This window comes from Nonomuraea turcica (genome assembly GCF_030718205.1).
Classification (GTDB): Bacteria; Actinomycetota; Actinomycetes; order Streptosporangiales; family Streptosporangiaceae; genus Nonomuraea.
This window is the reverse complement of record NZ_JAUZQF010000015.1, coordinates 1-56,629: the sequence shown is the minus strand read 5'-3', so window position 1 is coordinate 56,629 and position 56,629 is coordinate 1. Positions and strand designations below refer to the sequence as shown.

The 56,629-nt window shown below is 69.9% G+C and carries 52 protein-coding genes and 1 pseudogene (1 of these 53 cut by a window edge); 26 read left to right on the top strand and 27 right to left on the bottom strand.

Features of this window, described 5'->3' with window-relative positions:
* The 3 genes from Q9G87_RS34315 to Q9G87_RS34305 form a co-directional block, all read right to left on the bottom strand.
* Positions 1 to 1,835: the 5' portion of a glycosyl hydrolase family 18 protein gene (locus tag Q9G87_RS34315; protein ID WP_305920708.1), read on the bottom strand. The gene continues 103 nt to the left of window position 1, outside the view; the window shows 1,835 of its 1,938 coding nt (coding positions 1-1,835); the start codon lies at positions 1,833 to 1,835; its stop codon lies beyond the left edge, outside the window.
* Between the two features lie 123 nt (positions 1,836 to 1,958).
* Entirely contained in the window at positions 1,959 to 2,687 is a 729-nt protein-coding gene (locus tag Q9G87_RS34310) for an aspartate/glutamate racemase family protein (RefSeq protein ID WP_305920707.1), read from the bottom strand.
* A complete protein-coding gene (locus tag Q9G87_RS34305; RefSeq protein ID WP_305920706.1) occupies positions 2,684 to 4,171 on the bottom strand; it encodes an NCS1 family nucleobase:cation symporter-1 in 1,488 nt (495 codons plus the stop codon). Before Q9G87_RS34305 ends, Q9G87_RS34310 begins: the two co-directional genes overlap by 4 nt.
* A gap of 133 nt (positions 4,172 to 4,304) precedes the next feature.
* Here Q9G87_RS34305 and Q9G87_RS34300 point away from each other — a divergent pair, with 133 nt between their 5' ends.
* From Q9G87_RS34300 to Q9G87_RS34290, 3 genes are all read left to right on the top strand, one after another.
* A complete protein-coding gene (locus Q9G87_RS34300) occupies positions 4,305 to 4,904 on the top strand; it encodes a helix-turn-helix domain-containing protein (protein WP_305920705.1) in 600 nt (199 codons plus the stop codon).
* A gap of 111 nt (positions 4,905 to 5,015) precedes the next feature.
* Positions 5,016 to 5,312, top strand: coding sequence for a luciferase domain-containing protein (locus Q9G87_RS34295; RefSeq protein ID WP_305920704.1), 297 nt, complete (start codon positions 5,016 to 5,018; stop codon positions 5,310 to 5,312).
* Between the two features lie 154 nt (positions 5,313 to 5,466).
* A complete protein-coding gene (locus Q9G87_RS34290; protein WP_305920703.1) occupies positions 5,467 to 6,333 on the top strand; it encodes an NAD(P)-dependent oxidoreductase in 867 nt (288 codons plus the stop codon).
* Between the two features lie 15 nt (positions 6,334 to 6,348).
* Here Q9G87_RS34290 and Q9G87_RS34285 read toward each other — a convergent pair whose 3' ends face one another.
* The gene (locus tag Q9G87_RS34285; RefSeq protein ID WP_305920702.1) at positions 6,349 to 6,990 is read right to left on the bottom strand and encodes a GntR family transcriptional regulator; all 642 of its coding nucleotides are present in this window, start codon (positions 6,988 to 6,990) and stop codon (positions 6,349 to 6,351) included.
* A 248-nt stretch (positions 6,991 to 7,238) separates the two neighbouring features.
* Here Q9G87_RS34285 and Q9G87_RS34280 point away from each other — a divergent pair, with 248 nt between their 5' ends.
* From Q9G87_RS34280 to Q9G87_RS34260, 5 genes are read left to right on the top strand one after another with little or no spacing between them, the layout of a single operon-like run.
* On the top strand, positions 7,239 to 7,730 hold the full coding sequence (locus tag Q9G87_RS34280; protein WP_305920701.1) for a hypothetical protein: 492 nt from the start codon (positions 7,239 to 7,241) through the stop codon (positions 7,728 to 7,730).
* Between the two features lie 40 nt (positions 7,731 to 7,770).
* On the top strand, positions 7,771 to 9,159 hold the full coding sequence (locus tag Q9G87_RS34275; protein ID WP_305920700.1) for a hypothetical protein: 1,389 nt from the start codon (positions 7,771 to 7,773) through the stop codon (positions 9,157 to 9,159).
* On the top strand, positions 9,156 to 10,538 hold the full coding sequence (locus tag Q9G87_RS34270; protein ID WP_305920699.1) for a VWA domain-containing protein: 1,383 nt from the start codon (positions 9,156 to 9,158) through the stop codon (positions 10,536 to 10,538). Before Q9G87_RS34275 ends, Q9G87_RS34270 begins: the two co-directional genes overlap by 4 nt.
* A gap of 12 nt (positions 10,539 to 10,550) precedes the next feature.
* On the top strand, positions 10,551 to 11,666 hold the full coding sequence (locus Q9G87_RS34265) for an ATP-binding protein (protein WP_305920698.1): 1,116 nt from the start codon (positions 10,551 to 10,553) through the stop codon (positions 11,664 to 11,666).
* Positions 11,663 to 14,410 (top strand): DUF5682 family protein, encoded by a 2,748-nt coding sequence (locus Q9G87_RS34260; RefSeq protein ID WP_305920697.1) that lies wholly within the window; start codon positions 11,663 to 11,665, stop codon positions 14,408 to 14,410. Before Q9G87_RS34265 ends, Q9G87_RS34260 begins: the two co-directional genes overlap by 4 nt.
* A gap of 88 nt (positions 14,411 to 14,498) precedes the next feature.
* Here Q9G87_RS34260 and Q9G87_RS34255 read toward each other — a convergent pair whose 3' ends face one another.
* Positions 14,499 to 14,894, bottom strand: a complete 396-nt coding sequence (locus tag Q9G87_RS34255) for a RidA family protein (RefSeq protein WP_305920696.1) — start codon at positions 14,892 to 14,894, stop codon at positions 14,499 to 14,501.
* Between the two features lie 207 nt (positions 14,895 to 15,101).
* Here Q9G87_RS34255 and Q9G87_RS34250 point away from each other — a divergent pair, with 207 nt between their 5' ends.
* From Q9G87_RS34250 to Q9G87_RS34240, 3 genes are read left to right on the top strand one after another with little or no spacing between them, the layout of a single operon-like run.
* Positions 15,102 to 17,054, top strand: coding sequence for a serine/threonine-protein kinase (locus tag Q9G87_RS34250; protein ID WP_305920695.1), 1,953 nt, complete (start codon positions 15,102 to 15,104; stop codon positions 17,052 to 17,054).
* 44 nt (positions 17,055 to 17,098) lie between these two features.
* A complete protein-coding gene (locus Q9G87_RS34245; protein WP_305920694.1) occupies positions 17,099 to 17,779 on the top strand; it encodes a histidine phosphatase family protein in 681 nt (226 codons plus the stop codon).
* 2 nt (positions 17,780 to 17,781) lie between these two features.
* Positions 17,782 to 18,810 carry a Vgb family protein gene (locus tag Q9G87_RS34240; RefSeq protein ID WP_305920693.1) on the top strand — a complete coding sequence of 343 codons (1,029 nt, stop codon included), beginning with the start codon at positions 17,782 to 17,784 and terminating at the stop codon, positions 18,808 to 18,810.
* 8 nt (positions 18,811 to 18,818) lie between these two features.
* Here the strand turns inward: Q9G87_RS34240 and Q9G87_RS34235 are convergent, their stop codons facing one another.
* Positions 18,819 to 19,643: a polysaccharide deacetylase family protein gene (locus tag Q9G87_RS34235; RefSeq protein WP_305920692.1), complete on the bottom strand. Its 825-nt coding sequence runs from the start codon at positions 19,641 to 19,643 to the stop codon at positions 18,819 to 18,821.
* Between the two features lie 141 nt (positions 19,644 to 19,784).
* On the opposite strand from Q9G87_RS34235, the gene Q9G87_RS34230 reads away from it, so the two are divergent.
* The 3 genes from Q9G87_RS34230 to qcrB all read left to right on the top strand — a co-directional run bounded on the left by Q9G87_RS34230 (position 19,785) and on the right by qcrB (position 22,201).
* Positions 19,785 to 19,928: a hypothetical protein gene (locus Q9G87_RS34230; RefSeq protein WP_305920691.1), complete on the top strand. Its 144-nt coding sequence runs from the start codon at positions 19,785 to 19,787 to the stop codon at positions 19,926 to 19,928.
* A gap of 39 nt (positions 19,929 to 19,967) precedes the next feature.
* A complete protein-coding gene (locus tag Q9G87_RS34225) occupies positions 19,968 to 20,621 on the top strand; it encodes a hypothetical protein (protein ID WP_305920690.1) in 654 nt (217 codons plus the stop codon).
* Positions 20,622 to 20,689: 68 nt separating this feature from the next.
* Positions 20,690 to 22,201 (top strand): cytochrome bc1 complex cytochrome b subunit, encoded by a 1,512-nt coding sequence (qcrB, locus tag Q9G87_RS34220; RefSeq protein ID WP_305920689.1) that lies wholly within the window; start codon positions 20,690 to 20,692, stop codon positions 22,199 to 22,201.
* 70 nt (positions 22,202 to 22,271) lie between these two features.
* Here qcrB and Q9G87_RS34215 read toward each other — a convergent pair whose 3' ends face one another.
* The 4 genes from Q9G87_RS34215 to Q9G87_RS34200 form a co-directional block, all read right to left on the bottom strand.
* Entirely contained in the window at positions 22,272 to 23,633 is a 1,362-nt protein-coding gene (locus Q9G87_RS34215; RefSeq protein ID WP_305920688.1) for a glucodextranase DOMON-like domain-containing protein, read from the bottom strand.
* Between the two features lie 124 nt (positions 23,634 to 23,757).
* Complete coding sequence (locus Q9G87_RS34210; RefSeq protein ID WP_305920687.1) at positions 23,758 to 23,985, bottom strand: hypothetical protein; 228 nt, start codon at positions 23,983 to 23,985, stop codon at positions 23,758 to 23,760.
* Between the two features lie 68 nt (positions 23,986 to 24,053).
* Positions 24,054 to 25,514 carry a transposase gene (locus Q9G87_RS34205; protein ID WP_305920686.1) on the bottom strand — a complete coding sequence of 487 codons (1,461 nt, stop codon included), beginning with the start codon at positions 25,512 to 25,514 and terminating at the stop codon, positions 24,054 to 24,056.
* Between the two features lie 38 nt (positions 25,515 to 25,552).
* Positions 25,553 to 26,080, bottom strand: coding sequence for a hypothetical protein (locus Q9G87_RS34200; RefSeq protein ID WP_305920685.1), 528 nt, complete (start codon positions 26,078 to 26,080; stop codon positions 25,553 to 25,555).
* Between the two features lie 389 nt (positions 26,081 to 26,469).
* Between Q9G87_RS34200 and Q9G87_RS34195 the strand changes: the two genes are divergently transcribed.
* The gene (locus Q9G87_RS34195; RefSeq protein ID WP_305920684.1) at positions 26,470 to 27,645 is read left to right on the top strand and encodes a L,D-transpeptidase; all 1,176 of its coding nucleotides are present in this window, start codon (positions 26,470 to 26,472) and stop codon (positions 27,643 to 27,645) included.
* A 34-nt stretch (positions 27,646 to 27,679) separates the two neighbouring features.
* Here Q9G87_RS34195 and Q9G87_RS34190 read toward each other — a convergent pair whose 3' ends face one another.
* Both Q9G87_RS34190 and Q9G87_RS34185 read right to left on the bottom strand, forming a co-directional pair.
* A complete protein-coding gene (locus tag Q9G87_RS34190) occupies positions 27,680 to 28,345 on the bottom strand; it encodes a response regulator (protein ID WP_305920683.1) in 666 nt (221 codons plus the stop codon).
* Entirely contained in the window at positions 28,342 to 29,460 is a 1,119-nt protein-coding gene (locus Q9G87_RS34185; RefSeq protein WP_305920682.1) for a sensor histidine kinase, read from the bottom strand. The genes Q9G87_RS34190 and Q9G87_RS34185 overlap by 4 nt, the downstream gene beginning before the upstream one ends.
* A 510-nt stretch (positions 29,461 to 29,970) precedes the next feature.
* Between Q9G87_RS34185 and Q9G87_RS34180 the strand changes: the two genes are divergently transcribed.
* A complete protein-coding gene (locus Q9G87_RS34180) occupies positions 29,971 to 30,837 on the top strand; it encodes a fumarylacetoacetate hydrolase family protein (protein WP_305920681.1) in 867 nt (288 codons plus the stop codon).
* 19 nt (positions 30,838 to 30,856) lie between these two features.
* Here Q9G87_RS34180 and Q9G87_RS34175 read toward each other — a convergent pair whose 3' ends face one another.
* The 4 genes from Q9G87_RS34175 to Q9G87_RS34160 form a co-directional block, all read right to left on the bottom strand.
* Positions 30,857 to 31,729 (bottom strand): hypothetical protein, encoded by an 873-nt coding sequence (locus Q9G87_RS34175; protein ID WP_305920680.1) that lies wholly within the window; start codon positions 31,727 to 31,729, stop codon positions 30,857 to 30,859.
* A gap of 150 nt (positions 31,730 to 31,879) precedes the next feature.
* Entirely contained in the window at positions 31,880 to 32,803 is a 924-nt protein-coding gene (locus Q9G87_RS34170) for a hypothetical protein (protein WP_305920679.1), read from the bottom strand.
* Positions 32,800 to 33,069 (bottom strand): hypothetical protein, encoded by a 270-nt coding sequence (locus Q9G87_RS34165; RefSeq protein WP_305920678.1) that lies wholly within the window; start codon positions 33,067 to 33,069, stop codon positions 32,800 to 32,802. The genes Q9G87_RS34170 and Q9G87_RS34165 overlap by 4 nt, the downstream gene beginning before the upstream one ends.
* Before the next feature lie 226 nt (positions 33,070 to 33,295).
* A complete protein-coding gene (locus Q9G87_RS34160) occupies positions 33,296 to 34,297 on the bottom strand; it encodes an AraC family transcriptional regulator (RefSeq protein WP_305920923.1) in 1,002 nt (333 codons plus the stop codon).
* Between the two features lie 319 nt (positions 34,298 to 34,616).
* Here Q9G87_RS34160 and Q9G87_RS34155 point away from each other — a divergent pair, with 319 nt between their 5' ends.
* The 3 genes from Q9G87_RS34155 (at position 34,617) to Q9G87_RS34145 (ending at position 37,005) form a co-directional block, all read left to right on the top strand.
* Positions 34,617 to 35,651 carry a hypothetical protein gene (locus Q9G87_RS34155; protein WP_305920677.1) on the top strand — a complete coding sequence of 345 codons (1,035 nt, stop codon included), beginning with the start codon at positions 34,617 to 34,619 and terminating at the stop codon, positions 35,649 to 35,651.
* On the top strand, positions 35,648 to 35,938 hold the full coding sequence (locus Q9G87_RS34150; protein ID WP_305920676.1) for a hypothetical protein: 291 nt from the start codon (positions 35,648 to 35,650) through the stop codon (positions 35,936 to 35,938). The genes Q9G87_RS34155 and Q9G87_RS34150 overlap by 4 nt, the downstream gene beginning before the upstream one ends.
* Before the next feature lie 605 nt (positions 35,939 to 36,543).
* Positions 36,544 to 37,005: a hypothetical protein gene (locus Q9G87_RS34145; protein WP_305920675.1), complete on the top strand. Its 462-nt coding sequence runs from the start codon at positions 36,544 to 36,546 to the stop codon at positions 37,003 to 37,005.
* A gap of 24 nt (positions 37,006 to 37,029) precedes the next feature.
* Here Q9G87_RS34145 and Q9G87_RS34140 read toward each other — a convergent pair whose 3' ends face one another.
* The 4 genes and pseudogenes from Q9G87_RS34140 to Q9G87_RS34130 form a co-directional block, all read right to left on the bottom strand.
* Positions 37,030 to 37,806, bottom strand: a complete 777-nt coding sequence (locus Q9G87_RS34140; RefSeq protein ID WP_305920674.1) for an IS630 family transposase — start codon at positions 37,804 to 37,806, stop codon at positions 37,030 to 37,032.
* Positions 37,716 to 38,084: pseudogene (locus Q9G87_RS60870) on the bottom strand (helix-turn-helix domain-containing protein); the annotation flags it as partial. The pseudogene Q9G87_RS60870 and the gene Q9G87_RS34140, both read right to left, overlap by 91 nt.
* Positions 38,085 to 38,385: 301 nt before the next feature.
* Positions 38,386 to 39,468 (bottom strand): beta-xylosidase family glycoside hydrolase, encoded by a 1,083-nt coding sequence (locus Q9G87_RS34135; RefSeq protein WP_305920673.1) that lies wholly within the window; start codon positions 39,466 to 39,468, stop codon positions 38,386 to 38,388.
* Between the two features lie 97 nt (positions 39,469 to 39,565).
* Complete coding sequence (locus Q9G87_RS34130) at positions 39,566 to 40,267, bottom strand: family 43 glycosylhydrolase (protein WP_305920922.1); 702 nt, start codon at positions 40,265 to 40,267, stop codon at positions 39,566 to 39,568.
* A 392-nt stretch (positions 40,268 to 40,659) separates the two neighbouring features.
* Between Q9G87_RS34130 and Q9G87_RS34125 the strand changes: the two genes are divergently transcribed.
* A complete protein-coding gene (locus tag Q9G87_RS34125) occupies positions 40,660 to 42,276 on the top strand; it encodes a transposase (protein WP_305920672.1) in 1,617 nt (538 codons plus the stop codon).
* Here Q9G87_RS34125 and Q9G87_RS34120 read toward each other — a convergent pair.
* The 6 genes from Q9G87_RS34120 to Q9G87_RS34095 all read right to left on the bottom strand — a co-directional run bounded on the left by Q9G87_RS34120 (position 42,273) and on the right by Q9G87_RS34095 (position 48,387).
* The gene (locus Q9G87_RS34120) at positions 42,273 to 42,461 is read right to left on the bottom strand and encodes a hypothetical protein (RefSeq protein ID WP_305920671.1); all 189 of its coding nucleotides are present in this window, start codon (positions 42,459 to 42,461) and stop codon (positions 42,273 to 42,275) included. The genes Q9G87_RS34125 and Q9G87_RS34120 overlap by 4 nt on opposite strands.
* A 28-nt stretch (positions 42,462 to 42,489) precedes the next feature.
* Entirely contained in the window at positions 42,490 to 43,260 is a 771-nt protein-coding gene (locus tag Q9G87_RS34115; RefSeq protein ID WP_305920670.1) for an ABC transporter ATP-binding protein, read from the bottom strand.
* Positions 43,257 to 44,057, bottom strand: coding sequence for an ABC transporter permease (locus Q9G87_RS34110; protein ID WP_305920669.1), 801 nt, complete (start codon positions 44,055 to 44,057; stop codon positions 43,257 to 43,259). The genes Q9G87_RS34115 and Q9G87_RS34110 overlap by 4 nt, the downstream gene beginning before the upstream one ends.
* A complete protein-coding gene (locus tag Q9G87_RS34105) occupies positions 44,054 to 45,268 on the bottom strand; it encodes an ROK family transcriptional regulator (protein ID WP_305920668.1) in 1,215 nt (404 codons plus the stop codon). Before Q9G87_RS34105 ends, Q9G87_RS34110 begins: the two co-directional genes overlap by 4 nt.
* 165 nt (positions 45,269 to 45,433) lie before the next feature.
* Complete coding sequence (locus Q9G87_RS34100; protein WP_305920667.1) at positions 45,434 to 46,915, bottom strand: serine/threonine-protein kinase; 1,482 nt, start codon at positions 46,913 to 46,915, stop codon at positions 45,434 to 45,436.
* Entirely contained in the window at positions 46,912 to 48,387 is a 1,476-nt protein-coding gene (locus Q9G87_RS34095) for a serine/threonine-protein kinase (RefSeq protein ID WP_305920666.1), read from the bottom strand. The genes Q9G87_RS34100 and Q9G87_RS34095 overlap by 4 nt, the downstream gene beginning before the upstream one ends.
* A 139-nt stretch (positions 48,388 to 48,526) precedes the next feature.
* Between Q9G87_RS34095 and Q9G87_RS34090 the strand changes: the two genes are divergently transcribed.
* A complete protein-coding gene (locus Q9G87_RS34090; RefSeq protein ID WP_305920665.1) occupies positions 48,527 to 51,385 on the top strand; it encodes a beta-galactosidase in 2,859 nt (952 codons plus the stop codon).
* Here Q9G87_RS34090 and Q9G87_RS34085 read toward each other — a convergent pair.
* Complete coding sequence (locus tag Q9G87_RS34085) at positions 51,382 to 51,714, bottom strand: putative quinol monooxygenase (RefSeq protein WP_305920664.1); 333 nt, start codon at positions 51,712 to 51,714, stop codon at positions 51,382 to 51,384. The two genes, Q9G87_RS34090 and Q9G87_RS34085, sit on opposite strands and share 4 nt — an antisense overlap.
* A 223-nt stretch (positions 51,715 to 51,937) precedes the next feature.
* Between Q9G87_RS34085 and Q9G87_RS34080 the strand changes: the two genes are divergently transcribed.
* Genes Q9G87_RS34080 through Q9G87_RS34060 form a run of 5 tightly spaced genes read left to right on the top strand, consistent with a single transcriptional unit; the run spans position 51,938 to position 56,546 of the window.
* A complete protein-coding gene (locus Q9G87_RS34080) occupies positions 51,938 to 52,948 on the top strand; it encodes an ABC transporter substrate-binding protein (RefSeq protein WP_305920663.1) in 1,011 nt (336 codons plus the stop codon).
* On the top strand, positions 52,945 to 53,751 hold the full coding sequence (locus Q9G87_RS34075; RefSeq protein ID WP_305920662.1) for an ABC transporter ATP-binding protein: 807 nt from the start codon (positions 52,945 to 52,947) through the stop codon (positions 53,749 to 53,751). The genes Q9G87_RS34080 and Q9G87_RS34075 overlap by 4 nt, the downstream gene beginning before the upstream one ends.
* Entirely contained in the window at positions 53,744 to 54,706 is a 963-nt protein-coding gene (locus Q9G87_RS34070) for an ABC transporter permease (RefSeq protein ID WP_305920661.1), read from the top strand. The genes Q9G87_RS34075 and Q9G87_RS34070 overlap by 8 nt, the downstream gene beginning before the upstream one ends.
* Complete coding sequence (locus Q9G87_RS34065) at positions 54,703 to 56,028, top strand: LLM class flavin-dependent oxidoreductase (protein ID WP_305920660.1); 1,326 nt, start codon at positions 54,703 to 54,705, stop codon at positions 56,026 to 56,028. Before Q9G87_RS34070 ends, Q9G87_RS34065 begins: the two co-directional genes overlap by 4 nt.
* Entirely contained in the window at positions 56,025 to 56,546 is a 522-nt protein-coding gene (locus Q9G87_RS34060; RefSeq protein WP_305920659.1) for an NADPH-dependent FMN reductase, read from the top strand. The genes Q9G87_RS34065 and Q9G87_RS34060 overlap by 4 nt, the downstream gene beginning before the upstream one ends.
* Positions 56,547 to 56,629: the final 83 nt, after the last annotated feature.

Below are 56,629 nucleotides of genomic sequence, written 5' to 3'. Positions count from 1 at the left end.
CTCATCTTGCCGCCGATGGTGGCCGGGGTGTCGTAGCTCCACCACTGACCACCGCAGTACCCGTACGCGGTGCCCCCGACCGTGCCGGTGGCCGGGCAGCGGGTCTTGAGGACCTTGTAGTCCTCGATGCCCTGCTCGTACGTGCCCGGCGCCGCTCCCGAGGCCGTGCCGCCGGGCGCGGCCTGGGTGACTCCGGTCCAGCCGCGGCCGTAGAAGCCGATGCCGAGCAGCAGCTTGCTCGCCGGCACGCCCTTGCTCTTGAGCTTCTGGATCGCGTTGTCGGAGTAGAACCCGGCGATCGGGATGCCGGAGTAGGAGGTGAGCGGCGAGTGCGGGGCCGTCGGGCCCTGCGCCGCCCAGGCGCCGAAGTAGTCGTAGGTCATGACGTTGTACCAGTCGACGTACTGGGCGGCACCCGCGTAGTCGGCCGCGTCGATCTTGCCGCCGTTGGTGCCGTCGGCGGTGATGGCGGCGGTGACCAGATTGCCGGAGCCGAAGCGGGAGCGCAGCGCCGACATGAGGTTTCTGAACGCGGCCGGGCCGCTGCTGTCGCAGGTCAGGCCGCAGGCGTTCGGGTACTCCCAGTCGATGTCGATGCCGTCGAAGACGTCGGCCCAGCGCGGGTCTTCGACGAGGCGGTAGCAGGACTCGGCGAAGGCGGCCGGGTTCTGCGCGGCCTGCGTGAAGCCGCCCGACCAGGTCCAGCCGCCGAAGGAGAACAGCACCTTCAGGTTCGGGTACTTCTTCTTCAGCTTGCGCAGCTGGTTGAAGCTGCCGCGCAGCGCGCCGGCGTCCCAGGTGTCGGCGACGCCGTCCACGCTCTCGCCCGCCTGGTAGAACCGGTCGTAGTCGGCGTAGGAGTCGCCGATCGTGCACTGGCCGTTCTGTACGTTGCCGAAGGCGTAGTTGATGTGCGTCAGCTTGGCGGCCGAGCCGCTGGTGTCGATGTTCTTGACGTGGTAGCCGCGCTGGTAGACGCCCCACTGCACGAAGTAGCCGAGCACCTTGTTACCGCCGCCTCCGCCGCCCGTCGTGGTCGCGGTGACGGAGTTGCTCTCGGCGGAGCGGTTGCCGGCGGCGTCGCGGGCGCGGACGGTGTAGGTGTACGGCGTGCCGGCGCTCAGGCCCGTGTTGGTGTACGTCGTTCCCGTCACCGTGGTGATGAGGGTGCCGCCGCGGTAGATCTCGTAGCCGGTGACGGCGACATTGTCGGTGGAGGCGTTCCAGGCCAGGGCGACGCTGCTGGCGGTGACGCCGGTCGAGCGGAGGTTGCCCGGTACGGTCGGCGCGGTCGTGTCGCCTCCGCCACCGGTGGTGGTGGCCGTGACGCTGTTGCTGTCGGCGGAGCGGTTGCCGGCGGCGTCGCGGGCGCGGACGGTGTAGGTGTAGGCCGTGGCGGCGCTCAGGCCGGTGTTGGTGTACGTCGTTCCTGTCACCGTGGTGATGAGGGTGCCGCCGCGGTAGATCTCGTAGCCGGTGACGGCGACGTTGTCAGTGGAGGCGTTCCAGGCGAGCGTGACGCTGGTGCTGGTGACGCCCGTCGAGCGGAGGTTGCCGGGCACCGACGGCGCCGTGGTGTCGCCTCCGCCGCCGGTCGTCTGCTTCCACAGGGCCGGCACGTTAGGCGGCTCCCAGCCGGGCTGGGAGGTGTGCGACTGGATGCATTCGTACTCGACGCCGTTGTACGTGACGCGCGTGCCCGCCGAGTACGCCGTCCACGGCGCCCAGTCGGCGAACATGACCGTGGCCGAGCCCATGGCGGCAGGCGGGGCGACGACCGCGGCGGTGAGGGGCAGCGCTAAGGCCGCCAGGCAGGCGAGGATCTTGTGTCTCATCGATGCTCCGACATCCGTTGGGGGGTGAATGGGGAGTGGGATGCCAGGAAACTATTAGGAAAGTTTCCTTTTAGTTATGAGACGACGGTAGCCCTTACCTGCGTAGGCGTCAATACATTTCAGTCAGATCGTGAAGTCGCGCAGTAAACCGGAGTAACGCTTCGGCCGGGGCAGGGCGTACTCGCCGCGTTTGCCCGTCCGCAGGCCGAGCGTGACGAGCGACTCGACGAGCTTGGTCGCCGCCGTCACCCCGTCGATCACCGGGACGCCCGTCTCCTCCGACACCTCGGCCGCGAAATCCGCCATGCCCGCGCAGCCCAGCACGACCGCGTCGCTCCCGTCACGCTCGACGGCCGCGACGCACAACTCGGTCACGGTCTTACGCGCGGCCGGGTCCTCGAGGTCAAGGACCGGGATGTCGCAGGCGTGCACGCCGCGGCAGGCGGCGGCGAAGCCGTAGCGGTGGGCGAGGTCCCACGCCCGGCCGACGGTCCTGGACAGCGTCGTCACCACGCTGAAGCCCCGCCCGAGCAGCGTGGCGGCGTGCATGGCGGCCTCCGCGATGCCGACGACCGGGCCGGCGGCCAGCTCGCGGGCCGCGTCCAGGCCGGGGTCGCCGAAACACGCGATGACGTACCCGTCCACCCCCTCGCGCTCGCCCGCCGCGATCTCGGCCAGTACCCCCGGTACGGCCAGCGCCTCGTCGTAGTGGCTCTCGATGGACTCCGGCCCCATGCTCGGGCTGACGGCCGTGACGACCGTCGACGGGCACGCCACCGCCCTGGCGCAGCGACCGATGGACGCGGTCATGGCCAGGGCGGTGTTCGGGTTGATCACTTTGAGGTGGGTCATGCGGCGGCGGTGATCCGGGGCCGGAGCCGTTCCAGGGCGACCAGGGCCACGAAGCCGAGGCCGCAGCCGATGAACCAGCTGTAGTCGGCGATCCACGTCGCGTCCGCCGTCGTCACACCCAGGTCGAGCAGCATCTTCGGGACGAGCACGGAGGCGATGGCGGGCACTCCGGCGGCGACGGTGGCCCAGATCGCGTTGGGGTTGTAGCCCTTGCTGAACCAGTAGCGCCCGGCCTGGTCCATCGTGAACAGCTCGTCCACCGACACCCGCTGCCGTGCGCACACGTAGTAGCCGGCGATCAGGATGCCGAACAGCGGACCGATGAGCGCGCCGAGCAGGCCGAGCGTGTAGTGGATGGCGTCGGGGTTGCTGTACCAGTTCCACGGCGTCAGCAGCACGGAGCCGACCGCCGCGATCATCCCGCCGGTACGCCAGCTGATGCGCTGCGGGCTGACGTTCGAGAAGTCGAAGGCCGGCGAGATGAAGTTGGCCACGATGTTGATGCCCACAGTCGCGATCACGAAGGTGAGACCGCCGAGCAGAATCGCGAACGGCGTGTCGATGCGCTGCACCGTTTGGATGGGGTCGGTGATGAGCTCGCCGAATACGGGCACGGTGGCCGACGCCGTGATCACGGTGAGGATGGAGAAGAAGAGGAAGTTGACCGGCAGGCCGAGGAGGTTGCCCTGCTTGACGACCTGGAATGACCGTCCATACCGCGAGAAATCACCGAAGTTCAGCATCGGCCCGGAGAAATACGACACGACCAGGGCGATTGCGCTGAGCATGACCGGGATCGACTCGGCGAAGCCGAGGCTTTCGCCCGACAGGTCCAGGCTGATGTTCTCCCAGCCCGCCTGGCTCACCAGGTAGATGGCCAGCACCACCATGACCACGTAGACGGCCGGCCCCGCCCAGTCCACGAACCGCTTGATCGCGTCCATGCCGCGCCAGAAGACCGCCGCCTGGGCGACCCACAGGATCGCGTAGCAGATGTAGCCGAGCACGGACAGGCCGAGGAAGGCCGGCTCGTTCAGCGCGGCCGTGGCCGGCCAGAACTTGAGGAAGATGATGATGAGCGCCTGCGAGGCCAGGTACGTCTGCACGCCGTACCAGGCGATCGCGATCGAGCCGCGCACGATGGCGGGGATGTTCGCGCCCAGCACGCCGAAGACGGCCCGGTTGATCACCGGGTACGGCACGCCGGTGACCTGGCTCGGCTTGGCCACCAGATTGCAGAAGATCTGCACGATGACGATGCCGGCCAGCAGCGCGAACAGCACCTGCCAGCTGGCCAGGCCCAGCGCGAACAGGCTCCCCGCGGTCACGTAGCCGCCGACGCTGTGCACGTCGGACATCCAGAAGGCGAAGATGTTGTACGACGACCAGGTCTGCTTCCGCAGCGGCGCCAGGTCCTCGTTGGTGAGCCGGGGGTCGTAGGCGGGGGGTGGCGCTTGGGTGATCGATGCGGCGGGTTCGGACATTGGGGCATCCTTGGGGGGTAGGTCTCCGGTGTAGTGTTAAGTGATCACTGAACACTTGCCGTTAACCTATGACTGCACGCGCTGCTGTCAATTGCGCGTATGTAAATCCCTTGTGACAAATGGTGTGGAGGCCATGGAGAGCCGTACCGGGCTGGAAGCGGTCAGCAACGAGCGACTCGGTCAGCGGCTCCGCGACCTGCGCACCGAGTCGGGCAAATCGCTCCGCGCCGTGGCGCGGGAGCTGGGCATCTCGCCCAGCGCCGTGTCGCAGATCGAACGCGGCACGATGCGGCCCTCGGTGAGCCGGCTCATCGCGTACGTCTCGGCCATCGGGGTGCCGCTGGCGGCGGTGTTCGACGTGCCGGAGGATCCGAAGCCCGACCCCGCCGTGCCCGGTCTGGCCATCCGGCGGGCGTGGGAGGTCGCGCCGATCGAGCTCAGCGGGGGAGTGACGTTCCGCAGGTTATCGCCGGTGCCGGCGCCGGACGTGGAGTTCTTCGAGTCGACCTACCCGCCGAACGCGATCTCCACCGCCCACGGGCAGTTTCTCAAACACGAGGGGTACGAGGTGGGCACGGTCACGGCCGGGGAGCTGACGATCGAGTTCGAGACCGAGATCGTCACCCTGGCCAAGGGCGATTCGATCACCTTCCCGTGCAACCGGCCGCACATCATCGGCAACCGCTCCGACACTGTGACCGCCGTCGCGACCTGGCTGATCGTGCACCGCTGAGCGTTGATAACGGTTGCGGAACGGTCGGTGACGCGAAGGTCCGCCGTCCTTCAGCATGGAGATGTGGGAATTACCGTCAGGCGACGGGCAGCTGAACGGCGGGGACCCTATGTGGCCCGCGCCGTGGCCGAGTTACGCTCGTGGCCGGCGCTGGTGCTCAGTGACACCCGGCGGGGTGTGACGTTCGCCGTGCGCGGCACGGAGATCCTGCGGCTGACCGGCGCCGACGAGGTCCAGGTCCGTCTGACCGCCCCGGCGATCGACCGTCTGGAGCCCTACCTGCTGGACTGCGACCAGGTGCAGGCCTGCCGGGACCGGGCCTGGGTGGTTGTCCACGTGGACGCCGCCCCCGATCTGGAACTCCTGCTCGCGCTGGCCAGCGTCGCCATCAAGGAGCACGTGGCCTAGTCCTCGTCGCGCTTGCGGCGGCAAGGGCGGGCACCCCGATCGTCAACAGTTTCATGGCCAATCCGCTCTCGGCGCACAGGCGTGTCGACAACAGTGACGAGCATCGACAATATTGTCAACGATAAGGGGCCGGATTCGATCGGAGGGTGCGCGCATGGACGACGGATCCCAGGTGGCGCTGCTGGGTTACGGCGAGGTCGGGCGCGTCCTCGCCGACGGCCTTGGCCGGCAGGTGCGTCTGCACGTCTACGACCCTGCCTATCCGCCCGGTTCCGCGCATCCCAATGGTCCGGCTCTGCCGCCGGGGCGGCCGCGTCCGGAGGGCGCGGCCTCATCGCCGGGCCGCGTGCGGTTGGCCGGGAGCAATCCCGATGCCGTCCGCGGGGCCGATCTCGTGATCGCCGTGACGACCGGGGCCGACAGCGTGGCCGCCTGCGCCGAGTCGTGCCCGTACGTCAAGCCCGGGGCCGTCTACGCCGACCTGTCCACCAGCGCCCCAGGGGACAAACGGCGGATCGCCGAGCTGGTGGAGTCGGCGGGCGCGACGGCGGTGGACGGCGCGATCATGGCGCCCATCCCGCTCCGCGGGCTCGCCACCCCGATCCTGGCCAGCGGCCGTGACGCGGACCGGTTCGCCGCCTTCGCCAACGCCCACGGCATGGAGGTGGCACCGATCGGCGGCTCACCGGGCGATGCCGCCGCCCGCAAGCTGCTGCGCAGTGTGCTGGTGAAGGGGCTGAGCGCCCTCGTGATCGAGTCGCGGCGCGCCGCCGAGGCGGCAGGGCTGGGGGAGTGGTTCTGGGGCCACCTGCTGGAGACGGTCACGGACGCGGACGAGCAGTTCGTGATGCGTCTGCTGCGCGGCGCCGGGCAGCACAGTGTCCGCCGGGTGCACGAGATGCACGCCGCCACGCGGATGCTGGCCGAGCTCGGCGTGGACCACACGATGACCGCCGCCACCGCCGCCACGCTCGAACAGGTGGCGAGGTCCGGAATCCCGGACATCGGGGATGCTCCCTGAGCGGGGGACGGGTGGTCAGTCGGTGGTCGACTCCAATGCCTTGACGACGCTGCGCAGGTGCTGCTGCATGGCCGTCTGGGCGGCCTCGGGGTCTCGCGCCACGATGGCCGCCACGATCAGCTCGTGCTGCGGCAGTGACACCGAGGCCCGTCCGGCCTGGCGGGCCAGCCGGAACTGGTGCCGCACCACCTGCGCCCCCAGGCGTTCGATGATCGACGCCGACGTGCGGTGATCGGCGATCTCGCGGACCTTGGCGTGCAGGGCCGCGTTGAGCTCCGAATAACGGTCGAGCCTGTTCGCCTCCACGGCGGTGCGCATCTCCGTGACGATCTGCCGGAGGCGATCGGCCTGCTCGGGCGTGACCCGCTCGGCGGCCTTGGCGGCCGACAGGCCCTCCAGCACCATCCGGACCTCGGTGATCTCGATGGCTTCCGCTTTGGAGATCGCGCGGACGCGGGCGCCCTTGTGCCGGAGGATCTCGACCAGGCCCTCGCCGGCGAGCTCTTTGAACGTCTCCCGTACGGCGGCCCGGGTGGCGCCGAACTGCTCGCACACGTCCGCCTCGATCAGGCGTTGGTTGGGCACGAAGTCACCGCCGAGTATGACCGCTCTGATGCGGTCGGTCAGCGTCTCCTCCAGCCGGGACCCTGAGGTCACGGAATCCTCCTACCGCTCGAACCCATCATAGTCAACAATATTATCGACAATTGCTCGTAGGTGTGATGCTGCGGGGAGCGATGTCGGCCGTCGTATCAGGTCCCGTCGAGCTGCCGGCAGGTTTGATCATTTCTCCCCGTTCTGTCGGTGGGGTCGGGTAGGTTCCCGGATCAATTGATCAGCCGTTCGCGAAGGCGCGGGCACTCCCGCCTGCCCTGCGAGCGGCTGGGGCGGGAGGTTCTGAGGTCGTGGACGCGGACAGAACCGCGTGGGAGCAACGCAGCGTGGTACGGGTGGTGGCGCCCGTCGAGCCGCGCAAACTGGCGAAGGTGCCGTTCGTCGAGCTGGCCGACGGCCGTCTCCAGGGCGTCGTGTCGAGCGGATCCGACATCGAGCGGGTCTACGTCTCGTCGATCACCGCCGGCACCCATGCGCTGAGCTGTAGCACGAACAACAACCGGCCGTGCGGTGCGCTGCACGGCTACGCGTGCAAGCACATACGCATGCTGGCCGACGAGGCGGTCCTGCAGTACGGAATGGACCGGGTGGCCCGCTACCTGCGGGTCGAGGTGGCCGAGGACGGCGACCTGATAGGCAGCCTCAACAGGCTGGTCGAGCGCACGCCGGCGGCCGTGGTGTTCAGCCGGTTCCTGCGCCACCTGGCCTACCTGGAGGTGCCCGACAGCACCGAGCCGCTGGCCGAGCTGCATTGGTTCCCGGCGATGGGGGCGGTGCGCTGATGGCCGGCACACGTTTCACGGGCGCGGAGGTGGAGTGCTGATGCTCGACGTACAGCTTGGCGAGTTGCTCGGCGGCGCGCCGGCAGGAGCCGATGAGGCGCTCGAGTTGGTGGCGGGCTTCGACGACGCGCTCGTGCACGGGTTCGCGCGGATCGGGGAGGAGCCGGCCGCGGCGCTCGGCGCGCTGGCGGGTGCGCTGGCGGCCAGCCCGCTCGGCGACCGGATCGGCGAGTCCGTGGAGAAGGTGGTCGCGGGGTCGATCGGCGACGAGCGTCTGGCGGCGCTGGCTGGTGGGCGGGCCGCGTTGACGGGGGCGGTGCACGATGCCCTGCTCGGCCGCCTCGATGCGGCGCTCGGACGGACGCGGGCCTCCTGGGAGGCGGCTCCCGCGACCGGCGGCCACCAGGACAATCTGCTCGCCGGATGCCGGGTGTGGCTGCGCGAGCTGGCCATCGTCGGCTGGCGTGGTGTCGACCACGACGTCGTCTCCTCGTCGGACCAGGCGATCGAGGCGCTGCTCGCCGTGCCGGAGCTGCGCGGGCTGGCGGTGCTGCTCGACGGCTTGGCGGGGGAGCTGCGGGCCTCGTGCCCGGTGAGCACGATGGAGCGGGTGCCCGCGCGCAGATGGGCCGACCTGTGGATGCGTGCCCTGCTGCTGTCGCAGTCCGGCTCCTGGAACGGTGGCGCCGAGCAGGTGTCGGGGCGGCTGCTCATCCTGGGCGCCGACGTGCACGAGCACGCCACGGTCGTACGCGTCCAGGTCCACGCCATCCTCGAGCCGGCCGGAGGCGTGCCGGCCAGGCTCGTACGCACGAGCGTGGCGGCGGCGAAGGTCGACACGATCGTCGGCCCGGCCGTGTGGCGGCTGATGGGCGGCCACCCGGTGCTGCTGGGCGCGCTGGCCGAGCACCGCAGTCTGGAGATCACAGACCTGCCCCTGCTGGCCGGCGGCGACCTGGTGTGGCACGACGACCGGGCCCGCCCGGGCGAGGAGGCCGACCCGTTCGCGACCGCCCGCGTCCAGCTCGGCGCGGCCGTCGCCGCGCCGGTCCCGCCGCTCGACCGGCATCCCGTGCGCATCGCCGAGCCCGTGCTGATCGAGGGCTACACGGTCAAGGGAGAGACGCTGGAGCTTGGCGGAGGCAACACGATCACGCTCGACCTGGACCGGTTACCGTCGTCCACGCCGCTCACACCCGAGCTGGTGGCGGCGTCCTCCGCGTGCATCGGGCTGCTGCGCTGGGACGGCGGGCGGTGGCTGCTGCAGCCGCTCGCGGTGCAGGCCACGGTCAAGAAGAAGCCCGTCGCCGTGCACACCGGCGACTGGGCGATGGGCCCCACCGACCCCAAGGTGGTCAAGGCTGAGGCGAAGTCCGGCGACGCGGTCGCCGTGCTGCGCGAGCGGGCAGGGCGGCTGCTGCGCAAATGAGCGACCTCACAGACAACGAAACCGCCTACGAAGCCGACAACGAAGCCGACAACGAAGCCGCCTACGAAGCCGCCTACGAAGCCGACGCCGGGCAGAGCGCCGGCATGACACGGCGGCAGGTGCTCTACTGGCGGCTGCTGTCGCGGCTGTTCGTCCCCGACGAGCAGGCCGCACTGGAGACCGCCAGCGTCGCCATCGTCGACGATCTCGGACTGCCGCCCGCCTTGCTCGACCCGGGCGTCTCGGTCGACACCCTCGTGCAGCGCTTCCCCGAGCTGGGCGTCGAGCTGCAGGACCTGATGGTGGAGAAGGAGCACGAGGCGGGCGACGAGGTGCGCCGCGCCGCTCTGGTCTCCAAGCTGCTGCTCAACGTCTTCTCGACGGGCGGAGGCAACGTCACCGCGGCCCAGCTGGAGCGCTGGAAGCAGGACGCGGCCTGGTTCGAGAAGGGCATGGGCTGCGAGCCGGGCGGGCTGCGGCACAGCCCGGGCGACGAAGAGGTGGCCGCGGTCCTCGCCAACATCGAGGGCGACCTGGTCAAACGCATGCACCTGCGCGAAGTGCTCGCCGACCCGGCGCTGGCCAGGCAGCTGACGCCCAGCATGTCGCTCATCGAGCAGCTCCTGCACGACAAGCACAACCTGTCGGGCGTCGCGCTGGCCAACGCCAAGGCGCTGATCCGCAAGTTCGTGGACGAGGTCGCCGAGGTCCTGCGTACCCAGGTGGAGAAGACCAGCGTGGGCGTCATCGACCGGTCGGTGCCGCCGAAGCGGGTCTTCCGCAACCTCGACATCGAGCGCACCATCTGGAAAAACCTCACCAACTGGAGCCCCGAGGACCAGCGGCTCTACGTGGACCGGCTCTACTACAAGCAGACCGCCCGGCGCACCACCCCGGCCCGGCTCATCGTCGTCGTCGACCAGTCGGGGTCGATGGTGGACGCGATGGTCAACTGCACCATCCTGGCGTCGATCTTCGCGGGCCTGCCCAAGGTGGACGTGCACCTGATCGCGTACGACACCCGGGCGCTCGACCTGACCCCGTGGGTGCACGACCCGTTCGAAGTGCTGCTGCGCACCACGCTCGGCGGCGGCACCGACGGCACGGCGGCGATGGCGCTGGCCAGGCCGAAGATCTCCGATCCCCGTAACACCGTGATGGTGTGGATCTCCGACTTCTACGACAACAGGTCGCTGATCAACGACTTCGAGGCCGTGCACCGCTCGGGCGTGAAGTTCATCCCCGTCGGCTCGGTCAACAGCTCCGGCTACCAGAGCGTCGACTCGTGGTACCGCCAGAAACTCAAGGACCTGGGCACCCCGGTGATCTCGGGCCACATCCGCAAGCTCGTCTTCGAGCTCAAAAACTTCCTCACCTAGGAGAAACCTCGCATGAGTGACGATATGCTGCGCGCCCCCGCAGAGGTGAAGTACGCGGAGGAGCTCGACTGGCTGGAGTCGATCGACGACGGCCCCAAGCCCTTCACGTGGCGGCTGAGCCCTCGCATGATCCGGCTGTTCATCCTCGGCTCCGAGCGCTCCGACGGGCTCGACAGACAGATCCCGCAGAAGTGGTTCGGCGACCGCAGCTTCGTCGAGCGCGCCATCGTGACCCTGGCCTCCGACAGGGGCCTGCTGCTGATCGGCGACCCGGGCACCGGCAAGAGCTGGCTGGCCGAGCTGCTGTCCGCGGCCATCTGCCGCAACTCCACGCTCGTGGTGCAGGGCACCGCCGGCACCACCGAGGACCACATCAAATACTCGTGGAACGTGTCCATGGTCATCGCCAAGGGTCAGTCCCGCGACTCGATGATCCCCTCGCCGATCATGACGGCGATGGAGGGCGGCGTGATCGGCCGCTTCGAGGAGCTGACCCGCTCGACCAGCGACGTGCAGGACGCGCTGATCTCGATCCTGTCCGAGAAATACGTCTCCATCCCCGAGCTCGACGACGACAACATCGTCTTCGCCCAGCCCGGCTTCTCCATCATCGCCACCGCCAACAGCCGCGACCGGGGCGTCAACGACCTGTCGTCGGCGCTCAAGCGCCGCTTCAACTTCGTCCGCATCCCGGTGGTGACGAACAAGAAGAGCGAGGCGGAGATCGTCCGCTTCCGTACCGAAGAGCTGCTGCGCCGGCACCAGATCGAGCTGGACCTGCCGCCTACGCTGCTGGACATCCTGCTGCAGAGCTTCGCCGACCTGCGCTCCGCCGCCGCCTCGGCCACCAGCGACGACGAGAAGCTGGAGTCGGCGCTGTCCACGGCCGAGCAGATCGGCGTGCTCGAGGACGCGATCCTGCACAGCCACTTCTTCGGCGACCGCGTGCTGCGCGCGCAGACCCTCGCCGGCTCGCTGGTCGGGTCGCTGGCCCGGCGCAGCCCCGAGGACCTGGCGATCCTGAACAAGTACTGGCACGGCGTCGTCGAGCCCCGCAGTAAGAACGGCGGCGGGCCGTGGCAGGAGTTCCTCGAGGGCGGCCGCGAGGCGATCGCCACTCTGTCATGAGCACGTTCGACCCGCTGCGGGAGCAGCTCGCTCAGGCGGCGCGGGAGTTCGGCGGCGACACGGTGTCCGGCATCCTGTCGGGGATGGTGAACGACGTCGATCGGGCGTTGCGCGAGGAGCTGGAGATCTTCCCGGTCTGCCACCACTCGCCGGCCTCGGCCCTGGCGATGGTGCGGCGGCTGCGTGAGAAGCAGCCGAAGGTCATCTACCTGGAGTTGTGCGAGGACCTGCGGCCGCTGCTGACCGAGCTGCGCAACTGCCGGCTGCCGGTGGCGGTGCAGGCGTTCGCGACCGACCTCGACGGCTTCCCGAAGGCGTGGGCGCCGCTCAGCGTGGTGGCGCCCATCACGGAGGCGTCGGCCGAATACCAGGCCATCTCGTACGCGCTCGAGACGCCGGGCGTGGAGCTGGTCCTGGTGGACCGCTCGACCGACCACGTCTTCCAGTGGGCGCCCAAGGAGGAGGCGCAGAAGTCCCCCAAGGAGGAGGAAGCCGGCCTGCACGGCGACGCGGTCGGCGTCGAGATCGGCGACCTGCGCCCCCGCTTCGCCGAGCTGGAGGAGCACCTGCTGCACCACGGCAAGGTGCGGCACTGGTCGGAATGGTGGGACCAGTATGTCGAGCAGCCGCTGTCCGGCGCGGACTACGACACCTACCGCCAGGTGATGGTGCTGATCGGCAGCCTGTTCCGCCGCCTCAACCCCGACGGGCACCGGCTGAGCGTGGATGAGGACCGCGAGCGCTACATGTGGACCAGGATGCGCGAGCACCTGGCCGCATCCGGCGCCGACCCGGCCGACTGCCTGTACGTGTGCGGCGCCTTCCACGCCGCCAGCCACGTCGAGCAGTTCGGCCTGCGCTCCACCGCACCCTTCGAGATCACCCCGCGCACGAACACCAAGTGGCTCTACGGCCTCATCCCGTCCAGCCACTCGGCCATCGAGGCCCAGTTCGGCCTGGCTTCGGGCTCGGTGTCGATCGCGGCGGCGACGTGGGCCAAGGCGGTGACCCGCAGCGGCCTGACCCCGTTCCAACTGGCCGGGCAGAAGGGCACGCGCAAGCGTTCCGCCAAGCTGCCCCCGCCCAAGCCGGCGATCGTGGCGGCCGACAAGCTGACCGGGTTCCTGTCGCGGCCGCCCGCGCTCGACGAGCTGGACCAGTCCGAGCTGCTCGGCTGGTGCGTCGACATCGTCCGGCTGGCCCGCCGCAACGGCTACCTGGCCAGCACCGCCGACGCGATCGCCGTGTTCGAGACGTCGATCCTGCTCGCCGGCATCCGTAACCGGGCCAGGCCCACCCCGTACGACTTCCAGGACGCGGCCGTCACCTGCATCGAGAAGGACGTCGTGCCGGGCCGCAGGGACGTGCGCCGGCTGTGCGAGATCCTGCTCGGCGGCGACCGCGTCGGCGAGGTCGGCTACGACGCCCTGCCGCCGCTGGCCAGGAACGTCTACGACCGGCTCGAACCGCTCGGCCTGGACCTGACGAAACGGACGATCCAGCGGGCCCTGCTCGACCTCAACGCCGAGCCCGAGCTGGTGCCCTGCTCCGACCTGCTGTGGATGCTGCGCTACCTGCTGCCGCACGACGCGGTGCGGCCCATCATGGGGGAGCGGAGGCTGGGGGAGCGGTCGATCCAGGAGAGCTGGGACCTGTCCTTCGGCAAGCACCAGCGCTCCATCATCGAGCTCGGCTACGAGGGCGTCACCATCGAGCAGGTGATGGAGCAGCGGCTGCGGCGCAAGGTCTGGGACCCCAAGGCGACCGCGGCCGACGCGCTCGCCGCGGTCGAGGACGCCATGCTCTACCTGGGCAGCAAGCGCTTCGCCGACGAGCTCGGGGCGCGGGCCGTGGAGCTGCTGGCGAGCGAGCGGAGCGTGGACGACGCGCCCGAGGTGCTGCGCAGGATCCGGCGGCTGATGGCCTACTACCGGGCCAACGAGCCGGAGCTGCCGGCCTGGTGCGAGGAGTTCGCCACCGCCGGCTACGCGCATTACTGCACCCTGTTGCCCACGGCCTTCGTGGACGACGACACCGGGGTGCGGCAGGTGGCCGCCATGCTGGGGTTCCTGTTCTCGATGGAGAGCCTGGCGCTGGCGCTCGGCTGCGACCGGGCGCAGCTGGAGCTGGCCGTGCAGCAGTCGCATCCCGAGGCGCCGGCCAAGGTGGCGGTGTTGTGGGCCGCGCGGACCCAGCTCGGGCTGCTGACCCAGGCAGAGCTGCGCAGGCGGTGCGACGAGCTGCTGGCCAATCCGCTGGTGGTGCCGTCGTTCCCGCAGTACATCATGGGGTTCGTGCAGGCCATCGAGCCGGTGCCGGCGCTGTCGGGGTTCGTGGTCGAGGTGATCTCCAAGGCATTCGGGCGGCTGCCGGACAACGTGTTGCTGCCGTGGTTGCCCCGGCTGATCACCACGTTGCGGGATCAGGCGGGTGAGCTGATGCCGGCGCTCGTCCGCGAGGCCGGGCGGACCTTCCCCGGCAGCCTGGCCGCCGTGGACGCCTGGACGCCGCCGTGGTCGGCGCGGCCCGCACCGCCCACGGCGGCCTCCGCGCCGCTGGCGTCGGGGCCGGTGGCCGAGCTGCTCCTGGGGCATCCGGCGGCCTGCGACGCCGTGGCGGCGCTACTGGGCTGCGAGGGCGAATGGCGGGCGCCCGCGGCCGCCGGGGCCGAGCACCGGGAGGCCCGCGCGCTGCTGGCCGAGCACCCGGAGCCCGCGCTGGCGGTGGCGGCCCTGCTGGCCTGACACCGAACCGGCCGTCGCGGGCACCTCGCCGGATGCCCGCGACGGCCGGTCGGCGGCAGCCGGGCGATGCGCAACGTGAGTGCCAGGACTACTCCGGCGAGGTGATCAGCGCGACCGCCTCGACCTCGACCAGCTGGTCCGGGTAGCCGAGGACGGTGACGCCGAGCAGTGTGCTGGGCACGTCGTGGGCGCCCATGTGGTCGCGGTAGACCTTCCACGCCTCGGCCAGGTCTTCCCGCCGGGACGAGGCCACGTACACGGTGGTCTTGACGACGTCGGTCAACGCGGCGCCGGCGCTGCCGAGCGCCGTGACGAGGTTGCGCATCACCTGGTGGGTCTGCCCGGCGACGTCCCCTACGGCGACGGTCGTGCCGTCGGCGTCCAGCGGGCAGGCGCCGGCCGCCCAGATGGCTCGCACCGGCACGTCGGCGACGGCCGCGTAGGCGTATTCAACGGTCTGCGCGAGGTCGGAGCTGCGGATCAAACGAACACCAGGCGTCACGAAAACCCCTCAGTACACAAAGCTGGATGGCTATCTGAATAATCGGATAACGGAAAATGTCTTTCCGGTGACACTCGGCGGAAAGCGAGGCCGGTGCCCGATTATGTCCCCTCTTCGGGTAATCCAGCTAACCCTTTTCGATCGTAGTATCCGGTGCTGAGGTCCCTGCTGACACGAAGAAGGTGGGCATTGTCGCGTCCCCCGCCCGACCTTGGGCAGATCTCCGGCTACCGGCTCACCGGGTCTCTCGGTGACGGCGGCCAGGGCACGGTGTATCGCGGCCTGAGCCCGGACGGCGACGAGGTCGCGATCAAGGTGCTGCACGCCCGGATGTCGGAGGACGCCGAGGAGCGCCGCCGATTCTTCCGGCAGGTGGAGCTCGCGCGCCGGGTGGCGCCGTTCTGCACCGCCAGGGTCCTCGACATGGGAATGCATGACGACCGGCCGTACATCGTGAGTGAATACGTGCGCGGCGAGTCCCTCGACCGCGTGGTCAGGCAGGAGGGCCCGCGCACCGGCGGCGGGCTGGATCGGCTGGCGGTCGCGACCGCGACCGCGCTGGCCGCGATCCACCGCGCCGGGGTCGTGCACCGCGACTTCAAGCCCGCCAACGTCATCCTCGGCCCCGAGGGCCCGGTGGTGATCGACTTCGGCATCTCACGGGCCCTCGAGCACGCCGTCACCCAGTCCGGGGCGTTCGGCACACCCGGATACATGGCGCCCGAGCAGGTCAGCTCCGACCAGATCGGGCCGGCCGCCGACGTCTTCAGCTGGGCCGCCACGATGGTGTACGCGGCCACGGGCCGCAGGCCGTTCGCGGGCGCGTCGGTCCCGGCCGTGCTGCACGCGCTGCTGTACGAGGAGCCGGACCTGACCGGCGTGCCGGAATCGTTGCTGCCGCTGGTGACCGCCTGCCTGAACAAGGACCCCGGACGCCGGCTCACGGCCGAGGACCTGGTCCGCGCCCTGACCGGCGGCGACACCCTCCCGACCGCCGAGATCACCGAGTCTGTGACCCCGCCCTCGCCTGCGACGTCGCGGGCGCGGCGGGTGCCCAGGAGCGCGCTCGCGGCCGTCGCCGCGGCGCTCGCGGCCGTGGTGGTGGCGGTGGTGATGTGGCCGGAGCCGCGGGTCACCCGCGATCCCGGACCCGTACGCACGACCGCCCAGGGCACCCCGTTCGGCAAGGAGCTCGGCAAGCCGCTGGCCGGCCACACCAACGATGTGCGGGCGGTGGCCGTCGGCACGCTCGGCGGCGTCCCCGTCGCGCTGACGGGCTCCGACGACGAGACCGCCCGCGTCTGGAACCTGCGTACCTCGCAGGAGGCCGGCCGGCCCCTCGCCGGGCACACGGAATGGGTCAGAGGAGCCACGCTCGACCAGCTCGACGCCGTGCCGGTCGCGGTCACCGCGAGCGACGACGACACCGCCCGCGTCTGGGACCTCACCACGGGCACGTCCCGCACGCTGACCGGGCACGAAGGCGACGTCAAGTCGGTGGCGACCGGCCGGATCGGCGGCACGCACGTCGCCGTCACCGCCTCCGCCGACGGCACCGCCCGCGTCTGGGACCTGCGGACGGGCAAGCAACTCGGCGCGCCGCTCGCCGGTCACAAGGGCGCGGTGTGGGCGGTGGCCGTCGGCCAGGTCGGCGGCGCGCCCATCGCGGTGACCGCAGGCGACGACGCGACCGTGCGGGTGTGGGACCTGAACTCCAGGAAGCAGCTCGGCGCGCCGATGACCGGGCATTCCGGGTGGGTGCGGTCGGTGGCGATCGGCAACCTGGCCGGCACGCCGGTCGCGGTCACCGGCGGCGAGGACATGACGGTGCGGGTGTGGGACCTGGGCGCCAGGAAGGAGCTCGGCGCGCCGATGACCGGGCACACCGGCTGGGTCTGGTCGGTCGCGATCAGCAACCTGGACGGCACGCCCGTGGCCGTGACCGGCGGCGAGGACGCGACCGTGCGAGTGTGGGACCTGGGCACCAGAAAGCCGCTCGGCACGCCGTTCACCGGGCACGCCGACAGCGTCTGGTCGGTGGCGGTCGGCCTGCTCGACGGCCGGCCGATCGCCGTCAGCGGCAGCAGGGACCAGACGGCCCGGGCCTGGAGCCTCGGCCCGCCGTACCCCGCGGGAGGCTGACACTTTTACGCGGCTTTGCGGTCGGCAGGCGTAGCGTCGTGGGCGTGAGGTCCAGCCTGGCGCTGCTTGCCGCCTGCGCCTGCCTCCTGGCCGGTTGCGGCGGGCCGGTCCCCCTGCCCGCCGCACCATCACCGGCACCCGCCGCGTCGTCATCCGTCCTCGCGACGTCGCCCGAGTCCGGCGCGACGGCGGACGGTGGGCCGGCCACGGCGGACGCCGGGCTGGCCGGGCGGTTGCGGCGCGGTGGCTATGTCCTCTACATCCGCCACACGGCGACCGAAGCCACCCAGGACGACCCCAACCCAGACCTTTCCGACCCCTCCACGCAGCGCAACCTCTCCGCGGAGGGCAGAGCGCAGGCACGGGAGATCGGCCAGGCCGTCAGGCGGCTGCGCATCCCCATCGGCGAGGTGCTCGCCAGCCCCTACCGGCGCACCCGTGAGACCGCCGAGCTCGCGTTCGGCAAGGCGCAGGACAGCCGTGACCTCATCAACGAGATCTACCCGGGCACCGACGACGACGCGCTGGCCGCGGCCCTTCGCCGGCTGCTGTCCGGCCGCCCCGCCCAGGGCGTCAACACCGTGCTGGTCTCGCACGGCTTCAATCTGTTCAGCGCCACGGGCCTGTCCTCGGCTGAGGGTGAGACGTTCGTCTTCGCCCCCAGCGGCGGGACCGAGCCGGTGGCCAGGATCGGCGTCGACGATTGGCGATCACTGAAGGAGTAGCCGTGACCCGCTTGGCAAGCGTACTGACGCGAAGCGCACCGCTGGCGGTGTTGCTCGTGCTCGCCGCCTGCACCGCCGCACCCACCGCCCCTCCTGCTCAGACGGCCGCCCCCGCGCAGACCGGTGCGGCCGCCGGGCCGGCCGTGCAGCGGTTCGAGGTGCCGAGCGGAGCCGGGCCGCACGACGTGGCCCCCGCCGCCGACGGCGGTGTGTGGTTCACCGCGCAGAGCGCGGGCTACCTCGGCCACCTCGACCCCAGGACGGGCAAGGTGACCCAGGTGCCGCTGGGCGATGGCTCCAGACCGCACGGCGTGATCACCGGGCCGGGCGGGCACGCCTGGGTGACCGACAGCGGGCTCAACGCGATCGTCCGGGTGGACGCGGACAACCGCCAGGTACGCACCTACCCGCTGCCCGGAGACCGCGCGGGCGCCGACCTTAACACGGCGGCGTTCGACGCCGCGGGCGTGCTCTGGTTCACCGGCCAGAGCGGCGTCTACGGCCGGCTGGCACCGGACACGGGAAAGATCGACGTGTACGACGCCCCGCGCGGCCCCGGACCGTACGGGATCACCGCCACGCCCGATGGCGCCGTCTACTACGCCTCGCTGGCTGGCAGCCACATCGCCAGGATCGCGCCGGACACCGGCCGCGCCACCGTGCTCGAACCTCCGACCGCCGGCCAGGGCGCCCGCCGCGTCTGGGCCGACAGCACCGGCCGCGTGTGGGTCAGCGAGTGGAACGGCGGCCGCCTCGGCCGCTACGACCCCGCCTCGGACGCGTGGAAGGAATGGCGGCTCCCCGGGGACGCCCCGCAGCCGTACGCCGTCTACGTCGACTCCGCCGACATCGTCTGGATCAGCGACTTCGGCAGCGACCGGCTGATCAGCTTCGACCCCGCCACCGAGCACTTCACTCCCGCGAACGGCGAGGCCGCGGCGGTGCGCCAGATCCACGGCCGCCCCGGCGAGGTGTGGGGCGCGGCGTCCGGCCAGGACGCGCTGCTCCTCGTCCGGACGGCCTCCGGATGAGCGGGAGCTCAGAGCAGGCTGGAGGCGCCGCTGTAGGCCACGGGCGGCGGGTTGCCGCCGAATAACTGGCTGACGGTGACGAACGTGTAGCCGCGCGCGGACAGAGTCTTCAGAATCCCCGGCATGGCCCGCACCGTCGTGGGGTGGATGTCGTGGAAGAGCACGATGCTGCCGGGGCGCACCGCCTTGAGTGCCTTCTTGGTGACCCTGGCGCTGTCACGGTGCAGCCAGTCCAGGGTGTCCACGCTCCACATCACCATCGGTCGTGTGCTCTGCATGCGCACGGAGGCGTTGAGCGCCCCGTACGGCGGACGGATGAGGCGCGGCACGAGCCCCGTCGCCGCCTTGATCGCCTGGTCGGTACGGGCGAACTCGGCGCGGACCGCAGCAGCCGGCAGCCGGGTCAGGTTGGCGTGCGACCAGGTGTGGCCGCCGATCTCGTGACCCGCCGCGACGGTGCGGCGCAGGATGGCGGGGTAGGCGGTGACGTTCTGCCCCACGACGAAGAATGTGGCCCGCGCGCGGTGGGCCTTCAGCCGGCGCAGCAGCGCGTCGGTGTACGGACCGGGTCCGTCGTCGAAGGTGAGTGCCACGCACTTGACGCGGCGGCAGTCGACCGGGCGGCCCCGCACGTCCCGCGCCGCGGCGAGCAGCGGCCGCATCAGCGCCTGCGACGCCTTCGACCAGGTCCCGGCCAGATCCGTGCCCGTAGGTAACGCGGTGACGCCGCCGTCCTTGACACCTGGCCGCACCGCCGCTTGGACCGTTCCAGTGCCGGCCGTCAGCTGGCCGGTGACGCAGGCCGCCGTGGTCAGGACGGCCGTGGCGAGCATCCTCGCCACCCCCCGTCTCGCCCCAGACCGTGCCGCCCGGCGCAATCCAGCATCGATGTTCATTGATCCCCCTTGAGCACCGCCCCCGGTGCGACTCCCCTGACACCCCCGGTGGTCCCGGCTTTCACCGGGACCACCCATATGTGTTCGACAACCGTCGTGTGCACCTGGTTCGCGGGAGACCGCTTTCCGGATGAAAACGATCTCCGGCTCGTCGTCACGGACACCGGCGGGGTGCTGCCCAGCTACCTCGGCCCGCCGGAGAGCCGGCGCACCGGCGCGTGAGCTTGATCCGGCGTTCCCGGGCCGAGGATCATGCGGTGAATGGATTACTACCTGATCTCCACCTCGGCACGGGACCGGTCACCGGCGGGAGTCCTGGTGGAGGAGTTCGTGCTCTGCGAGGACTTCACCGCGGTCGGCATCGACAGCGCCGAATGGGGATCGGAGACCGGTGAGTGGCTGGCGGCCCCGGAGGTGAGCCGCCTCATCCGGTCCGACGGCGCCCTGCGCGCGCGGGTCGTGCCGGTGGGCCGGCGGCGCGCCCGGGACGCCTACGCCCACCTCGGCGGCGGCGAGTTTCCCGAGGAGGATCGGCTGCGCGAGTTCTTCCACCGCCGTCAGCGGCTGCCGGCCTCCGCGCCGCTCCACCTGGGCACCGGGCCGGCCAAGGCACGGCGTTACCGCATCCTGTTCGCCGGCGAGCTGGGCGCGGACGGGCTGGCGAAGGCGCAGGCGGCGCTGCGGCTGGAGCCGACCGGCGATCCGCGCGTGGTCGGCAAGGCGTCGGGCAGCGCCGGCGGCCATGGGTTCAGCTGGGAGCTGCGCCGCATCGGGGCCGGCATCGCGTGGTGCGTGGACGTGACCGTACGGCTCGGCGCCGGGCCGCTCGCCATGCTCGGCGCGCTGCTGCACCACCACCGGGAGGCCATCCGCGAGCAGGGGCTGATCCCGGTCACGGTCGAACGTTTCGCCTGAGTGTCACATTTCGCCGCCCGGGAGCGTCATGGAGGTGAACGGATAAACCGACCTGACGTGGGGTGGCGATGAAGGGCAGCTCACTGGCCAAGGCGCTCGACGACCGGATCGGCGGGGCCGCCTTCATGAAGAAGGCGATGCGCAAGGTCTTCCCCGATCACTGGACGTACTTACTCGGGGAGATCGCGCTGTACTCCTTCGTGGTCGTCCTGCTCACCGGCGTGTACCTCACGTTCTTCTTCAAACCGGCGATGCATGAGGTGGTCTACAACGGCGCCTACGTGCCGCTGCGCGGGGTGCGGATGAGCGAGGCGTACGCTTCCACGCTGGAGATCAGCTTCGAGGTGCGCGGTGGCCTGCTGATGCGGCAGATGCATCACTGGGCCACGCTCGTCTTCCTCGCCGCCATCGTCGCCCACCTGCTGCGCAACTTCTTCACCGGCGCGTTCCGCAAGCCCCGGGACCTCAACTGGCTGATCGGCGTGCTGCTGTTCGTGCTGGTGATGTTCAACGGGCTGTTCGGGTATTCGCTGCCCGACGACCTGCTGTCCGGCGCGGGGCTGCGTATCCTGCACGGCGTCACGCTGTCGGTGCCGCTGGTGGGGACGTATCTGGCGGCGTTCCTGTTCGGCGGCGAGTTCCCCGGCGACGACATCATCGCCCGGCTCTACAGCATCCACGTGCTGCTGATCCCCGGGCTGCTGCTCCTGCTCATCCCGCTGCACGCGGTGGTGCTGACCTGGCGGCAGACGCACACCCAGTTCCGCGCCAAGGGGCTGAGCGACCGCGTGGTGCGGGGCGCGCCGTTCTTCCCGGCGTTCCTGGCCAAGACGACGGTGTACTTCCTGTGGGTGCTCGGGGTGGTCGCGCTGCTGGCCACCGTGTTCCAGGTCAACCCGGTCTGGCTGTACGGCCCGTACGTGCCGAGCACGGTCAGCGCGGGCTCGCAGCCGGACTGGTACATGGGCTTCCTGGAGGGCGCGCTGCGGATCATGCCACCGTGGGAGTTCACCCTCTTCGGCTCCACGGTGACCATGAGCGTGCTGATCCCCGCGCTGGGCGCGCCGGGGCTGCTGTTCACCGCGCTGGCCGTGTACCCGTTCGCCGAGCGGTGGATCACCCGCGACCACGCCATCCACCACCTGCTGGACCGGCCGCGTGACGTGCCGAACCGGGTCGGCATCGGCATCGCCGGGGTCGTCTATTACGGCGTGTTGTGGATGGCCGGCGGCAACGACCTGATCGCCTCGACCTTCCACATCTCGCTCAACGCGACGACGTGGATCTTCCGTGTCGCGGTCGTCGTCGGGCCGGTGCTGGGCTTCATCGTCGCCCGGCGCATCGCCCTGGGGCTGCAGGACCGCGACCGGCACACCGCCGCCCACGGCGTGGAGACCGGGGTGATCGTACGCGGCCCGGAGGGCGGGTTCACCGAGGTCGAGCGGCCGGTCACCGAAGAGGAGACCGCGGTGCTCGTGCCGCCGGCGCCGCCGGCCCTGCCGCCCGCGCCGGACGGCGGCGTCCCCGCCCCGGTCGGACGCCGCATCCGCGACGCCGCGCAACGCTCGTGGACGCGGTGAGCTCGGGCGCCTGTTCCGGCACGTGGACGCGGTGAGCTCCGGCGGCGGGTCCGGCACGTGGACGCGATGATCAGGGGACCGGGACGGCGGGCACGGCGACCGGGCGGGACAGCGGATTGAGCACGTCCGCTTGGGACTGCCCGGCCGGCACGATCACGTCCATCGCCTTGGGCACGGTGCCCGGATCCGCCGCGCACAGCGGATCGGTCCCGCCCGCGGCGCAGACGCCGAACTGGTACGGCTGCGGCGTCGCGGCGAAGCCCCTGGCCTGGTCGGCGCTGAACCCATCCTGCCCGGTCAGCACGACCGCGAACCGCCACCCGGGCCCCGGCGTGCCGAACGTGCTCTTGGGCAGCGCGACGGTGATCGTCCGCGTCGTCCCGGAGGCCCGGACCGCCGCACCCGCCTGGGCCGCGCCGCCGGCCGTCACCCACACCGGTGCGGCGAACCCTTGGACCTCCACCCGCTGCGTCCACGCGTCCTGCTCCGCGATGCGGTAGTTACGCTGCGGGAACGCCGCCTCGGTCGACCGCGCCGCCACGGCCTGGTCCTGGACGTACACGTCGAGCAGTTGCGCGCCCATCTGGTTGCCGAACGTGGGGGACAGGTCGCGGAGCTCCGCCCGCAGGTAGACGGTCGTCGCGTCCGTGATCACCTGGAATCTGCGCAGGTCGAAGGCGCCGTCGTGGAAGTCGGCGGCCGTCGGGTACGCGTAGGTGCCCGGCCCGTCGTCGTCCCCGTCAGGGTCGGTCACGTCGAGCACGGTCGTGGCGCCGACGATGTCGCCGATCACCGTGCGCCGGGCGTGCGCGGTGCGGCCGTCCGAGGCCGTGGCGGTCACCGTGAGCACGACCTCGCCGAACGACACCGGCGCCTGGGCCGTGAACGTGCCGTCCGAGCCCGCCCGCACCGAGACGATCCGGGTGGGGGCGCCGGTGTCGATGGGCGTCGCGGCGACGTCGACCCGCGCGCCGGGCGCCGTGCTGCCCTCGACGGTGACCGACGTGCCGGCCACCGCGGTCCCGTCGGCCGGGGCGGTCACGGTCAGCGGGGCGGCCTGCGGCATGCCGCGGTCGACGTAGCGCCGGCGGACGACATCGGGCTGCTCGACCGGGCGGGTGGAGCCGAGCGACAGGATCAGCCGCAACGCCTGGGCCTGCGCCCAGGTGAGCGGCGACGCCGACCCGGCGGGCCCGCCGTCGCGCATGCCGATCGAGGCGGTGGCCGGGTCCGCGCCGTAGGGCGAGGCGGCCAGGCCGGGGTTCTCCCACGCCTGTTCGGGGACCAGCCCGGTGCCCGACGACATGTCCCGCATGGCCTTGAGCAGTGAGGCTGCCGTCGCCTGGTCGCGGGTCTGGAGCGCCTGCTCGGCCCGCTCCCCGGCCAGGACCGGCCACACGTGGCCCGAGCGGGTGCTCCCCCGGTCGGCCACGGCTTGCCCGACGGCGCGCAGGACATCGGGTCGGGCTCGTCGCAGTCGCCGTACCCGTCCTCGGTGCCCTCGGTGTCGGAACCGTAGCGGTACCAGCCGGGGCCGCTCGCCGTCGTACGTTTGATCACCCGGTCCACGACCGGCAGGCTGGCCAGCACGTCGGGGTCGTCAGGGGAAGGATGCCGAGCCTGGTCAGCTCCAGGAACCCGGCGTCCACGACCCGCCGCTGATCCTCGGTCGGCCCGCCGTTGCCCAGGCTGTACACCGCCGCGTCCGGATCCCCGTTGCGCGACAGGCGCAGGAAATAGCGGGACGCATACGGCCCTGTGGTCGTGACCGTCCACCCCTTCACCGAGCGTGCGAAATGATCGGCCGTGGCCCGGTACAGCGTCTTGAATACTCTGTGGTTCCCTGAAGGAATCAGGCAACTCGGACGGGCGTAGCCTGCTTCGGGCCGCTCCCGTGCTCGGCAAGGGCGAGCACGGGAGCGGCTTTGGCGTGGTGGAAGCCGGTCCGATGGTGAGAATTCCTGACATGCCCTGTCCGGTACGGCAGGTGCCGTCCCGCCTTGGGTGCATGGCCCGCCGGACGCTGTCCACTCCTGGCAGGGAATGGGGCGGGCACCGTGCGCCGGTCGGGCACACGGCTGGAGGTCATCGCATGATCTTCTGCCGAGTTGGCATCCTCTGCCAAGGTGTGCGCCGGGTTCTTCGTGGTGCGGGTCGGCCGTTTCGGGGTGGGACGGTTCTTGGATCTGTCCCGCGCCGCGGGCCGGGGGTGTAGGTCGGTCCGGGTGCGGCGGGCGCGCCGAGCCGCCCGGGTGGGCCTGCGCGTTCGGCGGGCGCGGGCCACGTTGCCCTCCACCACCGTGGGGATGGTGCGGGCACCGGTGGCACGGTGGGTGCGGGTGGCGTGCTGGCCGAGCAGGCCGCGCGCGAGGATGCGTTCGGCCGCGGCCCAGTCCCGGTCACAGGACAGGCCGCAAGCGGGACAATATGCCCACGCCCAGCCTCGTTCGGTGAGCCGGTCCGGGGCCGGACAGTGCCGCAGGAGCGAGGTGCCGTCCCCGCAGCGGGGACAGTATTTGGAGGTGCCGCGGGCAGGGACGGTGACCACGGCGATGCCACTCTTGGCCGCCAGGTGCCGGATCGCCTCGACGATCTGCCCGCGCACCTGCCCCGACAGGCGCGCGTTCGCCCGTCCCCGGCGTCCGCGCGCTTCCAGGGTGGTCAGGTCCTCCACATAGATGACCGTCGCCCCGGCGGCCACCGCCTGATCGACCGCCCAGCGGGCCGCCGACCAGGCCAGCGCCGTGTTCAGATGCCGGATACGCGCGCACACACGCTCGTGCTCGACACCGACGCTCTCGTAGGCCGCGGCCAACGCGGTGAAGCGGGAATCGGCGACGGTCATCCCGGCCAGGAGCCGTTCCTGGTGCCGGTGCTTGGCGGCCAGCTGTTCACGCTCGCCCCGCAGCCGGTGCAGCTTGGCCGAGATACCGGTGGCGTCGTAGGTGAGCGGCCGCCCATCGCAGATCACCCGGCCCTCATCAGACAGAAGGCGTCCGGCCACACCGGTCAGCACCGCATTGAGTCCCCAGTCGAACCCCACCCCGACCCGATGCCCGGTGGCGGGCGCGAACTCGATCGGGATCTGGAACGGCAGATCGACGCGCACCCGGCCCTTCCTCACCCGCAGGGTGGGAGTGCACAGCTTCGCCTCCGGCGCGACGGTCGGCGGCAACGCGACCGGCAGCACGTGCCAGGCCCAGTCCCGGCCGCAAGCGGGAGATTCCACCAGGGGCAGCCGCACCCGCAGCCGGGCGTCGCGGTCACCGATGCGTTCCAGGGTGACCAGCTGCCGATCGGCCGCGGCCAGCACGATCTGCGCCGCGACGTTCGGCGGCTCTTCCAGGTCGGTCAGATCGGCCGGGACACGCCATGCTCGTCGAGGTAGGCGGCGATCTGCCTCGTCCGGTTGCGGATCTGCGCCGCCGTCACCCCGTCCGGCAGCACCGCGCGCAGCGCGTCCCATTCGGCGTCGGTGCGGGCCCGCGGGTCATCCGGCCAACTCGCCACGATCGCCGCCACCAGGGCGCGCCGGTGCAGCGCCAGCCGCAACGTGCGGGCGGCCTGCTCCTGCGCACACCGAACCACCCGATCACACACATGCACGCCCGAGACGGAGGTCACGCCCCAGCCCAGCCGGCGCATTGCCATCCAGCCCTTCGCCGGCAACGCGCGCCCGTCCGGCCCGACCCCGCAGGCCAGCGCCTCCAGATCGGCAGGATTCCAGCGGGCGGCGACCAGATCGGCGGTCAGCTCTCGCGCCAGGCTGGCCAGCCAGGTCACCCGCTGCGCCAGCAGCGGGTGAGCAACGACCTCGCCGGTCTGCTCCACCACCGCACCGTGGGCGGTACAGGGGGCGGTCGCGGTGAGCTTACTCACGTCGCCGCCCCTGTTCCGAGGCGGCATCCAGGCATGTGCCGCACGACCTGCACCCGCCCACCCCCACCCCCGGTACCTCAACGATGTGTAGCCGTAACACTACCAAGAGTTTGCACCCGTGGGTAGAACATTTGAACGATAAACATCCGCCGAATACCTGTCGCCCGCCTCAACTCACCACAGGCCAACGCCCGCACACGCGCTCAGCCCACACGGGCAAGAACGCTCACCGACTGCCCGGCTGCGCTGCGGCATCGGCCAGCAACCCGTCCAGCCCTAGGCGATCCCCGCGCAGCCAAAGCCCTCCGGCCCCGGCCTTGTGTCAACCCTGCCATCGCGGGAAGAAAGTCCAACGGTGACCTTTTTGTCGGGCACGGGAGGCATCCACGATGCGGAACGGCCGGACCATCGCGAGTGTCCTCGCCGCGGCGGTGCTCCTGATCGCGGGATGCACCTCCGGCGGCGGCACCCCGGCGCCGGGCAGGCCTGTGGAGCAGGGGCCGGTGGCCAAGCTGGCGATCACCCCCGCCGACGGCACGAAGAAGGTGCCCCCGGACACCGGGATCAGCGTCAAGGTCACCGACGGCAAGGTCACCAAGCTGACCGTCGCCGACGCCAAGGGCCGGGAGGTGCGCGGCTCGGTGGCCGCCGACGGGACGTGGCGTCCCCGATGGGCATTACGGCCGTCCACGGCGTACACCGTCAGCGCGGAGGCGACGGGCACGGACGGCAAGCCGGTCGCGGCGCAGGCCAGGTTCACCACGCTGAAGCCGAAACGGGTGCTGGAGAGCGGCATGTCCCCCCTGGACGGTGAGAAGGTGGGCGTCGGGATGCCCGTGCAGCTCCTGCTGTCCCAGCCGATCACCGCCAAGCAGGACCGGGCCAGAATCGAGCGGGCGCTCGTCGTGCGCATGTCCAAGCCGGTCGAAGGGGCCTGGAGCTGGGTGAGCGACCGAGAGGTGCAGTTCAGGCCGCGCGAGTACTGGCCGGTCGGTGAGAAGGTCACGGTGGTGGCGCACCTGACCGGACTGCGCGCGGGCGCCGGCCTGTGGGGGACCAAGGACCGCAGCCTGACCTTCACGGTCGGGCCCTCGCACATCACCAAGGTCAGCGCCGAGACCCACCAGGCGGTGGTCCGGGAGAACGGGAAGGTCGTCAAGACCATCCCGGTCAGCCTCGGAAAGCCGGGGGACGACAGCTACTCCGGCGTCATGATCGCCCAGGAGAAGGCCGGCGACCTCGTCATGGACTCCGCCACCATCGGCAAGCCGGGCGAATACCGCATCCGTACCCAATGGAACGTCCGGATGACCTACAGCGGCACCTTCTTCCACGCCGCCCCCTGGTCCGTCGGGGCGCAGGGCAGCCGCAACGTCAGCCACGGCTGCGTGAACGCCGGCCCGGCGAACGCCCGCTGGTTCTACGAGTTCACCCAGCGGGGCGACATCATCGAGGTGACGGGAACGTCCAGGAAGCTGCAGTTCGGCAACGGGCCCACGCCGTGGGCGAAGTCCTGGGAAGACTGGCTCGCGGGCAGCGCCTTGGGCAAGCCCGTCAACGGCTGACCCGGCCTGCGCGGCGGTGGGTCCTGCCGGCCTTCTAAGCCCGCCCGCCCGGAACCACCAGCCCGGACTCGTACGCGAACACGACCAGCTGCGCCCGGTCACGCACGCCCAGCTTGGTCATCGACCTGCTCACATGCGTCTTGGCGGTGGCCTCGCTGATCACCAGATGCGCGGCGATCTCCTCGTTCGACATGCCCCGCCCCACCAGGGACACGATCTCCCGCTCCCGCCCGGTCAGCCGCTCCGACCCCGGCACGGGCGCCGGACGTGGCGGCGTGCTGACGTACTCCTCGATCAGGCGGCGCGTCACCGACGGCGACAGCAGCGCCTCGCCCCGGGCGGCCACCCGCACCGACTGCAGCAGGTCACCAGGCTCGATGTCCTTGAGCAGGAACCCGCTGGCCCCGGCCCGGAGCGCGGCGAAGACGTACTCGTCGAGCGCGTAGTTGGTGAGGATCACCACGCGCACCCCGTTCAGCTCCGGGTCGGCGCCGATCCTGCGGGTGGCCTGGATGCCGTCGAGCAGCGGCATCCGCACGTCCAGCAGCGCCACGTCCGGCAGCAGCCGCCTGGACAGCTCCACGGCCTGCGCCCCGTCGCCCGCCTCGCCCACCACGGCGATGTCGTCGGTCAGCTCGAGCAGCGCCTTGAAGCCGGCCCGGATGAGCGGCTGATCGTCGGCCAGCAGGACCCTGATCACGACCGCACCGGAACGGGCAGCTGCGCGCGCACGCTGAACCCGCCGTCCTCGCCCGGGCCGGCGGTGAGCGACCCGCCGACGGCGACCGCGCGCTCGCGCATCCCGATCAACCCCATTCCCGGCCCGGCCGTGCCGGCCTCGCCGTCGTTGTCCACCCGCAGGGTGATCCCCGCCGGATCGTAGCCGACCCGCACCGCGACCGCCGCGGCGCCCGCGTGCCGCAGCACGTTGGTCAGCGCCTCCTGCACGATCCGGTACGCGGCCCCGTCCACCTCGGACGGCACCGCGTACGGGTCGCCGGTGATGCTGTACGACACCCGCAGTCCGGCCCCCTCGGCCCTGGACACCAGCCGCGGCAGCGTGGCCAGCCCGCCGTCGGGAACGGCCTGCCGCAGCACGCCCAGCGTGGCGCGCAGCTCGTTCATGGCCTCGTGCCCCGACTCCTTGATCGCCCCCAGCGCCTCGCGGGCCCGCGCGGGGTCGCGTTCCAGCAGCTCCATGGCCACCGCGGCCTGCACGTTCACCACGGAAATGCTGTGCGTCAGCGAGTCGTGCAGCTCCTGGGCGATCCACAGCCGCTCCTCACCCGCCCGGCGCAGCGCCGCCTCCTCACGGGTGCGCTCGGCCTCCTCCGCCCGCTCCTCCACGGCCCGCAGGTACGCCCGCCGGCTCCTGACCACCTCGCCGACCACCACCATCGCCACCAGCCAGCCGCTCAGCAGATTCATCCCGCTGGCGGCCGCCGGATCCTCCTCGGCCAGCGCCATGAGCCCGTAGACCGGAACGGCCAGCGCCACCGCCAGCCAGATCGCCGCCTTGCGGCGGCCGAGCGAGGCGAGGGTGTAGATCGAGGCGAGCGCGGGCTCGGCGGCGAACACGCCGGGGTAGTGAGCCGAGTAGTAGACGATCGCGGCGGCCACCGCGACCAGCCCGGCGGCCAGCGGGGCCGCCCGCCGCCAGGCCAACGACACGGACGCGACGACGATCAGCGTGATGCCCACCCCGTCGAGCGGCCGCTCGTAGGGGCCGGTCCACGACAGGTTGCCGTACGTGCCTGCAATGATCGCCACCAGCACGCCCGCCGCCATGAGCGCGTCGATCCTCCGGCTGTCCATGCCCACAAGCTAGGCCAGACCACGCACCCGCGACGTCATCCCCCTGGCGTACGTTCGCGGGTGCGGCACAGGCATGTACCACCGCGGGAGTACGCCGGGGTGCGCTCCGCCGGGAGACGCGGCGCGCAAGCCGCCCTGGCCGGCTCTCGCTGCCCTATCTTGCCTTGATCGCTACGCTGCCGAGCCTCTCGTACGGGAGGTCCGACACTGCCTCCGCCGCCTCGACGTGGTCCGCGCTCCGGCCAAGAGGCGAAGCGCACCAAGGCAGGCGACGTACGCTTCCCACGCCCTGACGCCGTCCGGTCGGGGAGGAGAGAGGGACGCATCGTCCTGGCTCACTGGTCACCACCTTGAGGTCAATGTCGCACTGCGTGTGTCATCAATTACAACAAGTCGCATCGCGTGTCGTCAGGCGATCCCGATCGAAAGCATGAGGACCCGGCGGGACGCCGCTCCGCCCGGGTACGAAAGACTCTCATTGGACTCATCTAATGAGAGTGAGGAGCAGGCATGCATATCGTGCGGTTCGTCAGCCCCCTGACCGGCGTGGACGCGGTCGGCGTCGATGACGGGGAGGACGTGATCGAGCTGCCCGGGATCACCACCATCGGCGAGTTGCTGAGGCTGTCGTCCGGGGAACTGCGCGAGCGGTGCGCCGCGGCGGACGGGACCCGGCACCCGTCGGGCTCGGTCAGCAGGCTGGCGCCGGTGGACGGGCAGATGGAGGTCTGGGCGGCGGGCGTGACCTACCGGCGTTCGCGCGAGGCCCGGGTGCTGGAGAGCGAGCGGGCCGCCGACGTCTACGAGCTGGTCTACGACGCTGAGCGGCCTGAGCTGTTCTTCAAGTCGGTGGCCTGGAAGGTGAGCGGGGACGGCGACCGCATCGCGGTGCGTGCCGACTCGGAGATCGACGTGCCGGAGCCGGAGCTGGGCCTGGTGCTCAACGCGGCCGGTGAAATTGTCGGCTACACGGTGGTCGACGACGTCAGCTCGCGCACTATCGAAGGGGTCAACCCGCTCTACCTGCCGCAGGCCAAGATCTACCTGGGCGCGTGCGCGGTGGGCCCGGCGATCCGGCCCGCGTGGGAGGTCGAGGATCCGTACGCGCTGGACATCACGCTCACCATCGGCAGGGCGGGGGAGACGGTGTGGGATGGCAAAGCTTCCACGTCGCAGCTCAACCGCCGCCTGGACGACCTGGCCGGCTACCTGTTCAGGGCCGACGCCTTCCCGGACGGCGCGGTGCTGGCCACCGGCACGTGCCTGGTCCCCGACCTGCCGTTCACGCTGCAGGACGGGGACACCGTGACCATCGGCATCTCCGAGATCGGCATCCTGACCACCACCGTGGTCAGGGGCCTGGAAGCGATGCGCTGACCCGGCGTCCCGCAAGCTTTCAGAGGCTTCGCTGGGACTCGGGGGTGGCTTGGACCTGATCCCAGTCGATGGCCACCTTCTGGGGGTCCTCCGGGGCGATCTTCGCGGGGAGCCGGGTGTCGGGGAAGATGAGGGCCAGATACTGCGGCGGCACCCGGTGGGCGAGGCGTGCCTCGTACGAGCCGTTCGGGCCGCTCACGCGGAGGACGAGGCCCAGGATGGGGTCGCCGTTGTCGGCCGTCATGCCGTTCGTCGAGAACGTGCCGAGAACCGTGACCATGGCGGGCACGCCCCGAGCGAGAATGTCGGCCGCCGACACGTGCTCCCCAGCCGACGGGGAGTTCCACCTCGGGGCGCGCTCCCAGTCGATGAGGAGGCGGCCGCGGTCCTGCGGGTCGACGTAGACGGAGAGGTGGGCGCCGGGGAGGACGGCGCCCACGAGGAGGCGCGGAATCGGCTGGCGATGGGCGACGCGGTACGCGTCCCCGCTCTCGGGGCGTACCTCGAGGTCGAATGCGACCATGGGCTCGTCGTTGATCGTCACGCCCGTGTCGCGCATCGAGAGAATGGCGGCGCCGGCCGGCATGCCGTTGCCCCGGAGGTCATGGTTGCCGCCGGCCATGTCTTTGATCATCCCGAACAGCCCGCCGGATCTGCTCGGCTGCGCGTCTCCACCGACGGCCGACATGGCCGAGCGCATCGCGCGACGGGTCAGGCCGAGCACGATCATGAAGCTCGCGGCTATCGACAGCGTCATGCCGACGGGGAAGGCGATGGTCGCCCAGCCGGGCATCGGCCACATCAGCATCCCGGTGACTCCGGCCGCCAGCACGAGGCCGCCGATCACTTCCACGGCCACTCCAATCGGGAGCAGCATTCCTTTACGCGTCATCAGCGTGTTCCTTCTCACCGGGCCTGTTCGTACGGTGATCAGGAAACGGCAGAGCGCTTGCCTGGTGCTTGCACGCTGTTTGCGCGGCTGTAGGAGCACCGCCGGCCGACGTCCCCGGCCGTGCCGACTTCGACCTCGCCGGCGGCTGCCTCACCTTCTATGAGACGGGACAGGGGGAATCCACTTGCGGCTCACCATGATGGAGCCGTCATCGGGAATCGTGATCGCGATGACACAGTCGCCGCGAATCCAGCCCGACCGCACCAGATAGTGCGTCCCGGCACGATCGACGATCTCGTGCAGGTTCGGGTACCCATACCACTTGCCGGTTTCCTTGGCGCGGATCCCGCAGTCGTCGAGCTGGCCGAGCCGCTTCTGGCTGTAGACCGTGGCGCCTGTTCTCTTCTCGAGATTTGCGGCGAGCTTCCGAGCTCGGGCGTGTCCCTCATTCTCCGCGTACAGGCCGATCGCCCAGATCGCAGACAGGAACGCGATGGCCACGGCCAAGGGCCGTATCCACGCCACCCGCCCCCTGCCGTCCGGGGCGGTGACCAGCAGCACGCCGACCATGACAAGGCCGAGCGTCGCATAGGTACGGACCGGGGTCGGGTCGCCGGGAGCCCCAACGCCGTAGCCGAGTACCAGCGCGCCGAGCCCTGTGCCGGTGCGATGCCGGGCGATACCTTCGCGCACACGGTGAACAGCGCCACTGGCCGCGCCGGAAGCGCGAACCACGGCCTCCTTGGCCCTCACGATCCGAGAGTTCGCCGAGAGGGAGGTCTCCGAATCGCGTACATGTGGCCTGGCACGCTGGATCCACACCGCTACGAGCAGGGTCAGGACCAGGATCACTAGCAGATCCTGGCCGGCCACCCCAACTCCCCGGAGGCCGTATTCCATGGGTGTCAGACCGAGATCGAGCGGCGAGAGGCTGAAGTAGGCGAAGAATGCCTCCGAGTAGGACCAGCCCATATAGATGGTCACCGCCGTGATGACAAGCCCGTTGGCCGCGACAATGCCCGCTGCGCTCGGAAAGGAATGGGTGCTCTCGTCTACTTGATCAGCAGATCTCACTCGGTCTCTCCAGGCGGGTCGCCGGCCCCTCCGCACGGCGACGCCGGATCATTGATGTCGCAGGTGTCGTGCTGGTCGTTTTCACCGTCGATGTCCCTGGCCCTTTTCCCGCTGGCGTCTTCGCCCTGTTCGCCTGAGAGATCCGGCATATCAGGATTTTTTGGCTGATAGTGCGAGGTGTCGCTGGATCCCGAATCTGGATCGTCGGAAGAGTCGCATCCCGCAGTGGCAAAGAAGATCACCGCGACCGCGCTTACGGCCGCCACAACGTGTCTCATTGATCACGCTGCCCTTCGGGGCGCAAAGCGCCTGCTAGTCGTTCGTTACGAAGATAAGGTCGGCACCCTGCGGCCCGCGATCCGATTTGCGCGGAGAATGGCCGGTTTGCGCAGGCAGTAGAGCGGAACGATGCGGCTCACGGGAGAGCAGCCTCAACGTGAACCTCCGCGTGGCCGTACGGCAGCGCGGTGACGTCCCAGCGCGCCCTCTCTCCTATCTGGCCGATCGCAGAGTTTCGGAAGGGTGGGCTCCATATTTCTGGCGGTAGGCGGTGGCGAATCGCCCCAAATGAGGGAATCCCCACCGGTGTGCTACGTCGGTGACGCTGGTATAGGACGGCTCGGAAGCGACAAGTTCCGCGTGTACGCGCTCCAGGCGTACGCTCCGCAGGTATGCCATCGGTGACATGTCAACGTGGGTCTGGAATGCCGCTTGGAGGCTGCGGATGCTGACACCTGCGATGTCGGCGAGCGCTGCCGCGGTGAACGGAGTCGCCGGTGATGCCCGCATCGCTTCGATGACTCGCTTGACCGCCGGAGGCCGGGATGGCGGCCCGGGGCTGAGGAGTTCCTCCCGGTAGTTGTGATCTGCTGCTGCCAGCAGGTGGGAGAGCATGCCGTGCCATAGGGGCGCGCCGATGATCTCCTGCCTCGTCAGGGGGTCCTCGATCCCGATCTGCCCGGCGAGCATGCACACCAGCTCCCGCAGAATTCGCCCGTAGCCATGGGTCAGGTCCATCGAAGGGGCGAGGTTGATCGGTGAGCGAACGGGCCTTTGCAGGAGGCGCTCCAGTTCCGCCTCCAGCGCCTCGCGCCTGATCTTGACGCACAGGATGCGGCTACCGGCGCTCCATCGACTCAGCTGCACATCCCCGGTCGGCCCATACAACACAGCGCGCTGCGGGGTTGCCGTGACCTCATTCCCCAAATTCCTGGAGCTCAGGTAGCCCGACAGCGGAATGTTGAAGTGATAAAACTTGCGAAGCTCGGCGAAGTCCATCTTGATGTCGGCGTTGAACTGGCAGTCTCCCACCAGGATCGGCCCGAGCTGCATGGCGTCGATCGACATCATGAATTGTTCGGCGCCGCGAAGGACACTCATACGAAGCGGATAGTACGTCTGGGCGCCCTGCTCGCTGGCCTCGTCAGGGTCAAGTGTGCGGGTGCTGAATCTCCAAGGCAGTGATGGAACTGCCGTGGCAGCTGAATTCGCCATACTGCCGCCATGACGCTCGGCCACTATTCAATTCCGAAACGTTAGCATATGGTCGGCGGTCACCGTCAAGCTCTCCCTGCGGCCGGCGGCTCAGGTGCCGCTCGTACCCTCGATGAACGGCAGGCGGCAGTTGAACGCGTTCCTCGCCGCCGATCAAGGGCCCGTTTGTGGTGACGGCTGCGGTGATCGATCTCACCGAGGATGCGGGGCTCTCGACTCCCGCGTGATTCCGGTTGCTTATGGGAATGCCAAACGCGTCAACCCCCACCGCCCGGTGTGCTTGACTTCCGCCCGGTAACCACACCCTCTGGGAGGGTTCATGGGGGAGTTCGTGGGGATCGACCCCCGAGGCGCACATGAGCTGATCCGCCGCATGGAGGCGGGAAAACAGGCCCTGACCGGGACCCGGCCAGGGCTCGACGCCGCCATCGCCGAGGCGGGCGAGGACTGGGCCGGCCGCCAGGGTACGGCGGCCATGCACCGCACCTGGGCCTTCTACGACGAGTCGCAGCGGGACCTGAAATGGCGCATCGACACCATCGAGCAGCTGGTATCGGTACGTGAGAAGGGCATGCTCACCGGGACCTTCCCGTTCGGCAGCGAGACCGAGGCCGTGTCGGCCGCCGTGAACGACGCGAACGAGGTCGTTGAGACGTTTCAGAACCACGACCGTTACCTGCCCGGCGACAACTGGCTCAGGAAGGCCGCCGGCCCACTCAAGGGCAAGGTCGTCGACCCGGCCTACGCGGCCGCGCTGCTGGCCGGGCTCGGCGGCCCCGAGGCGTTCGTGAAACTCCTCCGCGAGTGGATCGACACCCAGGCCGCCGGTCAACACCGAGGACTCCAGCCCGAAGCGCTCGAACGAGCGGCCGCCTCCACCCCAGGGCAGCTGGCCGCCGCCTTCGCCAGCGCCGAGCGCACCGGGCGGCTCGGCGGCGAATGGTACGACATGGTGGCGACCGCCCCAGCGGACGTCCTGACGACACTGGTCGCGCTGGCCGGCCAATCCGGCACGTTCCTCAATCGGGCGGCCATCGACCTCCTGAACCGCCCGCCGGACGCCGAACCCACGGCCCCGGACTGGAACCTCCACAACCTCGCCAAGGCGTACACGGCCAACCCGGACGCGTTCCAGCAACTGCTGGCCGAGCACCCGAAGGAGTCCGGCGTCCTGCTGGCCGCCGGCACCGGCAACCCCGCCTACGAGCCGACCCTGGCAGACGCGCTGCACAACGCGCTGAAGCCGGGCGCGGGGGCGGACGGATTGCGCGAGCGGGCCTGGTTCACCGTCATCCGCAGCAACACCGAGCTGCCCGGCATCGAGGCGCTGAAGACAGGGAGTGCCCGGCCGTGACGACCAAACAGCAGCTACTCAGGGAAGCCGCCGCGAAGGAGGCACTCGCCTCCGCGTTCACCAGATACGCCAAAGGCCTGGCCGACGCCTTCGACGGCATCCCCTCGCAGCAAGGGCAGTTCGATCCCTTCTGGAAGGGCCCGTCGGTGGAGCGGTATCTCGCGCATGCCATACGGCTCCGCCGCGAAATGGGCGAGCTCGAGGATTCATGCCTCGCCACCGCAGACAACCTCCGCCGCCGGGCCAAGCAACTCCGCCTGAATGCCGCGACCCTGGAGACTCGGTGAGCGTCCACGTCGGAGGACAGCGCCGCTGGGCGATACCGCACAGGCGAAAACAGGTCACACATTGACCGGCACATGTGTTCGATGTCTGACGTGATGTGGCACCGGTCGGGACACTCCGCTGTGGTTGTGGGCCGGTGGGACGTCAGGGAACGCGCTGCGATGGTGGCGCTGCTTCGCCGTACCTCCACGGAGAAGGCTGAGCGAGGTGGACAGTTCATGCACCAAGTTGCGCACCTTCTGCGAAGCGCACTCGTAGCCGGCCTACGTGATGCGTGTGTGCTCGACCTTCGTCCACACCTTGGACGGCGGCACCACCTTTTGTGCCCAGGCCGTCGCCCGGCACTGCGAGCCCAAGCGCGCCTGGACCGTCCATTCGGCTGGGGACGGCACCAAGGGCGAACGCCTCTACGCCTGGGCCTGGATCGCCATCGTCAGCCCCGTGCACTTTCTTACATGGTTGTCCTCAACTACCTGTTCGCCTCGATTGGCTCGCGACTCGTTTCACCCGCCGAGGAAACCTGAGCCCTGATCTGGCAGTAAGCAGGAGCGGATGAGAGCAATTAGGCGTAGAATCTTGTGAGCGTCCGAGTGGAGAGGTATGGATCATGAGTCGAAAATCAAGGCTCGCTATCGCATTTATCGGATCAGTTGTATCTGCCTCTGCCTGCGGGCTGCTTCCTCCGACTGTTTATCAAGTGGACCCTGCCGCGCTCGAAGAAGTAGGCAGTATCGGAAAAGTCAAAGAGAGGGCAAGCCGCGAGGTCGCCTATGCAGGCGCGATCGAGATCTCCAATATGTTTGTCATGGATGTCGGAGGCGAGAGCGGTAAGGGGGCACGTGATAGAGCTGTAAATTTACTCCGCAGTAAAGGATGGAAGGTAGCCGCCGAGAATTTGTCGTTGATATCGATGGAATCCGATAAGTGGAATGGACAGTTGACCGTATCCTCTTTTCTGCCGTTCGATCTTCAGCGTTATCCCAACACTTTCAAAGCACTTGAGAGCGCAGCGACCATACCAAAAACTTTTATCCTGGTTAAAGTGAATAAGCGGCGTTCGTATGATTGATGCGTCAGCCCGGATCTTTCACGATCATGATCTAACCCGCTCGCGGGTTTCTGCACTATCGATGAGCTGCGGCGATGTAAGCGAGGGCGGGGTCTCGGAAGAAACTCTGACGAGCGCAGGCATCTTCTGCAGGCGCCGCAGCGAGGAAAGCATGAGCGCTTTCATCTGCTGGATACCGTCGACGGCAGCGCGGCCGACATGGTGGTCTTTGACGTTTTTCCAGACCCACTCGTCGGGGTTGAGTTCGGGCGAGTAGGCGGGCAGGAAGAAGAGTTTCAGCATGCCGTTGCTATCGTTGGCGAACTTTTGAGGAGCTTGGCCCGGTGGAACACGGCTGTTGTCGAGGATGAGGTAGACGGGATGCCCATCACTATCTGACATCAGTCGTTTACAGAATGCTTTGAAGTCGGGCGCCTTGATGCTCTCCTCGAACAGCTGAAACCGGAGCGCCCCTTGCCGGTTGACGGCCGACACCATGAACGCCGACCTTCTGGCCCCAGTGTGCTCAACAACCGGAGTCTGACCAACCGGCGCCCATGTCGTCCCGGCGTGGTAGTGCGTGCCGATGGCCGCCTCATCAGCGAAGTAGATGATCGCATCGGCTTCCTTCGCCTCCTCGACGATCTTCGGGTATTCCTCGGCCTTCCATCGGCAACCAATTGGGGATTTTGCTGGTAGGCCTTGTACGGCGGTTTCTGCGGCGACATCCCGAGCTTGTGGAGCACGCGCCCGACGCTTGCGATGCTCAGCCTGACTCCAAAGCGCCGCCAGATCAGTTTCTGGATGATCTTGCGGGTCCACAGCGCCAGCCCGAAGCTCAACTGGCGCGGGTCGCAGCCCACCAGCAGCGCATACAGGCTGGACATCTGCTCGAAGGTGAGTTTGGAGTCTGGCCCGCGGGTCTTCTTCGTCCTCAAGCCGTCTTCGCCATGCTCCCGGTCATCCCGTTGCCAGGCGAACAGGGACCGCCGGGACACATTCAGAATCCGAGCGACATCATCGGGAGACTCGCCTTGCTCCAGAAGACGAACGGCCTGCAGCCGTTCGTCGAAAGTGGCCCGACGACCATTCAACGCCATGTAATCATAATCTCACGGAGAGCTATTCTCTATTCTCGGGTACAGAAACCCATGACCTTCTTAGATCTATGGTCTCCGCAGAGATCTTCTCTTGACAGAGTATGCTCGGGCGGTTCTCCGAATCTATTGGTGAACTCGTCTCGTACGATGACGCCATCCTTCATGTAGAACTCATTGAGGGTTGCCCCAGCGTCACTGTTCTGCTGTGAAGAAATGGGGCAGAGCGACCAGTTGCCGGTGTTCCGGCTGTTGCTGCGCTCACGCGTGGAGGCGAACGGAAAGCGGGCTCCTATCTCGAGGATCAGCTGCGAAAAGTCCGGACGTAGTCGAACTTGGCGACGGCACCCGACCGGTTCATAGAGACGAGCCCGATCTTGAGCTGGTTCTTCGCAGGAAGCGTCCACACACCGTTGTGGACCCATTTCGAGCCGTCCCGGCTGGTCGCCGCGCGCACCTCCACCTCGTTGTTCGCCGCGTCATAGTGGTACGACATCCGCAACCACATCGTCGAAGCCGCCGGCCCGTCGAACATCGGCCCGTTGAAGACGGCGGTCGGTGGGGTGGTCGTCGGCCGTTCGCCCTCCTTCAGGAACTCGCTCACCTGCAGCACGGCTCCATTGCCGCGGGCCAGCGGCAGCACCGAGTGGGCCATCTTGAAGTAGCGGTCGTCGTTCTCGTACAGCACGAGGCCGGCCTGCTGGTTGCCCTGGGTCGGCGCGAAGTCGAGCTTCGTCTCCACCGTGTAGTCGCCTTCCGGCGCGTCCCGCAGGAGCACCGACGCCGTGTTGGTGGTGCGGTGCAGTTCGGCGTTCTGGGTCGGCCAGGACAATGCGCCGCCGGAGACGGTGATGCCTGACGCCGGGCCGCGGACCCACTGCCAGGTCGTATCGATCGCCGTGCCGTCGAACTCATCGCTGTACTCGGGCAGCAGCGCGCCGGGCGCGGGTTCGGGGATGCGTGACGTGACCGGCGTGTACAACTTCGCGGCACCGACGTTGTCGGCGTCGGCGGTCCCGCAGGCGACCGCGCCCACCGCGCCCGGACGGGCGGCGGCCGGCGGCAGGTGGCGGGTCTGCACGGCCACGGGGTCGCCCAGCTTGTCGCCGCTTACCTGTACGGTCAGGTCGAGGCCGCGGAGCTCGGCCACCACCGTGTGCCAGGTGCCGAGGTCGAATCTGGCGGGCAGCGGCGTCACCTGGCGGCCGCGGCTGATGCCGCCGATCACCACGTCGCTGACCAGGGCGCCCTGGTCGCGGTCGAGCCAGGCCGTCACGTGGTTGAGGCGGTTGACGTGGGCGAGCGTGAGCCCGGCCGCGCCGGATGCGACCCGTAGGTCGGCTTGGGCTCGGACGTTGGCGGCCGGGGTCTTCTGCCTTGACGTCACGTAGGACAGGCCGCCCGAGTGGGAGGCGTAGCCGTGGGCGTCCTCGTCGGTCTTGGTCGACCAGCCGGGTCCGGGCTGCCAGCCGGCGAACGAGCCCTCAGCCGAACGTGCCGCCCGCGTCGTACGAGGCCGCCGGCGCGGGCTGGGGGCCCTCGGACGGGCCGGCGCCGGCGCGGACCACCGGCCAGCCGTCGATCCAGTCCAGCCAGTCGATCAGCAGTGGGCGCTTGGTCAGGCCCGACGGTCCGTTGACGATCGGCGGGAAGTCGGGGTCGGCGGTGGAGATGGCGTGGTAGATCAGCCAGTCCTGGCCGGACAGGTCGGTCAGGAAGCCGCTGTGGCCGGGGCCGGCCCAGCGGTTGCCGTTCGCGCCGGCGACGATGGCGCCCTTGGTGGTCAGCGCCATCAGGTCCACGCCCTCGTCGTCCGTGAACGGGCCCAGCGGGCTGGTGGCGCGGCCGACCTTGACCTGGTAGCCGCTGTAGGCGCCGTCGCAGCAGCCGGCGTCGGAGTAGAAGAGGTAGTAGAAGCCGCCGCGGCGGACGACGTAACCGCCCTCCATGCGGCGGCCCCTCGCCACCTGCGTCACCGGGCCTTCGACGCGGGTGGCGTCGGCGTTCATCCTCGCCACGCAGAGGGTGTCGTAGCTCCCCCAGTAGAGGTAATGGGCGCCGTCGACGTCGGTGAACTGGGCCTGGTCGATGGTGAAGGTCGGGCATGCGGCCTGGGGCGCGGCCGGGATCACGTCGCCGTGGTCGGTCCATGGCCCCGTAGGGGTGGGCGCGGTGGTCAGGCCGATGTCGCCGGAGGCGTTGAGTGTGCATGAGGGTGCATGAAGTGCCTTTAGTTGCGTTGCGGCCGAAGTGCGGACGTGACGGCATGGACGCGGGTATGGGTATGGGTTGGGTTGTCCTCATCGGTAAGGCGCTGGTGTATCAGAGCGGCCTCTGACGGTTCCGGCCCCACCCATTTGGTCTGTGGATGAGTCTGCCGACGATATCGCGCGTACGTTCTACCCGACAGCGTCAGCTCTTGGTATCCTTGCGGTCACACAATGTGAAAGCTCCTGAGAGAGGCGCGTGCAGGTCATGCGAGCATGCCGGTTCGGTGGTGATCCGCAGGCGCTGACCGTGTGGTGCGCCCGTTGGTCGGCCTCGGGCCGTGCCGGCCTCGAGTGGGAGCGTGCGGCGCATGAGTGAATTGCGCGCGATCGAGGCGCCGTTCGTCGCTGGCGGTCCGTCCGGGGTGGCCGTCCGGGACCGGCTCAAGAACCTCGCGGCCGCTGATGAGCAGGTGCTGCGCCTGGTGGGCGCGCATCTTGGCGCGCTGGCCTGCGGTGATTTGAAGACGCGATGCGCTGATGGGCTGGAGCACGACAACCAGACGTGGGCGGTGCGCAAGCGCGAGCTGACGGTGTTGTCGTCGTCGCGGTGGGCCGGGGCGATCACGAAGGCCAGCCACGATCAGTGGGCGCTGGCCCGGCGTTGCCAGGCCGCGCACATCGCCGATCTGGAAGCCGCGATCGCCACCATCGAGCATCGGCTGTCGCTTCCGGTGGGTGAGAAGGGAAGCCGGAAGGGCCCGGGTGGTTACCGCTCGGCGCAGGAGTGGCACGCCAAGAGTCGCCGCCTGCGCGTGCTGACCGACCGGCTGCAGCGGGAGAAGGCCGACCAGCAGGCCGGGATCGTACACATCGTGCGGGGCGGCAAACGCCTGGCCCGCACCCGGCACCACCTGGACGCCGCCGGCCTGACCGAGACCGAATGGCTGCAGAAATGGCAGGCCGCACGCTGGTTCCTGGCCGCGGACGGCGAGTCCGGCAAGCGGTACGGCAACGAGACCATCCGCATCACCCCCGACGGGCAGGTGTCAATCCGGCTGCCCGCCCCGCTGGCGCACCTGGCCAACGCCCCCCACGGCCGCTACATCCTCGCCGCCAGGGTGGCCTTCGCGCACCGGGGCACCGAATGGGCCGATCGGATCGAAGCCAACCGGGCCGTGGCCTACCGCATCCACCTGGATGTCGATCGCGGACGCTGGTACATCACCGCCTCCTGGCAGATCCCACCGGCCCCGGCCGTTCCCATGTCGGCCGCGCTCGCCGCAGGCGTGATCGCCGTGGACACCAACGCCGACCACCTGGCCGCCTGGCGCCTGGACGTCCACGGCAATCCCATCGGCAACCCGCGCCGCTTCCCCTACGACCTGTCCGGGAACGCCGACCACCGCGACGCCCAGGTCCGCCACGCGCTGACCCGGCTGCTGCACTGGGCCCAAACCTGCGGCGTGAAAGCGATCGCCATCGAAGACCTCGACTTCACCGCCGAGAAAACCCGGGAGAAACACGGCCGCCGCAAACGCTTCCGCCAACTGATCTCCGGCATGCCCACCGGCAAGCTGCGCGCCCGGCTGACCGCGATGGCCGAGGCCACCGGCATCGCCATCATCGCCACCGACCCGGCCTACACCTCCCAGTGGGGCGCCCAGCACTGGCAGGCCCCACTGACCAGCAAGACCCGTACGACCACCCGCCACGACGCGGCCGCCGTGGCGATCGGCAGACGCGCCCTCGGGCACCCGATCCGGCGACGGACGGCACCGCCCCCTGCTCACCGGAGCGACGAGCAGGGGCATCGGACCGTCCAGGCCCGAACGGGCGCCCGCGGGCGTGAGGGACCCCGCCCCCGCATCCCCGGACCACGGACACGATCCGCGCCGCCCGGATACGGTCAGAACGCGGGCGACCAGAACGCTCAACACCGTTCGGAGCGTTCGGCTGAGCATCTGCAACTCATGCTCAGTCCTTAGGAACGGTGAGCCCCTGCTTCTCCCAGAGGCCCCTGCTTGTCGGCGATGGCCAGCAGGCTCGCGCCGTTGTAGTCGCTGATATAGCCGAACCGGACCGTGGTGCCGTCGTCGGAGCAGGCGGTCACGGACAGTGTCAGCAGGCTCACCGCTGTGGCGGCCGTCAGGGCGCGGCGAAGAGAACGCATAGCGGATCAGTCCTTTCCGGGGGGTGGTTTAGGCGGCTGGGACTTGGTGGTACACGCTGTGCCAGACCTCGTTGCGGATGCGCCCGAACTCGGGCGACAGCCGCATCTCCTCGGTCCTCGGGTACGGCAGGTCGACGTCGACGACCTGCTGGATGCGGCCGGGCCTGGCCGCCATGACGATCACGCGTCTGGCCAGGTAGACGGCCTCGTCCACGTCGTGGGTGATGAACATGACCGTGCGCTGCTCCTGGCTCCAGGTGTCGAGGAGCTGGTCCTGCAGCTGCACCCGGGTCAGCGCGTCCAGCGCGCCGAACGGCTCGTCCATGAGCAGGACCTGCGGGTTGACCGCGTACGCGCGGGCGATCGCGCACCGCTGCTTCATCCCGCCGGACAACGTCTTGGGCAGCGCGTCGGCGAAGTCGGACAACCCGACGAGCTCGATCGCCCGCTCCGCCCGCCGCCTGCGCTCCTCGGCCGGGAGCTCGGCCAGCTTCAGCCCGAACTCGACGTTCTTGCGCACGGTCAGCCAGGGGAACAACGCGTACTGCTGGAAGATCACCCCGCGCTCGGGCCCGGGACCGGTGACCGGCACGCCGTCCACCAGCACCTCGCCCGAGGTGGGCTCGACCAGCCCGGCCGCCATGCTCATGAGCGTGCTCTTGCCGCATCCGGACGGGCCCACGACCGTGACGAACTCCCGGTCGGCGATGTCCAGCGACACCTGGCTCAGCGCGGTGAACGTGCCGTCCTTCATCGGGTAGGTCTTGACGACGTCCCTGAACGAGATCTTGGTGGTCAACGTCGCTCCTGCCAGTCGGTGAGGTGGCGCTCGGCCAGCAGCAGCAGCCGGTCCATCAGCAGGCCGAGCACGCCGATGGCGATCAGGCCCACGAAGATCGTGGGCAGGTCGTAGTAGAGCTGGGCGTTCTGCATGCGATAGCCCAGGCCCTCCTGGGCGGCGATCAGTTCGGCGGCGACCAGCGTGCCCCAGGCCGAGCCGAGCCCGACCCGCATCCCGACCAGGATGAACGGCGTGGACGCCGGCACCACGACCTTGAGGAAGATCGTCTGGTCGGACGCGCCGAGCACGCGAGCGGCGTTGATCAGCGTCTTGTCCACGTCGACCACGCCCTGGAACGTCGCCACGACGCTGGACAGGAACGACGCCAAGAAGATCACGAAGACCTTCGGCACCTCGCCGATGCCCATCAGCACGATGGCGAGGGGGATGATCGCCAGGGGCGGGATGGTGCGGAAGAACTGAACGTACGGCTCCAGCAGGCCGCGCGCGGTGGCGTACCAGCCCATCAGGAAGCCGATCGGGATTGCCAGCAGGGTGCCGAGCAGGAAGCCCAGCAGCACCCTGCGCAGGCTGGCGAGCGCGTCGTCGAGGAGCGTGCCGTCCGCGATCAGCTCGCCTGCCTTGGCCGCCACCTCCAGCGGCGTCGGCAGGCCCTGCACGCCGACCGTGGCCAGCAGCGTCCACACGACGAGGCCGATGACGACGGCGAGCAGGTTGAGCGTGAGGGCGCGGCTGGAGCGTCTGGGCTCGCGCCGCGCGACCGCCGACTTGCCCAGCGCGGTCAGCTGCGTCATGACTGCCTCGAATGGTTCATAGGTTCCTCTTGCGCGAGATCGGGCCCGGCCGGATAGCGGGAGAGCAGGGGGGATTCGTGCAGCACGAGGGCGATGCCGCCGAGCGCGCCCGCGGCCTCGCCGAGCGTCGCGCGGCGCAACGTGATCCGGTGCCGGGAGATCGGCATGACGCGCGCGCTCATCGTCCGCTCGATCGGCTCCAGCAGCGCGGCGCCGATCTCCGCGAGCTCGCCGCCGATCACGATCACGCTGGGGCCTATGGCGTTGCACAGGGCCGCGAGCACGCCGCCGATGTTGGCGCCGACGCCCTCCAGCAGGCCGAGCGCCGTGGCGTCGCCTGCCTTGACGGCCTTGATCAACTCGGGGACGTCGTCGGCCCGGCCGCCGGCGGCACGGTAGGCGTCGAGCACGGCTCTTATCGAGGCCACGGTCTCGAGGCAGCCGGAGCCGCCGCAGGAGCAGGGAGAGCCCTGCGGGTCGACCATGATGTGGCCGAACTCGCCGGACAGGCCGTACGCGCCGCGATGCAGCGACCCGGCGATCACCAGCCCGCCGCCGACGCCGTGGGACAGCCGCAGGTACAGCACGTCCTGGCCGCCCGCGGCCGCGCCCCAGATCGCCTCGCCCAGCGCGGCCAGCCGGGCGTTGTTGTCCAGCAACACCGGCACGCCGAACCGCTCCCGCAGCAGCACCTGTGCGGGATGCGGGGTGTCGTCGTCCTCGGGGGAGTCCGGACCGCCGACCGGGCCGACCACGCCGACGCCGATCGCGCTGAGCGCGCCCAGCCGCAGGCCGCCCTCGCTGAGGGAGCCGACGAGCCGCTCGGCCAGCTCCACCCGCTGCTCCCACGGCAGGTCGGCGTCGTGCGGCTCGCTGGCCGCACCGACGATCTCGTGCGCCAGGTTGATGGCCGCGACGTGCAGCGCGCGGCGGGCGAAGTCGATGCCGATGGCCTGGCCTGCGTCCGGGTTGAGCGTCAGCGTCTCAGCCGGCCGGCCGCGGCCGCGGGGCATGTCGTCCTGCTGGGTGGCGGTGACGACGGCGCCGGTGGATATGAGCTCGGCGAGGATGTCGTACAGAGTGGTGCGGGACAGCCTGCAGAGCTTGCCCAGCTCGCCGCGGCTGAGCGGACCGTGCTTGCGCAGCAGCCCGAGCACGAGCTCTTCGTGCCCGCGCCGCAACTGTGACAAGGGGCCACGGGGTTGTGACATACCGCCGAGTCTGCCCACCGCCGCTGTTTTTCGTCAATAACCCGGAAAAAAACCTGCTCGGTGCCGCGTGGTGCTCTGAAGTGGGAAAACGCGGCTGTGTAGGGATTGGCGAGAGTTGTAACTTTCCCGTAACGTGCCGGCGCCCACGCGGGCCATCGGCGTGCGCTAGGACAATCGCTCGCACACCGTGAACGACACTCTCCGGGTGGCCTTCGAGGGTGTCAGCAGGTGGTAGACGATCGTGTGCGACCCCGGCTCGAAGGCGCCGAAGGGGTTGCGCCGGTCCTTGGTCGTGCCGGTCACCCAGCCCGTCTTCCGCCCCTCGTCCTGGCCGTCCACCACCCAGCGGTAGGTGTACTCCGTCTGTTTGCCCGACGGACCCTTGATCGCGGCGACCGGGAAGAGGCTGGGCGACCAGCATCCGTCCGCGCCGACCTGCTGCCCCTCCAGCGTCAACGACACCAGGCGTACGGTCGCCGCGGCCGCCGTCGTGGTCGCGGGTTTCGCCGGGGACGTCGTCGGTTTGGGCGTCGACGGGCGGCGGGAGGGGGTGGGGGTGGAGCGGGCGGTGCTGGTGGGGCGTGTCTTCTTGGCCGGCGCGCTGGGGGTCTTGTCAGTGTCCAGGTTCTTGGCCGGTGGGCCGGTCGTGGTGGCCTGGTCCGTGGGGGCCGACGGGGTGGGCGCGGCCGTCGTCGCCGGGGCGGGCATCCACGTGATCGCCCCGGCGACCAAGGCGGCGGACACCCCCAGCGCGCCGACGCCCGCCAGCAGCGCCTTCCAGCGCGGGCGCCTCGCGGGACGACCCGCCGCACCGCCTCGGTGGCCGGCCGTACTCCCTCGGTGGCGTGTCGCGGCGTCCGGCGTGCCGGTGGGCGGGGCGCCGATGAGCCGGAGCAGGACGTCCTGCATGGCAGGCCGGGCGGCGGGGTCCTTGGCCAGGCAGGACAGCACGATCGGACGCAGCGGACCCGGCAGGTCGCCCAGGTACGGCTCGTCGTGGAGGATGCGGCGGATCACCGCGGGCAGCGAGTCGTTGCCGAACGGCGGGCTCCCTGTCGCGGCGAACACGATCACCGACGCCCACGCGAACACGTCCACGGCGGGACCGAGAGGGGCACCCGCGAGCTGCTCCGGCGCCATGTAGGCGGGCGTGCCGACGATGCTGCTCGTCACGGTCAGCGAATGGCCGGACGCGCGGGCGATGCCGAAGTCGATGACCCGCGGCCCGTCCCTCCCGAGCAGCACGTTGGCGGGCTTGAAATCGCGATGCACCACCCCGGCCCGGTGGATCGCCGCCAGCGCGGTCGCGGTCGCCACCGCGAGCCGCTGCAGGTCGGCCCCGGCGTGACGGCCGGCCTGCTGGAGCGAGGGCCCTTCGACGTACTCGGTCACGATGTACGGTCGGCCGCTCAGCGACGCGTCGAGCACCTGAGCGATGCAGAAAGGCTCCACCCGGCGCGCCGCGTCGATCTCCTTGGCGAAGCGATGATCAGGGGCCGGACCGTCAGCCAGCACCTTGACCGCGACCGGCCGCCCGTCGGGAGCCCGGCCCAGGTAGACCACCCCTTGACCGCCCGCGCCCAGACGCCCCAGCAGCCGGTACGGGCCCACGGCCGCCGGATCCTCCGGCAGGAGCGGGTCCATCATCCGCTCCCCGTGGGGCAGATGGTGAACGAGAACGTCTTCGACACCGCTTGGGGCGAGGTGAGGCGGAGGACGACCCGATGGGGACCGTCCGACTCCACGAGCGGGCCGGTGACCTGCCGGGTGTAGGTGTCGGCGATGACGGACTCGGACCGCTGCACCACTCGCCCGTCCAGGACCCATTCGTAGCGGAACGTGGTGGACAGCTTGGTCCCCTCCACCAGGCCGGAGAGGTTGCCCTGGCCGAACACGCAGTCAGGAGTGTCGGCATGTCTGGGGCCGATGATCCGCACCCAGACGATCCGGAAGGAGCCGCTGCCTGATCGGGGTTTCGCCGATGAGGTCGTCGGGCTGGGAGCGGGCTGCGTCGGCTTCACGGTCTGCGTCGGCTTCGTGGTCCGTGTCGCGGTCGGCTTCGTGGTGGTCGACGGTTTCGGGGTGGAGGGACGTTTGGTCCTTTTCGCGCTCTGGCGCGTTTTCGTGGGGGACGGCGTCGCGGCAGGGGTGAACGCCAGCGGCTGCTTGGTCGGTTGCGAGCCTGGGACGCCCCAGACGCTCGCGGCCCCCCAGGCGAGGGTGGCCGCGACCGCCAGCGCCCCCACGCTGGAGACGCCCGCGACGAGCGCCGTCCTGCTCCCGCGCCGCCCGGGAACAGTGGACGGACCGCGGCCATCGGCACTGTGCGCAGGCGCCGGGGCCTGTCCACCCAGGAGCTGCAGCAAAACGTCCCGCATGGCCGGCCGGCGCGCCGGATCCTTGGCCAGGCACCCCAGCACGATCCCGCGCAACGGTTGCGGCAGGTCGCCGAGCTGCGGCTCGTTATGCAGGATCCGATTGATCACCGCGGGCAGTGAGTCCTCACCGAACGGGGGCGTCCCGGTGGCGGCGAACACGATCACCGATGCCCACGCGAACACGTCGACGGCCGGCCCGATCCGCTCGCCGGCGAGCTGCTCCGGCGCCATGTAAGCAGGAGTCCCCACGATGCTGCTGGTCGCCGTCATCCCCGCTTCGACAGACCGGGCGATCCCGAAGTCGATCACCCGGGGCCCGCCCCGTCCGAGCAGCACGTTGGCGGGCTTGAAGTCGCGGTGGACGATGCCGGCCTGATGAATGGCCGTCAGCGCGGTCGCGGTCGCCACCGCGAGCCGCTGCAGGTCGGCCCCGGTGTGGCGCCCGGCCTGCTGGAGGGAAGGCCCTTCGACGTACTCGGTCACGATGTACGGCCGGGCGCTCAGTGAGGCGTCGAGCACCTGAGCGATGCAGAACGGCTCCACCCGGCGCGCCGCGTCGATCTCCTTGGCGAAGCGCTCGTCGGCGAGTCCCTCGCGGAGCACTTTGACCGCGACCGGCCTGCCGTCGGGCCCCTGGCTCAGATAGACCACGCCTTGGCCCCCCGCGCCGAGACGCCCCATCAGCCGGTAGGGCCCTACGGCAGCGGGGTCGCCTTCCCGGAGGGGTTCGACGGGCGACATGGGACTCCTGTGACAAGGCTTACGGGATCTTGGGCACCATAGCGGGAAATGTCAGGCCGAGTGAGGCAGTCGCGTAAACGAGACCCTCGCCAGGTCCAGGTCGTTGACTTTTGTTTGGCGGGTCGCCAAATTAAATGCCATGAGGCGGACCCTCTCGCTGCTCCTGGCCATGCTGCTGACCTGTGCCACTCTCGTCGCGCCCGCTCGCGCCGCGGCCGCGCGCGAGGTTACCTACGACCGGTATTCGCTGATGGTGGACGGCCGCCGGGTCGTGGTGCAGGCGGCCGAGTTCCACTACTTCCGGCTGCCCAGCCCGCGGTTATGGCAGGACGTGCTGGAGAAGTTCAAGGCGGCCGGGTTCAACGCGGTCTCCCTCTACTTCTCGTGGGCCTACCACTCACCGAAACCCGGCGTGTACGACTTCACCGGCGTGCGTGACGTGGACCGGCTGCTGCGGATGGCGTCCGAAGCTGGGCTGTACGTCATCGCGCGGCCGGGGCCGTACATCAACGCCGAGAGCAGCGGCGGCGGCCTGCCCGCCTGGGTGAAGACCGTGCCGGGGCGGGCCCGCAGCAGCGAGAGCGGCTACCAGGCCGCCTACCGGGAGTGGCTGCACCGGATCAACCCGATCATCGCCAGGCATCAGGTCACCGAGGGCGGGCCGGTGATCCTCTACAACGCCGAGAACGAGTACCAGGTCAACACCGACGCCGCCTATATGCAGGACATCCAGGACCAGGCCCGGGCCGACGGCATCGACGTGCCCATCACGACCAACGACTGCTGCGACGGCGGCAGCTGGAGCTCGACCTGGGCGACCGGACCGGGCGCCGTGCAGATCCCGGGCATCGACGACTACCCGCAGTCCTTCGAATGCGCCAACCCCGGCCTGTGGGGGCCGTGGGGCGAGGGGCTGACCGAGCGGCTGCGGGACGACATCCCCGTGTTCGCCGCCGAATACCAAGCCGGCGCGATCGACGTGGGCGACGCGGGCTACGACAAGTGCCGCGAGCTCACCGGACCTGCCTTCATGAAGTATTTCTACAAGAACAACCTGGTGACGACCGGGGCGACGATGTTCTCGTACTACATGGGGTACGGCGGCACGAACTGGGGCTGGCTCGCCCAGCCCAACGACGTGTACACCTCCTACGACTACGGCGCCCCGATCACCGAGGCCCGGCAACTGACCCCCAAGTACGACGAGTTCAAACGCCAGGGCTACTTCCTGCAGGCGGTCGCGCCGCTGGCCAAGACCGACCCGGTCGCCACGCCGCCCGCATCCGACAATCCGGCCCTGACCACCGTGGCGCGCGCCAACCCGGACACCGGCACCGAGTTCGTCCTCGTCAAGCACACCGACCGGGCCGCGACGAGCACGGACACCGCCACCCTCGACTGGGCGGGACACCGCGTGCCCGTGCAGGTCAAGGGACGTGACGCCCACGTGCTCGTCGGCGAGTACGACCTCGGCGACCAGCGCCTGGTCCTGTCCACGTCCGAGATCATGACGCACGCCGCCATCGGGGGCCGCGACGTCGCCGTCCTCTACGGCACCGCGGGCTCACCCGGCGCCACCATCCTGCGGTACGGGTCCGAGCCGCGCGTCACGGTGCTCGAAGGCCGCGTGAGCAGTTCCTACGCGGGGGGCGAGCTGCGACTCGACTACAGCCACGAAGGGCTGGCCCGTGTGCTGGTCACGGGAGGCGGGCGGCGACCACTGCTGCTCCTGATCGGCACGGATGAGGAGGCGGCGAGGTTCTGGCTGGCGGACACGGCTACGGGCCCGGTGCTGGTGCGCGGCACGGATCTCGTGCGCTCGGCGTCCGTGAGCGGCGACACCGTACGCCTCGTGGCCGACGTGGCAGGGGAAACCACGCCCGTGGCGGCCGGGAATGCCGCGAGCCCGGCGGTGGAGGTGTTCGCGCCGCCCGCGGCCCACCGGCTGCGGATCGGCACACGCGACGTCCGCGTGACCCGTACGCCGAGCGGCTCGCTGCTCGGCTCGGCCCGTGCCCCCGAACCGGCCCCGATGCCCGAGCTGACCTCCTGGCGTACCCGCCCCGAGGCCCCTGAGGCCCAGCCCGGGTTCGACGACTCGCGATGGACCCGCGCCGACCGCACCACGACCACCAGCCCGCACCCGCCCAAGACCCTGCCCGTCCTGTACGCCGACGACTACGGCTACCACTACGGCAACGTCTGGTACCGCGGCCACTTCACCGCCACCGGAGCCGAGACCACCATCGACCTGAACGCGATCACCGGCAAACGCGGCAACTACCTGGTGTGGCTGAACGGCCGCTACCTCGGCTCGGCGGCCGGCGGCGTGCAGGCGGACTCCGGCGACCAGTGGACCCCGCCCAACCCCGACCCCGGCCCCGGCCACTTCCCCATCCCGGCGGGCGCGCTCAAGCCGGGCGCGGACAACGTGGTCGCCGTCCTCGTCGCCAACATGGGCCACAACGACGACTGGATCGCCGACGACCTGCGCTTCAAACAGCCACGCGGCCTGGTCGGCGCCTCTGCCGGCGGCACCCCGATCTCCTGGCGCATCCAGGGCGCCGCCGGGGCCGATCCGGTGCGCGGCGGGCTCAACAACGGCGGCCTGTACGGCGAACGCACCGGCTGGCACCTGCCGACCTATCCCGACAAATCCTGGAAGAACGCCACCCCGGCCGCCCCATTGACCCCCGGCGTCACCTGGTACCGGACGTCCTTCACGCTCGACCTGCCCCAGGGCCAGGACGTCCCGATCGGCCTCCGCTTCGGTGGCGACCCCTCACCGGCGTACCGCGTGCTGGTCTTCCTCAACGGCTGGAACGTCGGCCAGTACGGCGGCGACATCGGCCCACAGAAGGAGTTTTCGCTCCCGGCCGGGCTGCTGACCGAGCGCGGGACCAACACCCTCGCCCTGGCCGTCATCGCCGAAGAGCCGGCGCCCGCCGGCCCCGGCCCGATCAGCCTGTTCGCCTACGGCAACGTCCGCGTGGACTAACCCCGCGGGGCAACCGCGAGCTCGCCGAGCTCCGACCAGTCGTCCTGCGGGACCGCTGCGTTGACGATCCGCGGCGTCTCGGCCAGGTAGTCCGGCAGCGTGCGCTGAGCCTGCTTGAAGTGGTCCGACTGCACGTGCGCGGCCCCGGCCGCGTCGTCGCGGAACGCCTCGACCAGGACGTACTCGCTCGGGTCTTCAAGGCTGCGCGACCAGTCGAACCACAGGCAGCCGGGCTCGGCGCGGGTCGCCTCGGTGAACGCGGCGGAGATCTCCGGCCAGCGATCGGCGTGCTCGGGCAGGATGCGGAACTTGGCGGTAATGAAGATCATCGGCCCTCCATAGATCGGTACGGCCCGAGCTTAGCGACGGCGAATTTCATGTATGCCATGTAGGAAATGTTGACTTTACGCCTGGAGATCCGTAGCTTCGTAGGCATGAGGGGCCTTTACCTGACAACCCGCCCGCACGTGGACTTCGGCCACGTCGCCAGCGCGCAGTGTCGCTGATCACGCACCCAGGCAGACCTCTTTTCCCTCCCCAGAGGAACCCATCGTGATCAAGCTCAAACCTGCCCTCATCGCCGCGCTGCTGCCCGCCGTCCTGGCCGGTTGCGGCGGCGCCGAGGCGACATCCGACTCGGAGGTCAAGGTGCTGCGTTACCAGGGCAGCGCCGGCGCCGTCACCTTCCCCGAACTGGCCGCGGAGCTCGGCTATCTCGGCGACCTCAAGCTGAAGTGGGTGGGCAACACCACCTCGGGACCGCAGGACATCCAGTCCGCGGCCACGGGGCAGACCGACTTCGGCGGCGCCTTCGACGGCGCGATCATCAAGCTCAAGGCGGCCAAGGCCCCCATCAAGGCGGTGATCGGCTACTACGGCTCCGACAAGGACACCTTCAACGGCTACTACGTCAACGAGAACAGCCCCATCAAGACCGCCCGCGACCTCATCGGCAAAAGGATCGGCGTCAACACGCTCGGCGCGCACCACGAGGCCGTCATCAAGGAGTACCTCAGGCGCGAAGGGCTGACGCCCGACGAGATCAAGCAGGTCCAGCTGGTGGTGATCCCGCCGGTCAACACCGAGCAGGCCATCCGGCAGGGTCAGCTCGACGTCGGCACGCTGGGCGGCGTGCTCAAGGACAAGGCGCTCGAACGCGGCGGGCTGCGGCCGCTGTTCACCGACGTGGACCTGCTCGGCCCGTTCACGGCCGGAGCCATCGTCCTGCGCGAGGACTTCATCGCTGACAACCCGACCACCACCAAAACCTTCGTGACCGGCTTCGCCAAGGCCGTCGAATGGGCGCAGACCCACTCCCGTGAGGAGGTCATCGCCACGTTCGAGCAGATCATCGCCAAGCGCGGCCGCAACGAGAGCGCCGACACCGTGCGGTTCTGGAAGAGCACCGGCATCGCCGGCAAGGGCGGCGTCATCGCCGAGAAGGAGTTCCAGACCTGGATCGACTGGCTGCAGCGCGAAGGCGAGATCAAGCCCGGCCAGGTCAAGGCGGCCGACCTCTACACCAACGCGTTCAACCCCTACGCCGGCGGGAGCGGATCATGAGCAAAATCGGCATCAGGAACGTCAGCAAGACCTTCCCCGTCAGGGACGGCGGCGAGCCGTTCACCGCGCTGTCCGGCGTGGACCTCGACGTGCGCGCGGGCGAGTTCCTTACGCTCGTGGGCCCCAGCGGCTGCGGCAAGTCCACACTCCTCGACCTGGTCGCCGGGCTGACGCGCCCGACGACAGGGGAGATCGTCATCGACGGCGCGCCTGTCACCGGCCCCGGGCTCGACCGGGGGATCGTCTTCCAGCAGTACGCCCTGTTCCCCTGGCGCACCGCCCAGGCCAACGTCGAGTTCGGGCTGGAGGCCAAGGCCGTGCCGCGGAAGGAGCGGGCCCGGCGGGCACGTGAGCACCTCGCGCTCGTCGGCCTGGCCGGCTTCGAGGACCGCTACCCGCACGAGTTGTCCGGCGGCATGCGGCAGCGGGTGGCCATCGCCCGCAGCCTCGCCTTCGACCCGGACGTGCTGCTGATGGACGAGCCGTTCGCCGCGCTGGACGCGCAGACCCGCGAGTCCCTGCAGGAGGAGCTGGTGCGCGTCTGGCAGCACACCGGCAAGACGGTCATCTTCATCACCCACGGCATCGACGAGGCCGTCTACCTGGGGGAGCGGGTCGCCGTGATGACCTCCAGGCCCGGCCGGATCAAGGAGATCGTCGACATCGCGTTCGACTCGCGCGAGGGCGACCTGCGGGCCGATCCGGTCTTCGGCGAGTACCGGCACCACGTGTGGAAGCTGCTGCGCGACGAGGTGGCGGCGGCGCAGGTCCAGGAGCGCGAGGTGGCGATCTCCCATGGCTGAGACCCGTCAGGAGACGCCGCCCGGCGAGCTCCACTGGTACGACCTGCCCGACGACGAAGCACACGACGACATCGCCGTTCCGGAGACGGACACCGGCACGCCGCCGCCCTCTCCCGGCCCGCGCGGGGCCCGGGCGGCACGGATCGGGCGCGCCCCACGGATTGGGCACGCCCTACGGCTCGGGCGCGCGGCGCGGCTCGGGCGCCTGGCACGGCGCGCCGCCGTCAACTCCACGGCCATCCTGCTCCTCCTGGCCGCCTGGGAGATCCTGCCCAGGCTCGGCGTCCTGGACCGCGTCTTCGTCCCCCCGCTGTCGGAGAACCTCGTCGCCTGGTACGACCTCTTGATCAGCGGGCAACTCCCCGAACACCTACTGGCCTCCCTGGCCCGCTCCCTGGCCGGCTTCGGCCTGGCCATCGTGCTGGCCATCCCGCTCGGCCTGCTGATCGGCTGGTACCGCCCGGTCTCCGACTTCCTGGTCCCGCTGCTCGAGCTGTTCCGTAACACCTCGGCGGTGGCGCTGCTGCCGGTGTTCACGCTGATCCTCGGCATCGGCGAGACCACGAAGATCACCTTCGTCCTGTACGCGTGCTCGTGGCCGATCCTGCTCAACACCATCAGCGGCGTGCGTACCGTCGAACCCCTGCTCATCAAGTCGGCCAGATCCATGGGCCTCGGCCCGGTCCGGCTGTTCCAGAAGGTGATCCTGCCCGCCGCCGTGCCGACGATCTTCACCGGCGTGCGGCTGGCGGGCGCGTACTCGATCCTCGTGCTGCTGTTCGCCGAGATGGTCGGTGCCAAGGCCGGGCTCGGCTACCTCATCCTGGACACCCAGTCCAGCTTCCGCATCCCCGACATGTACGCCGGCATCATCACGATCTCCGTGCTGGGCCTGCTGTTCAACCTGCTGCTGGTCGCCGTCGAGCGCCGCTTCTCCACCTGGAGGACCACGTGACGAGAAAGCTTCACCTCAACGCCTTCCTCATGGGCGTGGGCCACCACGAGGCGGCCTGGCGGCACCCGCGCACCGAGCCGGCCCGCCTCACTGACGTACGCCACTATCAGGAGCTGGCCAGGATCGCCGAGCGCGGCAAGCTCGACTCGGTCTTCCTCGCCGACGGCGTGGCCCTGCACGGCGACGTCGCTCACAACGCGCTCGGCGGCCTGGAGCCGCTGACGTTGTTGTCGGCCCTGGCCGCGGTCACCGACCACATCGGCCTCATCGCCACCGCCTCGACGACGTACAACGAGCCCTTCCACGTGGCACGCAAGTTCGCCTCGCTCGACCACATCAGCGGCGGCCGGGCCGGCTGGAACATCGTCACCTCGGCCGGCGAGGCCGAAGCCCGCAACTTCGGCGTCGAGCGGCCCGCGCACGCCGCCCGCTACGCCAGGGCGAGCGAGTTCCTGGAGGTCGTGCGCAAGTTGTGGGACAGCTGGGAGGACGGCGCGATCCTGGTCGACCGCCTCGGCGGCCACTATGCCGACACCGGCAAGATCCACGCGATCGAGCACGTGGGCGAGCACTTCGCGGTGCGCGGCCCGCTCAACACCGCACGCCCGCCCCAGGGCCACCCGCTCCTGGTCCAGGCCGGGTCGTCGGAGGACGGCAAGGAGTTCGCCGCCCGCCACGCCGAAGCGGTCTTCACCGCGCAGCAGACGCTCGCCGAGGGGCAGGTGTTCTACGCCGACCTGAAGGGCCGCCTGGCCGCATACGGTCGCCGGCCCGATGAGCTGCTGGTCCTGCCGGGGATCTCGCCGATCATCGGCTCGACCGAGCGGGAGGCGCTGCGGCTGGAGAAGGAGCTGGAGGACCTCATCATCCCGGCGTACGGGCTGGCCCAGCTCTCCCACCTGACCGGGATCGACCTGACCGAGGACGCGCTGGACGGGCCGCTGCCGGACGTGCCCGTCGAGACGGAGGGCGCGCAGAGCCGCCGCAAGCTGGTGGTGGACCTGGCCAGGCGGGAACGCCTCACGGTCAGGCAACTCCTCGGCCGCCTGGCCGGCGGACGCGGCCACCGGGTCGTCGCCGGCACGCCCGAGCAGATCGCCGACCAGATTCAGGAGTGGTTCTTCAACGGCGCGGCCGACGGATTCAACGTCATGCCGCCGATCCTGCCCGGCGGCCTGTCCGACTTCGTGGACTATGTGGTGCCGGAGCTGCAGGCCAGGGGGCTCTTCAGGCACGAGTACGAGGGCCGCACGCTCCGCGACACCTATGGCCTGGCCAGACCCCGTTCCCAGTACGCCGCGCAGCTGGCGGTGGCCGGATGAGCATCGTCACGCTGGTCGGGAATCCCCGGGAGGGCTCCAGGACGCGGACCGTCGCCATCGCGGCCGCGGAGGCGATCGCGGCCAGGATCGGCGCGGCCGGGCCCAACGAGGTCGTGGACCTGTCCGCGCTCGGCCCGCATCTGCTCTCACCTGGCGCGTCCCCCGGGGTCGAGGTGGCGCTGGAGCTGGTGGCCGAGTCGAGCGTGCTGGTGGTGGCCAGCCCCACGTACAAGGGCGCCTACACCGGGCTGCTCAAATCCTTCCTCGACCGGCTGCCGCAGGACGGCCTGGCCGGCAAGGCGGCGCTGCCCCTGCTGGTCATGGGAGATCCCAAGCATGCGCTCGCGGTCGAGGTGCACCTGCGGCCGCTGCTGGTGGAGCTCGGCGCCGCCGTGCCCACACCGGGTCTGGCGGTGCTCGAGAGACAGCTCCCGGGCCTGGCGGAGATCCTGACAGCCTGGGCGGACCAGGTCGCCCCGCAGGTGGCCGCTGTGCTGGGGGAGAGGGTGTTGTCGTAGCAGTCAGCGGTGGGCCCCCGGCGGCGGCCCCCCCCCCGCCCCCGTCGATGGTCATGGTCTGGGTGGCCGAGGTGGCCTTGAAG

What these genes read in the sequence shown, in the direction of transcription:
- Q9G87_RS34180 (WP_305920681.1), top strand. Translation starts at nt 29,971, where the DNA reads ATGCATATCGTGCGGTTCGTCAGCCCCCTGACCGGCGTGGACGCGGTC.
- Q9G87_RS34105 (WP_305920668.1), bottom strand. Translation starts at nt 45,268, where the DNA reads ATGTCACAACCCCGTGGCCCCTTGTCACAGTTGCGGCGCGGGCACGAA.
- Q9G87_RS34070 (WP_305920661.1), top strand. Translation starts at nt 53,744, where the DNA reads ATGGCTGAGACCCGTCAGGAGACGCCGCCCGGCGAGCTCCACTGGTAC.
- Q9G87_RS34160 (WP_305920923.1), bottom strand. Translation starts at nt 34,297, where the DNA reads ATGGCGAATTCAGCTGCCACGGCAGTTCCATCACTGCCTTGGAGATTC.
- Q9G87_RS34290 (WP_305920703.1), top strand. Translation starts at nt 5,467, where the DNA reads ATGGACGACGGATCCCAGGTGGCGCTGCTGGGTTACGGCGAGGTCGGG.
- Q9G87_RS34235 (WP_305920692.1), bottom strand. Translation starts at nt 19,643, where the DNA reads ATGCTCGCCACGGCCGTCCTGACCACGGCGGCCTGCGTCACCGGCCAG.
- Q9G87_RS34195 (WP_305920684.1), top strand. Translation starts at nt 26,470, where the DNA reads ATGCGGAACGGCCGGACCATCGCGAGTGTCCTCGCCGCGGCGGTGCTC.
- Q9G87_RS34090 (WP_305920665.1), top strand. Translation starts at nt 48,527, where the DNA reads ATGAGGCGGACCCTCTCGCTGCTCCTGGCCATGCTGCTGACCTGTGCC.
- Q9G87_RS34110 (WP_305920669.1), bottom strand. Translation starts at nt 44,057, where the DNA reads ATGACGCAGCTGACCGCGCTGGGCAAGTCGGCGGTCGCGCGGCGCGAG.
- Q9G87_RS34275 (WP_305920700.1), top strand. Translation starts at nt 7,771, where the DNA reads ATGCTCGACGTACAGCTTGGCGAGTTGCTCGGCGGCGCGCCGGCAGGA.
- Q9G87_RS34155 (WP_305920677.1), top strand. Translation starts at nt 34,617, where the DNA reads ATGGGGGAGTTCGTGGGGATCGACCCCCGAGGCGCACATGAGCTGATC.
- Q9G87_RS34225 (WP_305920690.1), top strand. Translation starts at nt 19,968, where the DNA reads ATGGATTACTACCTGATCTCCACCTCGGCACGGGACCGGTCACCGGCG.
- Q9G87_RS34075 (WP_305920662.1), top strand. Translation starts at nt 52,945, where the DNA reads ATGAGCAAAATCGGCATCAGGAACGTCAGCAAGACCTTCCCCGTCAGG.
- Q9G87_RS34260 (WP_305920697.1), top strand. Translation starts at nt 11,663, where the DNA reads ATGAGCACGTTCGACCCGCTGCGGGAGCAGCTCGCTCAGGCGGCGCGG.
- Q9G87_RS34305 (WP_305920706.1), bottom strand. Translation starts at nt 4,171, where the DNA reads ATGTCCGAACCCGCCGCATCGATCACCCAAGCGCCACCCCCCGCCTAC.
- Q9G87_RS34060 (WP_305920659.1), top strand. Translation starts at nt 56,025, where the DNA reads ATGAGCATCGTCACGCTGGTCGGGAATCCCCGGGAGGGCTCCAGGACG.
- Q9G87_RS34230 (WP_305920691.1), top strand. Translation starts at nt 19,785, where the DNA reads ATGTGTTCGACAACCGTCGTGTGCACCTGGTTCGCGGGAGACCGCTTT.
- Q9G87_RS34265 (WP_305920698.1), top strand. Translation starts at nt 10,551, where the DNA reads ATGAGTGACGATATGCTGCGCGCCCCCGCAGAGGTGAAGTACGCGGAG.
- Q9G87_RS34125 (WP_305920672.1), top strand. Translation starts at nt 40,660, where the DNA reads ATGAGTGAATTGCGCGCGATCGAGGCGCCGTTCGTCGCTGGCGGTCCG.
- Q9G87_RS34185 (WP_305920682.1), bottom strand. Translation starts at nt 29,460, where the DNA reads ATGGACAGCCGGAGGATCGACGCGCTCATGGCGGCGGGCGTGCTGGTG.
- qcrB (WP_305920689.1), top strand. Translation starts at nt 20,690, where the DNA reads ATGAAGGGCAGCTCACTGGCCAAGGCGCTCGACGACCGGATCGGCGGG.
- Q9G87_RS34300 (WP_305920705.1), top strand. Translation starts at nt 4,305, where the DNA reads ATGGAGAGCCGTACCGGGCTGGAAGCGGTCAGCAACGAGCGACTCGGT.
- Q9G87_RS34310 (WP_305920707.1), bottom strand. Translation starts at nt 2,687, where the DNA reads ATGACCCACCTCAAAGTGATCAACCCGAACACCGCCCTGGCCATGACC.
- Q9G87_RS34145 (WP_305920675.1), top strand. Translation starts at nt 36,544, where the DNA reads ATGAGTCGAAAATCAAGGCTCGCTATCGCATTTATCGGATCAGTTGTA.
- Q9G87_RS34100 (WP_305920667.1), bottom strand. Translation starts at nt 46,915, where the DNA reads ATGATGGACCCGCTCCTGCCGGAGGATCCGGCGGCCGTGGGCCCGTAC.
- Q9G87_RS34175 (WP_305920680.1), bottom strand. Translation starts at nt 31,729, where the DNA reads ATGACGCGTAAAGGAATGCTGCTCCCGATTGGAGTGGCCGTGGAAGTG.
- Q9G87_RS34270 (WP_305920699.1), top strand. Translation starts at nt 9,156, where the DNA reads ATGAGCGACCTCACAGACAACGAAACCGCCTACGAAGCCGACAACGAA.
- Q9G87_RS34095 (WP_305920666.1), bottom strand. Translation starts at nt 48,387, where the DNA reads ATGTCGCCCGTCGAACCCCTCCGGGAAGGCGACCCCGCTGCCGTAGGG.
- Q9G87_RS34085 (WP_305920664.1), bottom strand. Translation starts at nt 51,714, where the DNA reads ATGATCTTCATTACCGCCAAGTTCCGCATCCTGCCCGAGCACGCCGAT.
- Q9G87_RS34120 (WP_305920671.1), bottom strand. Translation starts at nt 42,461, where the DNA reads ATGCGTTCTCTTCGCCGCGCCCTGACGGCCGCCACAGCGGTGAGCCTG.